This window comes from Campylobacter hyointestinalis subsp. lawsonii (assembly GCF_013372165.1).
Lineage (GTDB): Bacteria > Campylobacterota > Campylobacteria > Campylobacterales > Campylobacteraceae > Campylobacter > Campylobacter lawsonii.
Map to the genome: position 1 here is coordinate 402,548 of NZ_CP053828.1, position 57,671 is coordinate 460,218.

Annotated in this window: 50 protein-coding genes, 6 tRNA genes and 1 pseudogene (1 of these 57 cut by a window edge); 40 read left to right on the forward strand and 17 right to left on the reverse strand. The window is 35.0% G+C overall.

Features of this window, described 5'->3' with window-relative positions:
- From CHLWT_RS09660 to gltX, 3 genes and pseudogenes are all read right to left on the reverse strand, one after another.
- Positions 1-136 (reverse strand): annotated as a pseudogene (locus tag CHLWT_RS09660) (flagellin) (its annotated part extends 161 nt beyond the left edge of the window); the annotation flags it as partial.
- Positions 137-629: 493 nt separating this feature from the next.
- On the reverse strand, positions 630-1,877 hold the full coding sequence (locus CHLWT_RS02105; RefSeq protein WP_112000159.1) for a malic enzyme-like NAD(P)-binding protein: 1,248 nt from the start codon (positions 1,875-1,877) through the stop codon (positions 630-632).
- Positions 1,878-2,542: 665 nt separating this feature from the next.
- Entirely contained in the window at positions 2,543-3,919 is a 1,377-nt protein-coding gene (gene gltX / locus CHLWT_RS02110; RefSeq protein ID WP_111975341.1) for a glutamate--tRNA ligase, read from the reverse strand.
- A gap of 74 nt (positions 3,920-3,993) precedes the next feature.
- Between gltX and CHLWT_RS02115 the strand changes: the two genes are divergently transcribed.
- On the forward strand, positions 3,994-4,824 hold the full coding sequence (locus tag CHLWT_RS02115; protein ID WP_112000160.1) for a SurA N-terminal domain-containing protein: 831 nt from the start codon (positions 3,994-3,996) through the stop codon (positions 4,822-4,824).
- 35 nt (positions 4,825-4,859) lie between these two features.
- Here CHLWT_RS02115 and CHLWT_RS02120 read toward each other — a convergent pair whose 3' ends face one another.
- The 3 genes from CHLWT_RS02120 to CHLWT_RS02130 all read right to left on the reverse strand — a co-directional run bounded on the left by CHLWT_RS02120 (position 4,860) and on the right by CHLWT_RS02130 (position 8,936).
- Entirely contained in the window at positions 4,860-6,197 is a 1,338-nt protein-coding gene (locus CHLWT_RS02120; protein WP_063998615.1) for an acetyl-CoA carboxylase biotin carboxylase subunit, read from the reverse strand.
- Positions 6,194-6,643 (reverse strand): acetyl-CoA carboxylase biotin carboxyl carrier protein, encoded by a 450-nt coding sequence (gene accB / locus CHLWT_RS02125; RefSeq protein ID WP_063998614.1) that lies wholly within the window; start codon positions 6,641-6,643, stop codon positions 6,194-6,196. The genes CHLWT_RS02120 and accB overlap by 4 nt, the downstream gene beginning before the upstream one ends.
- A 508-nt stretch (positions 6,644-7,151) precedes the next feature.
- A complete protein-coding gene (locus tag CHLWT_RS02130; protein ID WP_112000161.1) occupies positions 7,152-8,936 on the reverse strand; it encodes a DASS family sodium-coupled anion symporter in 1,785 nt (594 codons plus the stop codon).
- 109 nt (positions 8,937-9,045) lie between these two features.
- Here CHLWT_RS02130 and dcd point away from each other — a divergent pair, with 109 nt between their 5' ends.
- Together dcd and pseC are read left to right on the forward strand one after the other, a co-directional pair.
- Complete coding sequence (dcd, locus tag CHLWT_RS02135; RefSeq protein ID WP_063998612.1) at positions 9,046-9,606, forward strand: dCTP deaminase; 561 nt, start codon at positions 9,046-9,048, stop codon at positions 9,604-9,606.
- Positions 9,607-9,616: 10 nt separating this feature from the next.
- Positions 9,617-10,735, forward strand: a complete 1,119-nt coding sequence (gene pseC / locus CHLWT_RS02140) for a UDP-4-amino-4,6-dideoxy-N-acetyl-beta-L-altrosamine transaminase (protein ID WP_112000162.1) — start codon at positions 9,617-9,619, stop codon at positions 10,733-10,735.
- A gap of 98 nt (positions 10,736-10,833) precedes the next feature.
- On the opposite strand, the gene CHLWT_RS02145 is transcribed toward pseC, so the two are convergent.
- On the reverse strand, positions 10,834-11,418 hold the full coding sequence (locus tag CHLWT_RS02145; protein WP_112000163.1) for a YagU family protein: 585 nt from the start codon (positions 11,416-11,418) through the stop codon (positions 10,834-10,836).
- A 124-nt stretch (positions 11,419-11,542) separates the two neighbouring features.
- On the opposite strand from CHLWT_RS02145, the gene CHLWT_RS02150 reads away from it, so the two are divergent.
- Positions 11,543-12,733, forward strand: a complete 1,191-nt coding sequence (locus CHLWT_RS02150) for a tetrahydrodipicolinate N-succinyltransferase N-terminal domain-containing protein (RefSeq protein WP_112000164.1) — start codon at positions 11,543-11,545, stop codon at positions 12,731-12,733.
- An 8-nt stretch (positions 12,734-12,741) separates the two neighbouring features.
- On the forward strand, positions 12,742-14,325 hold the full coding sequence (locus CHLWT_RS02155; RefSeq protein WP_112000165.1) for an ABC-F family ATP-binding cassette domain-containing protein: 1,584 nt from the start codon (positions 12,742-12,744) through the stop codon (positions 14,323-14,325).
- A gap of 83 nt (positions 14,326-14,408) precedes the next feature.
- On the opposite strand, the gene CHLWT_RS02160 is transcribed toward CHLWT_RS02155, so the two are convergent.
- Genes CHLWT_RS02160 through CHLWT_RS02180 form a run of 5 tightly spaced genes read right to left on the reverse strand, consistent with a single transcriptional unit; the run spans position 14,409 to position 20,506 of the window.
- Entirely contained in the window at positions 14,409-15,620 is a 1,212-nt protein-coding gene (locus CHLWT_RS02160) for a diaminopimelate decarboxylase family protein (protein ID WP_112000166.1), read from the reverse strand.
- Positions 15,617-17,131 (reverse strand): AMP-binding protein, encoded by a 1,515-nt coding sequence (locus CHLWT_RS02165; protein WP_112000167.1) that lies wholly within the window; start codon positions 17,129-17,131, stop codon positions 15,617-15,619. The genes CHLWT_RS02160 and CHLWT_RS02165 overlap by 4 nt, the downstream gene beginning before the upstream one ends.
- Positions 17,121-17,351, reverse strand: coding sequence for an acyl carrier protein (locus CHLWT_RS02170; protein WP_111968465.1), 231 nt, complete (start codon positions 17,349-17,351; stop codon positions 17,121-17,123). The genes CHLWT_RS02165 and CHLWT_RS02170 overlap by 11 nt, the downstream gene beginning before the upstream one ends.
- Positions 17,352-17,361: 10 nt before the next feature.
- Positions 17,362-18,393, reverse strand: a complete 1,032-nt coding sequence (locus CHLWT_RS02175; RefSeq protein WP_112000168.1) for a Rossmann-fold NAD(P)-binding domain-containing protein — start codon at positions 18,391-18,393, stop codon at positions 17,362-17,364.
- Positions 18,377-20,506: a DUF4910 domain-containing protein gene (locus CHLWT_RS02180; protein ID WP_176320851.1), complete on the reverse strand. Its 2,130-nt coding sequence runs from the start codon at positions 20,504-20,506 to the stop codon at positions 18,377-18,379. Before CHLWT_RS02180 ends, CHLWT_RS02175 begins: the two co-directional genes overlap by 17 nt.
- Before the next feature lie 249 nt (positions 20,507-20,755).
- On the opposite strand from CHLWT_RS02180, the gene pglE reads away from it, so the two are divergent.
- The 11 genes from pglE to CHLWT_RS02235 all read left to right on the forward strand — a co-directional run bounded on the left by pglE (position 20,756) and on the right by CHLWT_RS02235 (position 32,066).
- The gene (gene pglE / locus CHLWT_RS02185; RefSeq protein WP_112000171.1) at positions 20,756-21,850 is read left to right on the forward strand and encodes a UDP-N-acetylbacillosamine transaminase; all 1,095 of its coding nucleotides are present in this window, start codon (positions 20,756-20,758) and stop codon (positions 21,848-21,850) included.
- The gene (pglF, locus tag CHLWT_RS02190) at positions 21,847-23,634 is read left to right on the forward strand and encodes a UDP-N-acetylglucosamine 4,6-dehydratase (configuration-retaining) (protein WP_112000172.1); all 1,788 of its coding nucleotides are present in this window, start codon (positions 21,847-21,849) and stop codon (positions 23,632-23,634) included. The genes pglE and pglF overlap by 4 nt, the downstream gene beginning before the upstream one ends.
- 1 nt (position 23,635) lies before the next feature.
- Positions 23,636-24,541, forward strand: a complete 906-nt coding sequence (locus CHLWT_RS02195) for a PDC sensor domain-containing protein (RefSeq protein ID WP_112000173.1) — start codon at positions 23,636-23,638, stop codon at positions 24,539-24,541.
- Entirely contained in the window at positions 24,525-25,136 is a 612-nt protein-coding gene (gene hisH / locus CHLWT_RS02200) for an imidazole glycerol phosphate synthase subunit HisH (RefSeq protein WP_112000174.1), read from the forward strand. The genes CHLWT_RS02195 and hisH overlap by 17 nt, the downstream gene beginning before the upstream one ends.
- Positions 25,136-25,846, forward strand: a complete 711-nt coding sequence (gene hisA / locus CHLWT_RS02205) for a 1-(5-phosphoribosyl)-5-[(5-phosphoribosylamino)methylideneamino]imidazole-4-carboxamide isomerase (RefSeq protein ID WP_111968458.1) — start codon at positions 25,136-25,138, stop codon at positions 25,844-25,846. The genes hisH and hisA overlap by 1 nt, the downstream gene beginning before the upstream one ends.
- A gap of 65 nt (positions 25,847-25,911) precedes the next feature.
- Positions 25,912-26,277, forward strand: a complete 366-nt coding sequence (locus tag CHLWT_RS02210) for a chemotaxis response regulator CheY (protein WP_063998595.1) — start codon at positions 25,912-25,914, stop codon at positions 26,275-26,277.
- Positions 26,278-27,087 (forward strand): 50S ribosomal protein L11 methyltransferase, encoded by an 810-nt coding sequence (locus CHLWT_RS02215; RefSeq protein ID WP_112000175.1) that lies wholly within the window; start codon positions 26,278-26,280, stop codon positions 27,085-27,087.
- 8 nt (positions 27,088-27,095) lie between these two features.
- On the forward strand, positions 27,096-29,030 hold the full coding sequence (gene ftsH, locus CHLWT_RS02220; protein WP_111971381.1) for an ATP-dependent zinc metalloprotease FtsH: 1,935 nt from the start codon (positions 27,096-27,098) through the stop codon (positions 29,028-29,030).
- A gap of 2 nt (positions 29,031-29,032) precedes the next feature.
- A complete protein-coding gene (locus CHLWT_RS02225) occupies positions 29,033-29,662 on the forward strand; it encodes a phosphatidylserine decarboxylase (protein ID WP_112000176.1) in 630 nt (209 codons plus the stop codon).
- Positions 29,652-30,389: a CDP-diacylglycerol--serine O-phosphatidyltransferase gene (gene pssA / locus CHLWT_RS02230; RefSeq protein ID WP_063998591.1), complete on the forward strand. Its 738-nt coding sequence runs from the start codon at positions 29,652-29,654 to the stop codon at positions 30,387-30,389. The genes CHLWT_RS02225 and pssA overlap by 11 nt, the downstream gene beginning before the upstream one ends.
- A 159-nt stretch (positions 30,390-30,548) precedes the next feature.
- Positions 30,549-32,066: a 2-isopropylmalate synthase gene (locus CHLWT_RS02235; protein ID WP_063998590.1), complete on the forward strand. Its 1,518-nt coding sequence runs from the start codon at positions 30,549-30,551 to the stop codon at positions 32,064-32,066.
- On the opposite strand, the gene CHLWT_RS02240 is transcribed toward CHLWT_RS02235, so the two are convergent.
- Genes CHLWT_RS02240 through der form a run of 5 tightly spaced genes read right to left on the reverse strand, consistent with a single transcriptional unit; the run spans position 32,067 to position 38,544 of the window.
- Positions 32,067-34,385: a tetratricopeptide repeat protein gene (locus tag CHLWT_RS02240; protein ID WP_112000177.1), complete on the reverse strand. Its 2,319-nt coding sequence runs from the start codon at positions 34,383-34,385 to the stop codon at positions 32,067-32,069.
- A 9-nt stretch (positions 34,386-34,394) separates the two neighbouring features.
- Entirely contained in the window at positions 34,395-35,639 is a 1,245-nt protein-coding gene (gene serS, locus CHLWT_RS02245) for a serine--tRNA ligase (protein ID WP_111982743.1), read from the reverse strand.
- A gap of 9 nt (positions 35,640-35,648) precedes the next feature.
- The gene (gene trpS / locus CHLWT_RS02250) at positions 35,649-36,620 is read right to left on the reverse strand and encodes a tryptophan--tRNA ligase (RefSeq protein ID WP_112000178.1); all 972 of its coding nucleotides are present in this window, start codon (positions 36,618-36,620) and stop codon (positions 35,649-35,651) included.
- 12 nt (positions 36,621-36,632) lie between these two features.
- Positions 36,633-37,157, reverse strand: coding sequence for a shikimate kinase (locus tag CHLWT_RS02255; RefSeq protein ID WP_063998586.1), 525 nt, complete (start codon positions 37,155-37,157; stop codon positions 36,633-36,635).
- On the reverse strand, positions 37,144-38,544 hold the full coding sequence (gene der / locus CHLWT_RS02260; protein WP_112000179.1) for a ribosome biogenesis GTPase Der: 1,401 nt from the start codon (positions 38,542-38,544) through the stop codon (positions 37,144-37,146). The genes CHLWT_RS02255 and der overlap by 14 nt, the downstream gene beginning before the upstream one ends.
- A 126-nt stretch (positions 38,545-38,670) precedes the next feature.
- On the opposite strand from der, the gene CHLWT_RS02265 reads away from it, so the two are divergent.
- From CHLWT_RS02265 to rpoC, 24 genes are all read left to right on the forward strand, one after another.
- Positions 38,671-39,561, forward strand: a complete 891-nt coding sequence (locus tag CHLWT_RS02265) for a DMT family transporter (RefSeq protein ID WP_112000180.1) — start codon at positions 38,671-38,673, stop codon at positions 39,559-39,561.
- Positions 39,562-39,630: 69 nt separating this feature from the next.
- Entirely contained in the window at positions 39,631-40,428 is a 798-nt protein-coding gene (kdsA, locus tag CHLWT_RS02270) for a 3-deoxy-8-phosphooctulonate synthase (RefSeq protein ID WP_063998583.1), read from the forward strand.
- The gene (locus CHLWT_RS02275; RefSeq protein WP_112000181.1) at positions 40,428-40,751 is read left to right on the forward strand and encodes a DMT family transporter; all 324 of its coding nucleotides are present in this window, start codon (positions 40,428-40,430) and stop codon (positions 40,749-40,751) included. Before kdsA ends, CHLWT_RS02275 begins: the two co-directional genes overlap by 1 nt.
- Positions 40,748-41,071 (forward strand): DMT family transporter, encoded by a 324-nt coding sequence (locus CHLWT_RS02280; protein WP_059431329.1) that lies wholly within the window; start codon positions 40,748-40,750, stop codon positions 41,069-41,071. Before CHLWT_RS02275 ends, CHLWT_RS02280 begins: the two co-directional genes overlap by 4 nt.
- A 10-nt stretch (positions 41,072-41,081) precedes the next feature.
- Positions 41,082-41,552, forward strand: coding sequence for a 6,7-dimethyl-8-ribityllumazine synthase (gene ribH / locus CHLWT_RS02285; RefSeq protein ID WP_063998581.1), 471 nt, complete (start codon positions 41,082-41,084; stop codon positions 41,550-41,552).
- Between the two features lies 1 nt (position 41,553).
- Positions 41,554-41,949, forward strand: coding sequence for a transcription antitermination factor NusB (gene nusB / locus CHLWT_RS02290; RefSeq protein WP_059433930.1), 396 nt, complete (start codon positions 41,554-41,556; stop codon positions 41,947-41,949).
- The gene (pyrF, locus tag CHLWT_RS02295; RefSeq protein ID WP_112000182.1) at positions 41,949-42,647 is read left to right on the forward strand and encodes an orotidine-5'-phosphate decarboxylase; all 699 of its coding nucleotides are present in this window, start codon (positions 41,949-41,951) and stop codon (positions 42,645-42,647) included. The genes nusB and pyrF overlap by 1 nt, the downstream gene beginning before the upstream one ends.
- An 85-nt stretch (positions 42,648-42,732) precedes the next feature.
- A tRNA-Ser gene (locus CHLWT_RS02300) sits at positions 42,733-42,823 on the forward strand.
- A 127-nt stretch (positions 42,824-42,950) separates the two neighbouring features.
- The gene (locus CHLWT_RS02305; RefSeq protein ID WP_112000183.1) at positions 42,951-43,511 is read left to right on the forward strand and encodes a superoxide dismutase family protein; all 561 of its coding nucleotides are present in this window, start codon (positions 42,951-42,953) and stop codon (positions 43,509-43,511) included.
- A 183-nt stretch (positions 43,512-43,694) separates the two neighbouring features.
- Positions 43,695-43,770, forward strand: a tRNA-Thr gene (locus tag CHLWT_RS02310).
- Between the two features lie 57 nt (positions 43,771-43,827).
- Positions 43,828-43,912 (forward strand) — tRNA-Tyr (locus tag CHLWT_RS02315).
- A gap of 8 nt (positions 43,913-43,920) precedes the next feature.
- A tRNA-Gly gene (locus tag CHLWT_RS02320) sits at positions 43,921-43,997 on the forward strand.
- 137 nt (positions 43,998-44,134) lie between these two features.
- Positions 44,135-44,209: transfer RNA gene (locus CHLWT_RS02325), tRNA-Thr, on the forward strand.
- Between the two features lie 78 nt (positions 44,210-44,287).
- Positions 44,288-45,487, forward strand: coding sequence for an elongation factor Tu (tuf, locus tag CHLWT_RS02330; protein WP_059431330.1), 1,200 nt, complete (start codon positions 44,288-44,290; stop codon positions 45,485-45,487).
- 47 nt (positions 45,488-45,534) lie between these two features.
- Positions 45,535-45,702 carry a 50S ribosomal protein L33 gene (gene rpmG, locus CHLWT_RS02335; protein WP_059426646.1) on the forward strand — a complete coding sequence of 56 codons (168 nt, stop codon included), beginning with the start codon at positions 45,535-45,537 and terminating at the stop codon, positions 45,700-45,702.
- 25 nt (positions 45,703-45,727) lie between these two features.
- Positions 45,728-45,803, forward strand: a tRNA-Trp gene (locus tag CHLWT_RS02340).
- Positions 45,804-45,816: 13 nt separating this feature from the next.
- Positions 45,817-45,996: a preprotein translocase subunit SecE gene (secE, locus tag CHLWT_RS02345; protein WP_059431331.1), complete on the forward strand. Its 180-nt coding sequence runs from the start codon at positions 45,817-45,819 to the stop codon at positions 45,994-45,996.
- 6 nt (positions 45,997-46,002) lie between these two features.
- Positions 46,003-46,536 carry a transcription termination/antitermination protein NusG gene (gene nusG, locus CHLWT_RS02350; RefSeq protein ID WP_176320876.1) on the forward strand — a complete coding sequence of 178 codons (534 nt, stop codon included), beginning with the start codon at positions 46,003-46,005 and terminating at the stop codon, positions 46,534-46,536.
- A gap of 15 nt (positions 46,537-46,551) precedes the next feature.
- On the forward strand, positions 46,552-46,977 hold the full coding sequence (gene rplK / locus CHLWT_RS02355) for a 50S ribosomal protein L11 (protein ID WP_034963298.1): 426 nt from the start codon (positions 46,552-46,554) through the stop codon (positions 46,975-46,977).
- A 60-nt stretch (positions 46,978-47,037) separates the two neighbouring features.
- Positions 47,038-47,742 carry a 50S ribosomal protein L1 gene (gene rplA / locus CHLWT_RS02360; protein ID WP_063998578.1) on the forward strand — a complete coding sequence of 235 codons (705 nt, stop codon included), beginning with the start codon at positions 47,038-47,040 and terminating at the stop codon, positions 47,740-47,742.
- A 102-nt stretch (positions 47,743-47,844) separates the two neighbouring features.
- Positions 47,845-48,330, forward strand: coding sequence for a 50S ribosomal protein L10 (gene rplJ, locus CHLWT_RS02365; RefSeq protein WP_063998577.1), 486 nt, complete (start codon positions 47,845-47,847; stop codon positions 48,328-48,330).
- Positions 48,331-48,363: 33 nt separating this feature from the next.
- Positions 48,364-48,738 (forward strand): 50S ribosomal protein L7/L12, encoded by a 375-nt coding sequence (gene rplL / locus CHLWT_RS02370; protein ID WP_063998576.1) that lies wholly within the window; start codon positions 48,364-48,366, stop codon positions 48,736-48,738.
- A gap of 98 nt (positions 48,739-48,836) precedes the next feature.
- Positions 48,837-52,976: a DNA-directed RNA polymerase subunit beta gene (gene rpoB, locus CHLWT_RS02375; protein ID WP_111996162.1), complete on the forward strand. Its 4,140-nt coding sequence runs from the start codon at positions 48,837-48,839 to the stop codon at positions 52,974-52,976.
- Positions 52,969-57,492: a DNA-directed RNA polymerase subunit beta' gene (gene rpoC / locus CHLWT_RS02380; protein ID WP_112000184.1), complete on the forward strand. Its 4,524-nt coding sequence runs from the start codon at positions 52,969-52,971 to the stop codon at positions 57,490-57,492. Before rpoB ends, rpoC begins: the two co-directional genes overlap by 8 nt.
- The last annotated feature ends 179 nt before the right edge of the window (positions 57,493-57,671 follow it).

Consider the following 57,671-nt stretch of genomic DNA (forward strand, 5'->3'; position numbering starts at 1 on the left):
TAACGGTGATATTATTTATCGTGCTTACTAGCTGATTTTGTACCGAACCAAGGTCTGAACGAATGCTGTCTAACATCTTTTGAGCTGATTCAGCGATATCTATCATAGCTTGAGCACCAGTAAATGTATTTACACCGCCTTGTTGAGCATTTGCCATTTTAGCTAGAGTATTACTATCATAAAAGCCCATTGCCATAGCTATTTTTGAGCTTATTGTTCCTGAGTTCATATCTTTAAGAGTTACTGAAGCTTGTGCCATTAGTGAGCCATTAAGTCCAGCTTCCTTAGAAAAACCATGGGTTTTAGCACCTGCACCATTATTAGCTGTTGAGAATACAACCCTTATATCTCTAGCATCTTGACGTACAAAGGTAAGATGCCCTAAGACTGTAACTGCAGATAAATCACTGCCTTTTTTACCAAAGCCCATAAGGCTAATGTCGCCTTTATACCCAGCGGCTTTAGAGAGTTTTGCTTTGCAATAATTACATTAATTTTCTAAGTAAATTTAAGAGTGAATATTTAGCCATTTTAAACAATAATGTAATTTTAATTTTGGCTTTAAGATAAGATGAAAATTTGATAATAGCCACCGAATTTCGGATAGCTATCATTAAATTTTTACTCAATTAGAATAATTTTTTAAGCTTTTCTATATAAGTAGTTTTGTCAAAGTCTTTTACCAAAGCTACTCCATCTTTTATGGCGGCCTCTGCAACTGCCGGGGCTACCGTAAATAAAACTCTAGGATCGAATGGTTTTGGTATGATATAATCCTTACCAAATTTGATCTCTTTGCCATTATATGCGGCAGTAACGGCTGATGGAACCTCTTCTTCTGCTAGTTTTGCTAAAGCATCTGCAGCTGCTATCTTCATATTTTCAGTGATTTTTGTAGCTCTTACGTCTAGCGCACCGCGAAATATAAACGGAAATCCCAAAACATTATTTACTTGATTTGGATAGTCGCTTCTTCCTGTTCCCATCATGATATCATCTCTTACTGAGTGAGCGATTTCGGGCATTATCTCAGGAGTAGGATTTGCCAAAGCAAATATTATAGGATTTGGCGCCATACTAACAACCATATCTTTGCTTAAAACACCGGCTTTTGAAAGACCTAGGAACATATCGGCACCTTTCATAGCATCTGCTAAAGTTCTAGCGTCTGTATCTATGGCAAAATCCATTTTTTCAGGAGTTAAATTTTCTCTTTTAGTATGTATGACGCCTTTGCTATCTAACATTATGATATTTTTTACACCAAGGTTTCTATACATTTTCGCGCACGCGATTCCAGCTGCGCCGCTTCCGCTTACTACTACTTTCATCTCTTCTGCTTTTTTACCTGTGATTTTTAGAGCATTGATAAGTCCTGCAGTAGTTATGATAGCAGTTCCGTGCTGATCATCGTGCATTACAGGGATATTTACGCTTTCTTGAAGTTTTTTCTCTATGTAAAAACACTTTGGCGCACCGATATCTTCTAAATTTATACCACCAAATGTTGGGGCTAGAGCTTTGCAAATTTCAACTATCTTATCTGGGTCTTTCTCATCAAGCTCGATATCAAACGCATCTACATTTGCGAATTTTTTAAATAAAACAGATTTGCCTTCCATAACAGGTTTTCCAGCGATCGCACCTATATCCCCAAGCCCTAAAACCGCCGTACCATCGCTGATAACTGCAACAAGATTGCCTTTATTGGTGTATTTGTAAGCAAGCTCGTTATTTGCCTCTATCTCTTTGCAAGGCTCAGCAACGCCAGGAGTATATGCAAGGCTGAGATCATCAGCAGTCTCGCAAGGTTTTTTTACCTTGATTTCGATCTTTCCGCCTTCATGATACATTAACGCTTTTTCTTGTAAATCCATATTAATCCTTAATAATAACTTTCATATATTTTGTAATTTTTCGATTATAGCTAAAATATTTTTATTTATAATAAAAACTTAATTTTATAATATACTTTTTTAAGCTCAATGTTACTTTTTGTAATTATATTTTTTAAAAACTATATAAATTTATCTACAAATATATTTTAAGTTATATTTTATAATTTAAATTTAGGAAATTTTAAATGGCGTATATTAGCTATTTAAATGTATTTTGATTTATATAAATTTGTAAATTAAATTTACTATAGCAAATTTAATTTATGAGATATCGCAATTTAGCAAGTAAATTTATTAATTTTTTTACTTATATTTATTGATTCGATAGATAACAAAATATTATAATTATTAGTTAATGTATTTTAAATTTATTTGGCTCTGTTTTATCTAGCATTAATAAATTTGATTTTTATAGTTGCGGAGTGAATTTACTTGCTAAAGCAGTCTATTTTTAAATTTAGATCGCTACAATTTTTACTAAAATCTTGCAATGATAGGAATTTAGTCATTACAAAAGAGCATCATTGCAAGTCAAATAAATCTATCTTAATTTTATCTAAATGATGAAAAGACGATAGACATTATCATTTAGGCTTAGACAACTAAGCTTTGGAGCATAGAACAATCAAAATATCCTTTAAAAACTATTTTGATATGAGTTTTGCAATCCTTGATTTAAGAGCTTTAGTGCCGATAACTTCAATAATCTCAAAAATGCTTGGGCTAACAGTTCCTCCTGTAATCGCAATGCGTATTGGCTGAGCGATATCTTTTAGCTTTTTACCACGTTTATCTAAAAATGCCATTGTCATCTCTTCATACTCTTTAGCACTTAAATCCTTATCTTCAAGCTCATCTTTAAATTCGTTTAAAAGTGCTTTTGCATCATCAGTGATAAACTTAGCAACGGCTTTTTCATCGTAAGTTTCAGGCGGGTTTATTATATTTAAAGCTGAGTTTTTAAGCTCTACTAAAGTCTTACTTCTCTCTCTAAGTGAGTTTAAAAGTAGCTCTCCTTTATCAAGCGCTCTAAAGTCAATACCAAAAAACTTCATATCATCAGCCAAACGCTCATAAGGTAGAGTTTTTATGTAGTGCGCATTTAGCCAGTCGAGTTTTGTGAGGTTATATGTAGAAGCGGACTTATTTATATCGTGCGGATCAAAATATTTTAGCATATCGCTCATAGAAAAGATCTCATCATCGCCATGACTCCAGCCCAAACGCACAAGGAAATTTAAAAGCGCTTCAGGCAGATAACCCATAGCTTTATACTCCATAACATCAGTGGCGCCGTGTCTCTTAGATAGCTTTGAGCCATCGCTTCCATTTATCATAGCCACGTGAAAAAACTCCGGTAAGTTAAATCCGAGCGCTTCATAAAGTATGATCTGTTTTGGGGTATTGCTAAGATGATCATCGCCTCTTATAACGTGAGTAACCCCCATCAAAGCATCATCTATCACAACAACAAAATTATAAGTAGGCGTCCCATCGCTCCTTGCTATGATAAAATCATCAAGTATATCGGCGCAGTTAAATTTCATATCGCCTTTTATGCCATCTTTAAACTCTATAGTTCCACTAAGTGGCGCTTTGATACGGATAACTGGCTCTATGCCTGCTGGTGGAGTGCCTGTAAAATCCCTATATCTACCATCATATTTTGGACGCTCTTTTTTAGCTTCTTGCGCGGCTCTTAACTCATCAAGTTCTACTTTGGTCATATAACATTTATATGCTTTGCCCTCATCTAAAAGCTTTTTTATATACTCTTTGTATATATCAAATCGTTTTGACTGATAAGTTACTTCGCCATCATAATCTAGTCCGCACCAGTTAAATGCTTCTCTTATGGCAATTACTGCTTCTTCAGAGTTTCTTTTTAGATCTGTATCTTCAATGCGAAGTAAAAATTTACCTCCGTTTTTTCTAGCATAAAGATAGCTATAAAGCGCAGTTCTAAGACCTCCGACATGTAAAAAACCAGTCGGACTTGGAGCAAATCTAGTTGTAAGCATAACTGTTTTATTCCTAATTTATTAAATTTAGATATAATTTTAACTCAAATTTGCTTTAATAAAGGTTTTATTTAATGAAAAAAATAGTATTTTCAACCATTTTTTTATTTAGCTTAGCAGGTGCAGATTATGTAAATGGCATTATAGCTACTGTCGAAAATCAGCCTATAACAAGTTATGAGCTAAACACAGTTATGAAAAAAATGAATATCGATAACCAAAAAGCTCTAAATTTACTTATTAGAGAGAGACTTGAAGATGCACAGATAGTAGCCTTAAATATCGTAGTAAATGGCTTTGAAGTTGAAAGCAAAATAGAACAATTAGCAAAAACAAACGGTATGGACGCAGCTACTTTTAAAGAAGCCCTTGATTCTAAGGGGATTGACTATAACGCATTCAAACAAGACGTGGAAAAAAATCTCAAAAGAGAAAAGTTGTATGCTAGGATCTTAAATAACCAGAGCCAAAATATCACGCCTGAAAATGCTAAAAAATTCTATGAAGCAAATCCGGGTATGTTTGCTCAGTTTGATACCATAAACGTGGCTCGTTATAGCTCAGACTCAAGACAAAATTTAGAAACGATAATAAAATCTCCTATGAGTATGCCAAGCGGAGTTAGCATAGAAAACTTAAGTCTAACCTCTAAAAATTTAAATCCACAATTAAGATATATATTTATTAACTCAAAAGATAAAACATTTACTCCTATCTTTCAGATCGCCGCTAATGAATTTGAAATGTTCTATATAATTTCAAGAGAAGGATCTTATCTGCCTGATTTTGAAAGCGTAGAACAACAAGTCGTAAATGCAATGGCAAGTCAAGAACAAGAGATCGCAGTAGCTGATTATTTTAATAAATTAAGAGTAAAAGCAAATATAGAAATCTTAAAAAGATAGATAAATTTGGTATCAAATTTGATACCAAATTTAAATTAATGTTTGGATAGATAGTTTGTATCGTAAAGATTGTTTATAAAATCACTATTATCCATCATATGAAGGTGAAAATCTTTCGTAGTTTTTATACCTTGTATCACAAGCTCATCAAGCGCTACTTTCATCTTCGCTATCGCTTTAGTTCTGTCTTTGTCATAAACTATTAGCTTACCTATCATGCTATCATAATAAGGCGGAACACTATAACCCTCATAAACATGGCTATCCATTCGCACATTTCTACCGCCAGGTGCGATGTATTTCGTGATCTTGCCTGGATTTGGAGTGAAGCTTTTTGGATCTTCAGCAGTGATGCGGCACTCTATAGCATGTCCGCTTAGCTTGATCTCATCTTGACTAAGAAGCTTTTCACCCTGAGCGATACGTATCATCCACTCTATGAGATCTAGCCCGCTACACATTTCACTTACGCAGTGTTCGACTTGAAGTCTTGTATTCATCTCGATAAAATAAAATTTATTATCTTTTTGATCATATAAAAACTCAAAAGTTCCAGCTCCTGCGTAACCTATAGCTTTTGTAGCTTTTACGGCTGTGGCGTGAAGCTCTGCTCTAGTTTTTTCATCTAATATAACAGCCGGGCTTTCTTCGATAAGTTTTTGATGTCTTCTTTGTAAAGAGCAGTCTCTTTCGCCTATATGCACGACATTTCCATGTTCGTCGCCTAAGACTTGGACTTCTATATGGCGTGGATTTGTGATGTATTTTTCCATATACATAGTACCATCGCCAAACGCACTCATAGCCTCACTCTCAGCAGACCAAAAGCTTTTTTCTAAGTCCTCTTCTTTCTCTACCACTCTCATACCACGACCACCACCGCCAGCTGCAGCTTTTACGATGACAGGATATCCGATCTCGCGAGCAAGTTTTTTGGCAGCCTCTATATCTTTTATAGCACCATCACTTCCTGGAACTACAGGTATGCCAGCTCTCATCATAACTTGTTTTGCCTTGCTTTTATCGCTCATCAAAGCCATAGCTGCTACGCTTGGACCTATAAATTTTATGCCGTGCTTAGCGCAAATTTCAACAAAGTTTTGATTTTCACTCAAAAATCCATAGCCAGGAAATATGGCATCGGCTTCGCTTATTTCACAAGCAGTTATAATAGCTGGGATATTTAGATAGCTTTCGCTACTTCTAGCACCGCCTATACAGATACTAGCATCAGCATACTTTACATAAAGTGCGTCTTTATCAGCAGTAGAATGCACGACGATAGCCTCTTTGCCCATTTCTTGGATAGTGCGAAGAGCTCTAAGTGCTATTTCGCCACGATTTGCAATGAGAATTCTTTTTATTTCTTTCATATTTTTTCAACCTCAAATAACGCCATGCCAAATTCCACCGGTTGCCCATCTGCAACTAGTGCTTTGATTATACGGCAGTCATACTCAGCCTCGATCTCGTTCATTATTTTCATAGCTTCTATGATACCTATACAATCGCCTTTTCTTACGGTTTGACCTACTTTTACAAAACTTGCTGCACCTGGGCTTGGAGCAACGTAAAATGTTCCTACCATAGGCGAATTTAGAGTATCGCCACCTAGGCTTTGGCTAGTACTTTTTTCATTTACAACATTTACGTTTATCGGAGTTGGTGCCGGAACTGGTGGGCAAACGACCGGAGCCGAAGCCGTCTCTGGTTTATATTTTTCAAGCTCTATTTCAAATTCTTCGTCTTTTATCTTAATTCTATTAATGTTAGTCTCATCAAAGAAAGTCATAAGTTCTTTAATTTCATCTTTTGTCATAAGAATTCTCCTAAAAATTTAATTAACTTTACATTTTATCAAATTTGAGTAAAGATTTTGTTTAAATTTAAAAAAATATCTAAAATTTGGATTTATACGCTAAATTTAAGCGTATAATCAAAATAATCCAAATTTATCAAACTTCAAAAGTTCGCGTATGCTTTAGCCTGCCTATCATCAAAAACATCAATGAGCTAATAAGAACAAAGCTAAGAATGAGAGCTTTTTCGTTTTCGCCATCATAAACCGCATTAAATATCGCTAGTGATATTTGGAAAAATCATTATAACTAGTTCAAAAAATGTTTTAAATTTACCTTTGTAAAATGCCAAAAAATATGCCAACAAAAGTTAAAATAAAATCTTTTTCATATACAGCTTTCTTAAATTTTAATCACTTGTATTTTATCAAATTTGAGTAAGGGCTTATTTAAATTTAAAAACATTATAAATTCACATCCAAATTTAACATAGCAAAAGTATGAAAAATGCATACTTTTGCCATAAATTTAATAAAATCCTAAAACTTTCCACCAAACCAAACCGGCCAAAATCATCACGACCATATTCACAACCGACATAACAAAACCAATGCCCCACCATTTTTTGAGACTAACATAGTTAGTACCAAAGATGACCGGCGCAGTCCCTGTAGCATAATGCGTTATACCCATCATCACATTTCCAGCCGTAATCATAATAAACGCATACAAAAGCGGTGGTGCGCCAAGCGCAAGACCTGCGCTATAAAATACAAAAAACATTGCCGAAATATGTGCAGTTGTCGAAGCAAAAAAGTAGTGTGAATACAAAAACGCAACCGATAAAAATAGCATAATCGAAATTTCGCCAAGACCTAAATTTAGTGCTAATTGTTGTAAATTTGAAGCCAAAAATGTCGTTACTTCAAGTTTGCCAAGCATAGTTGCCATCATAACAAGCGCAGAGAACCAAACAAGCGTATTCCAAGCGGCTTTTTGGGCTAAAATTTCATCAAAACTCAAAACGCCAGTCACAAGCACGATACTAAGACCTAAAAATGCGATAGTTGTGGCATTTAGCGTGATTCCAAACAAAAATCCAAATGTACCAGCCCAAAGTATAAGTAAAAATAAAAATACGCCAAACATAATCTTTTCATCGCGTCTCATCGCACCTAGCTGTGCAAGTTTTTCTTTGGCAAAAGCTCTAGCATTTGGGGTGGATTTGATTTCAGGTGGTGATAAAAAATAAATCACCAAAGGCATAATCATCATCGCTAAAATTCCCGGCACAAACATACCCAAAGCCCACTGAATCCAGCTAATAGAAATATCTAAATTTGTGGCTTTTGCGACAAGATCTACGACCAAAGGATTTGGCGCAGTTGCGGTAATAAACATTGCTGAGCTGATCGGATTTGCTTGAAAATTCACAAGTGACAAATATGTTCCGATTTTGTTTTGTGTGCCATCTTCTGGCGTACTTTTGAAGCTTTTTGAGATCGCTTGAACAATCGGATTTATGATAGCTCCAGCCCTAGCTGTATTTGAGGGCGTAACTGGTGCTAAAATCGTCTCGCTAAGTGTGATCGAATAGGCAATTCCAAGTGTTTTTTTACCAAAAATAGAGATAAAATAATATGCAAGTCTTTCGCCAAGCCCTGTTTTTATGATGCCTTTAGCTACGATAATTGAAATAACAATGAGCCAAATTAACGCATTTGAAAAGCCGCTTAAAGCATCGTTTATACCGGTTTTGGCTTTGAGTTTCCACTCAGCAGCTTTGAGCTGTTTGTCTATCTCTTTTTGAGTAAATTTATTCAACGCAATACTATTTAAAACAGAAATTTCACTAGCATCTAAAAGCTTTGAATTTGCCGTTTTTGTCGTGTTTTTAAGATGCAAAGCTGAGAGTTCTTTTAGCAAATTTTCACCTTCATTTTGTGAGTTTATCTGGGTTTTTAGATCGCCAAGAGCATTTTTAAGAGATAAAATTTTAGCGTCTAAAATCTGTTTTTTCAACTCCATTTTATCAATATCAACTTTGCCCACTAATGCACTAAGTGTCTTGATCTCGGTTTGTCTAAGAGTGCTTTGTGGCGTAGTGATGCCAGTAATAGCGACGATTGCGATCGCTATCAAACAGATCGCACCAAGTGGCATAATGGCAAAAATGACAGCCAAAATTACAGCTATAAATAGACCCAAAAAATGCCACGCATTGTCTTCTAGACCATGTGGCGTAGGTAAAACAAAAAACACCGCAGCGATTAAAACACAAATCACAAGAGATAGAATTTTGCGTCCGCTCATTTATCCTCCTTTTTAAGCATTTCAAAATTAACTAGATTGTATAATATTGAGTTTTAGCTTAAAATTGTATATAAAATATAATTAAATAAATTTGCATAAAAGGAAATTTATGGGTCTAAAAAGCGATAAATGGATACGAGAACAGAGCATAAAAAACCAAATGATAGAGCCATTTTGCGAACAAAATATAGGCAAAGGCGTTGTAAGCTACGGACTTTCGAGCTATGGTTATGATATAAGAGTGGCTAGAGAGTTTAAAATATTTACAAATATCGGCGGTACCGTTGTCGATCCAAAAAATTTCGATGAAAAAAACGTAGTGGATTTTGAAGGTGATGTCTGCATAGTCCCGCCAAATTCATTCGCACTAGCAAGAACAGTAGAATACTTCAAAATGCCAAGTGATGTTCTAGCAATATGTCTTGGAAAATCAACTTACGCAAGGTGTGGGATAATAGTCAATGTAACGCCTTTTGAGCCTGGATTTGAAGGACATATCACAATTGAAATTTCAAATACTACCCCACTTCCGGCAAAGATTTATGCAAATGAGGGCATCGCTCAAGTACTATTTTTACAAGGCGATGAACCATGCGAGATAAGCTACGCCGATAAAAAAGGCAAATATCAATCTCAAGAGGGCATAACTCTTCCGCGTATATTAAAGTAAGGGATTAAAAATGACTTATAGCAGACAAAGCATAGATGATGATGATATCAGAGCAGTTGTAGAGGTTTTAAAAAGCGATATCATAACTTGTGGCAAGAAAGTAGATGAGTTTGAAAAAGCACTTTGCGACTATACCGGAGCTAAGTTTGCCGTGGCGATGAACTCAGCTACTTCTGCCTTGCATGCTGGATACTTAGCACTTGGACTTAAGAGTGGCGATGAAGTCATCACAACCCCTATCACGTTTGCAGCTACTGCAAACACAGCTTTGATGTGCGGCGGGGTAGTTAAATTTGCTGATATCTTGCCAAATGGAAATATCGATCCAAAAAGCGTAGAAAAACTCATAACTACAAAAACAAAAGTCATAACTCCGGTTGATTTTGGCGGACTTCCAGTAGATATGGAAGAATTAAATTTAATAGCAAAAAAGCATAACCTTAAAGTCTTAGACGACGCTTCTCACGCTCTTGGAAGTAGTGTAAATAGTCGTAAAATAGGCACTTTTGGCGATGCTAGTATATTTAGCTTTCATGCAGTCAAGCCCATAACTACGTTTGAAGGCGGAGCACTCTTAACAAATGATGAAGAAACCGCAACAAAAGCAAGGCTATTACGCTCTCATGGCATCATCAAAAAAACTGCTTGGAACTCAGATATGACAACTCTAGGCTATAATTACCGCTTAAGCGACGTGGCTTGTGCTTTAGGTATTTCACAACTAAAAAAGTTAGATATTTTCATAGCAAAACGCGATGCAATAGCCAAATTTTATGATGAAGCATTTGAAAAAAGTCCATATTTAAGCACTATAAAAATTCCAGCCAATATCACTAGCTCTCATCATCTCTATCCAGTCTTGCTTTTTAGAGATTTTTGGTGCGACAAAGAGAGTATCTATGAAGAGCTTCGCAGCGAAGGTATCGGTGTGCAAGTGCATTACAAACCGACTTATCAATTTAGCTTTTACAAAAATCTTTATGGCGAAATTAACCTACCAAATGCAGAGGATTTTTATAGAGCTGAGCTTAGCTTACCTTGTCATCAACTAATGAGCATAGAAGATGCTAAATTTGTAGTAGAAAAACTAAACGAAACATTATCCAAACATAAAGGCTGTAAGTTTTAATCATAGCTTTGATATCAAAATTTATCAAATTTAATTTTAAATTTGATAAATTTAAATAGCTGAAGTAAAGCCCACAAAATTGTAGGCTTATAAAAAAATTATAAATTATCAGCCGGGTCTGGCTCTTTTGTTATCCTAGCTCTTAGGTCGTGGCGGATGATTTCTATAGACCATAGCCAAACTACATGTCCTACAAACTCTGAAACATGCTCATACCAAGGCAGAGATAAAAGCGGCGGAGTAAGACCAAGTATAGGCAAAGCGATGACATGCACTGCGATATTTATCAATAATCCAGCCATTACACCTTGCCACATTGTGATTTTTGGAAATCTTTCAGCTAAGATGCAGTATCCAACCGCAAAGATAATGGAAAATAAAATATGTGTCATCATCACATAATCAAAGCTATGCCCAGCAAACTCATAAATAGCAGCATATGGGTCGCTAACACCCAAATAATCACGTAAAAATACATAAGGCGGATTTAAAAAATTACGCGAACAATCAATTTGCTCAGCCGCCCTAATCAAACTCTCAGGCCCGCAAGCCGCATCAAACATATCAAAAGGGCTTCGTGGCGGAAGCGGAAATTCTCCACCCCATTTCACAAATGCAGAAACCACGCCAGCTGGTATGCCAATAAGCGCTGCTAGACCAAATTTTCTAGTCGTTTTTGTCATGTGATAACCTTTAATTAAAATTCCTAAAAATATTATAATGTAATTACTTAATTTAATATTAATATAAGAATAAGAATATAGAATTTCCAAGATTTAAAATTTAAAAATAAAAAAAGGAATTAAAATGTCAAAAGCTGTAGAATCACTAGATGAATTTAAAGAAATTTGCGAAAACGTAAGGGCAAAAAGTGGCTATAAAGACCCGATAGCATTTGGTATAGCAAGGGTAGATAGAGGTCAGCTAAATCGTAATAAAATTTTACAAGTAAGCTATGGAGCCCTAAATTACAATGATAGTTTTTTAAGTGCGGCGGCATTTGTGTGGGCGTTAAAAAAATGCGATATAGAGATAAATTTTAATGATAGTGAGTTTGTGATAGATCTTGATATAAAGGTGGTAAAAAAGGTTTTAAAGCTTTTTGGCGCCTTAGTAAATGAGCCTAAAAAACATAAAAATGTCGCCACTATTTTAGCTATAAAAGATGCTATTGAAGCAGGAGATAAAGATAGCTTTAAGCTTGTGTTTATGTTTGAAGATGCTAAGCCAAAGAGTGTTGAGGTGGTTTATCTTAAGCTATATCTTTTATCTTTAGGTTTTGTGCCACTTCGCTCACTTGTCTTAGATGGGGCTTTTGGAATTTTAGAAAATGTGGCTTGGGGAGCCGATGGTAAGCCAATCGAGCTTGAGTGGCTAAGAGAAAATGAAATGAAGCTAAAAATAAGTGGTCGCTACCCAAATATAGTAGCCGTAGATAAATTCCCACGCTATCTAAGCCACATAATACCAGCTGATAACACTAGGATACTAGACTCAGCAAAAGTGCGTATGGGTGCTCAATTAGCAGCGGGAACGACTGTTATGCCAGGAGCTGCGTATATAAATTTCAACTCCGGAACCACTGGATCAGTGATGGTAGAGGGCAGGGTAAGTAGCTCAGTAAGTGTTGGCGATGGAAGCGATGTCGGCGGCGGCGCGTCGATTTTAGGAGTACTTAGCGGAACAAACGGAAATGCTATAAGCGTAGGTAAAAAATGTCTGCTCGGTGCAAACTCAGTTACTGGAGTGCCTCTTGGCGATAATTGTATTGTGGATGCGGGTATTGCTATTTTAGAAGGAACTAAGGTGTTTATAGATGAGAAAAACAGGGCCGAACTAGCTAAGATAAATCCTGATTTTAAATTTGATCGCGATATTTACAAGGCACTTGAACTTGCAAATCTAAACGGACTTCATTATCGTCAAAATAGTCAAAATGGACAGATCACTGCTAGCCTTAGTAAAAGAGCTATCAAGCTAAATGCTGACTTGCACTAAGGAAAAGTATGTTAGAAGTTAAAAATTTAACACAAAGATTTGGGCAACAACTTCTTTTTGAAGATGTAAATTTAAAACTAAATGCACATAATCGCTACGGTCTAATCGGTGCAAATGGTGCTGGAAAATCTACATTTTTAAAGATCTTAAGTGGCGAAGTAGAACACACTAGCGGCGATATCGTGATAGAAAATGGTAAAAAAGTTGGAGTTTTGGGTCAAGACCAGTTTGCGTTTGAGAATTTTTCTATAAAAGATGCTGTACTATATGGCAATAAAAGGCTTTATGATGCAGTAAAAGAGAAAGAAAAACTCTATATGAGCGAAGAATTTACAGATGAGATAAATGAGCGTTTGAGTGAGCTTGAGATCATCAGTGCCGAAGAAGATCCGACTTATGAGTATGAAACACGCATAGAAAAGATCCTAAGCTCGCTTGGATTTGATAGTTTTGATAAGCTTATGAGCGAGGTTGAGAGTTCGGATAAATTTAAGGTGCTTTTAGCTCAAGTTTTGTTCCCAAAACCTGATATCTTGTTCTTAGATGAGCCGACAAACAACCTAGATCTTGACGCTATAGCATGGCTAGAGCGTGAGCTTATAAATCACGAGGGAACTCTTGTGGTCATCAGCCACGATAGACACTTTTTAAATAGAGTTTGTACGCATATTTTAGATGTAGATTTTAAGCGTATCAGAGAGTTTGTAGGAAACTATGATGACTGGTATATCGCTGCAAATTTGATTAGCAGACAAGCTGAGATGGAACGCGATAAGAAGCTAAAAGAAAAAGAAGAGCTAGAAAAGTTTATTGCTCGTTTTAGTGCGAATGCTAGTAAAGCCAAACAAGCCACAAGTAGAGCAAAACAGCTTGAAAAACTTGATATAGCTGAAATCGCAGTATCAAGTAGGCGTGATCCGAGCATACTTTTTAGAACAAATCGCGAAATAGGAAATGAGCTAATTGAGCTAACAAATTTAAATAAGAGCTTTGATGATAAAATCATACTAAAAGACTTTAATTTTAAGATGAATAAAGGCGATAAAGTAGCTATCATCGGAAGCAATGGTGTTGGAAAATCGACTTTGTGTAAGATCATAATGGGCGAAATGTCAGCTGATAGTGGCAAAATCCATATCGGAGCTACTATCGAGCTTGGATATTTTGCGCAAGATAGCTCAAACAAAATAAGTGGAAATTTGAAGCTTTATGAGTGGCTACAAGACTCTAAAAATAAAGATTTAGATGAGATAAGAAAATGCCTTGGAAGAATGCTTTTTAGTGGGTTAGAGCAAGAAAAAGAAGTCGGCAGTTTAAGCGGTGGCGAAAAGCATAGACTTATGCTTTCTAAGCTTATGCTGCTAAGAGCAAATTTGCTAGTACTTGATGAGCCAAATAACCACCTTGATCTTGAAGCCATCATCGCTTTAGGCGAGGCGCTTTATAATTTTAGCGGCAGTTGTATCTGCGTAAGCCACGATAGAGAGCTTATAGATGCCTTTGCTAATAGAATTTTGCATCTAAAAGGCAATGGCGAGATAATAGACTTTAAAGGCACTTACGAAGAATACCGCGAAAGTTGTGAGCTTTAATATGCAAAATACACTATTTTGCTCAGTTTTGCGTATCTAAAGACAGATATAAATATGGCAGATAAAACCCAAATTTAAACTACTTAAATTTGGGTTTTATCTAATAAATTTAATTTGGTATCGCTAAAGTTTAGCCAAAATGTCTCTTTAAAATCTCTTGCGATTATTATTTCTTTGTTCTTTTGTAGAAGTAAAATGCGTGGTAAGCTACGACTTAAAAACAGAGATATACCATCGCAAACACTGTATGCACCAGCATTTTCAAAAACAATAAAATCGTCTATTTGTGGATTTTGCAATGTTTTACGCCTTACTAAAACATCATTTGCCGTGCATAATGCTCCACAAATACTATAATCTTTTTTAGATCCATTTTTTAAATTTGTTGTTAAATGACGCATTATAGGGACTTTCATTCCCATAACAGAGCCGTAAAAATTTAGATGATTTATCCCGCCATTAAGTAAAACATAATCCCCTATATCAGTAGTTTTGACATCTAAAATTTTAGCCAAATAATATCCGCAGTATTGCACAAAAAATCTACCTAGCTCGATACGGACAATATCACCCTTGAAGTCGTATAAATCAAGTATTTTTTTTAAGCTTTTTAAATCGCCCAAAGTATCATTAAAATCATCGTTTTCAAACATACTTACCCCAAGTCCGGGCGCATATTCAATCAAAAAATTTTCAAATTTAATAAATTTGCTAATTTCGCTTCGTAATCTAAAAATTTTATCTAAATCGTCTTTGATTAAATCCATTTTCTTGCGTTGTCCTCCAGCATAGTAGTGCAAACCTACAAAATTTACATTTGTATATTTATCTGCATTGCAAAACGCCTTTACAATGTCGCTATAGCACATACCAAACTGCCCCCACGCACTCAAACGCAAAATCACATTTACTTTTATGCCATATTCATTTGCTATGCGATTTATAAGCAAAAGCTGATTTGGCGATTCGGCTGTTAGTATAGCCACTTTAAAATCTAATGCGCGTTTGATATCTTGTTCTGTTTTTACTACGCCTGAGTAAATTATTTTAGTTGGATTTATTTTTAAATTTATACAAATTTCTAATTCGCCAGGCGAGCAGACTTCTATGACATCGACGCTATTTTGCATAAAATTTAGCAAAAATGGATTTGCCTTCATTGCATAGCACAACTCGTATTTATGATCTAAAATTTCTTTTATCGCAGTTAGTCTATTTTCTAGCGAATTTAGATCAAAAAGATAGCTTGGTGTGCCGTATTTTGTGGCGATTTGTAATAAATTTTCATCATTCATAGCATATTCTCCAGAATTTTTCTATCTATCTTGCCGTGCGTGTTTAGTGTAAAATTTTCTAACTTTATAAGCCTATTTGGTAGCATATATGTTGGTAGATTTTTTTTAAGCTCACCCATAAGCGCACTCTCATCGCATATTCCTGTGAAAAATAAATTTATCTTATAATCCTTAAATATCGCACATGTGCTCTCTGCTAATTTTTGTGCGGCTAACTCTATTTCAGGTAGCTCTATGCGATGTCCCATATGTTTTACCATAAAATCTTTGCGTCCTACATATACAAACTCGCCATTATCATTTAGCTTTCCAAGATCGCCAGTTTTATAAATACGCTCAAAATAGCTTTTATTTAGTGGATTTTGTATGAAAACCTCATTGCTCTTTTCTTGTTCGCACCAGTATCCTAGGGCTACATTTGGTCCGCTTACGCATATTTCACCTATTTTGCCAACTTCTGTTATCTCTTTTAGCTCGTCGCTTAATAAAAATACTTTTTGCCCATAAAACGCTTTTCCTATCGGTAAAGTATCGATACACTCATAATCTTTTGGCACTTCATAAAATGTGCAATTAAAAGTTATCTCACTTGGTCCATATAAATTTATAAATTTTGCTTTTGGCAGATAGTGTTGCCAGATTTTAAGGTGATTTAGTGGCATTACCTCTCCGCTAAAAAATACTTTTGAAATTTGATTTGGTATTTTATAGTTAAACACCCTAAATGCACTAAGTAAGCAAAGTGCGCTAACCGCCCAAATTAGCGTAGTTACATTAAATTTTATTAGTTTATCAACTAAGCAAGTAGGCTTTATAAAATCTTTTTGTGTTAATAACACCACACTAGCGCCAACATACACGCCGCAGTATATGTCTTTATTTGCAACATCAAAATCAAATGGTGCTTGATTTGCTAAAATATCATCACTGCTAAGTTTTAGTGTGCTAACAAATGCCCTAGCAAAATATAAGACATTTGCGTGACTTTTTACCACGCCTTTTGGCACGCCAGTGCTTCCGCTTGTAAAAACTATACTAAGAGCATCTGTGGCTTGATAAGTGCGTGAAATCTGAGCTAATAAGCTACTATTTATGCTCGTTTTAAGACACTCATCTATTAGGATAATTTTTACATTTTGATCTTTTAAGCTTTGGTTAAAAATTTGATACGCCTGTGCTTTGTGCTCTTTTGTTGTGATGATTAGTGATGCTTTAAGGACGCCAAGCATATCATTTAAGCGTTTAGCAGGTAGGCTAGTTTCAAAAAAGCTATAGCAAACCCTAGCATAAAGACAGCCAAAAATTCCTTGTACCGCATTAATAGACTTTGGCATAAAAAACACAACCGCACTATTTGGTTTGATGCTAAGATTTAGTAAATAGCTAGCAAATTTCTTTGCACCTATTTGTAAATTTACATAGCTTATCGCATCATTTTCATCTATAAATGCTATTTTGTTTGGATATTTTTTTACACTTGCATCTAAAAATTCACTTACATTAGTTAGCATTTTTTAGCTTTTCTATCATCTCTTTTATGGCTTTGGCTGAGTTGAAATTTTCTGGTTCTATGTATTGTGGCTCTATTTCTATATCAAATTCTTCTTCTAGCTTCATAACTATCTGAAGTATATCAAAACTAGTAATAATGCCATCGCTTACTAAATTTGTAGCGTTTGTAAAGTCTATGTCGCCTCTTACGCTTTGTAAAATTTCTGTAATTTCTTGCATATTTTTTCCTTTATTTGGTTTTTATTTCTTTAAGCAGATCGCAAGCCACGGCAATATCTTCTATTATCATACCGCCACTTGCAAATACTACCGGTTTATTTTGAGCTAAAATTTCACTTTTAGTTTTGTTTAAAATATCTACAATATCTACAATCTCACCTCTTTTAACTTGTTTATCATATACAAGGTCTATAAAGCGTGAGCCAAGAGATGAAAATTTAGGATAAACAGGATAGCCAAACTCTGCTAAGTAGCTTTCATACATAGCAAAATTATCTGCCACTTTTATCGCATCATTTATCAAAAATTCATCGCTAAATTTCGCATAGCTTAGACACAAAATAAGTGCATTTTCTTTAATATATTTAGCACGAAGTAGTGGCATCTGACCAAGAGAGTCAAAGTCAAAGCCTGGATTTACGCTTATTATATCGCTATCATCAAGCACAGCATTGACATTTTGGCAGATCTCAAAGCATATATTTTTAAATTTATTAAAATTTGAGATAAATTTTTCTGCTCCGTTTTCGGTTTTTGATTTAATCTTTATTAAATTTATATTTGGATATAACTCCAAAAGACCTTGCAAAAATATAGTATGAATTTCACCGCCGCCAATGAGACCTATCGTTTTTACTCTTTGTGCTTGTTTTAAAAGCGTTGTGGCATATAGGCTAAGTGCGGCTGTGCGATAAGCTGTAAGTAAATTTGCCTCAAATAAAGCTATCGGCGCGCCGGTATTTGGCTTATTTAATATGAGTGTAAAGTTTGTAGAGTTGCGTGTAGAGCCGCGGATATTTGGTCCGTGCCATTTTAGTCCTGCTACTTGATACTCACCGCCAAGAAAACCAGGCATTGCGATAAATGTATTGTTTGTGTGTTTATCTCTTGGGAAACTTATACGCATTCCGTGACTATTTGCGTTTTTTCCACCCATTGCGTAATCTTTTGTTTGCATGATTTTATACATTTTTTGTATGCTTTTTACGCAGTTGGTGATATTTAGGTATTTTGCTGTGGTTTTTTCATCGATATAAATCATATTTTACATCCTCTAAACTTGCTAAATTTGCCCTTTTTAAAATTTGTGCAACGCGCAATAACTCTCTAAAATCTAAATTCTTTTTGACTGCTATTTGGCTTAAATTTTCTTCGTTGCAAAATGTCAGTTCTCTGATATAGCGACTATCTTTAGAGTATTCAAGCTGATCTACACTACTTACAAAAAGCTCACCTTTGAAATTCCGTATGAATTTAGCGTCATTTTCTACTATATCTATCAAATTTAAGATAAATTTGATAGCCAAATCAAGATTTTTCAAATTTGCATTCTTAGGTGTGTCTTTGTCTGTGTGATACTGCGGGTAAAAAGCAGAGTTTTCATCTAGCCTTTGGATACTCATCATAGGTATATTTAGAGCATTAAACATTCTTTCATCATTTAAAAACTGCCCCGGCGCACCAAAGTCTTTTGTGCCTAGATTATGCTGTTTAAATACCATATCAGCAACACTATCAAGATATGAGTTTGGATTATTTGAGTGCATTAGATGCAGTCTTTGGTTTGCAGATAAAATCTCTAGAAAAATTCCACCAATCATATCTTTAATCTCTTTTTCATTTTGACTAAGATAACAAGCCGAACCGATAGTCTCAGGCAGGATAAGTAGCTTGTAAGAGTAGCGTAACTCTTTATGTTTAGCAAGTGATTCCATGATTTTTAGCCCTGCGATGACACCGCTTAGGTCATCATTAAACTGATATGGATGGTCAAGATGAGCGCAAAAAACGATGGTTTTGTTGCTTTTGCCTTGTATGTGCCACTTGCCTACTTTTAGTTCGCCATAGCTTGTAGCGGAGTCGATTTTGACATAGTATCTCTCATCATTTAGGCGTAATTTTTGCTCATTTGAGCAGCAAAGACCCCAATCACGCTCATAAAATTTAAAATTATATGCAACGGCATTTTTTTGGTCATTTGCCCATTTTTCAGGCGTATGTAGATGCTCAAAAAGTTCTTTGCGACTTACTTCTTTATCAAGTGGTAGCGAATAACGCATAACATGCAAGCCGTTTTGCTTTGTAGAAAATATCTCATTTCCGTCCGTATCATAAAGTCCTGCGTGATGACATATCCAACGCTCTGGAACTATCCATGTAAATGCTCGTGTGCCGCTAGGGTATGAGTGAATTTTGATAGATTTAAATTTGTTTTTTATGGCATTTATCGCTGCATCATAGCCATCACTTACTAGATCTCGTGGTAGATTATAGAGCTTATCTGCTAGTTCGTGTATGTCTGTGCTTTTTAAATTTGTATCAAATTTTTGCTCACCAGTGCGTAGTTTTTCGGCTTTTGCTAGATCGCATTTTGGACCAACTGCTGTGATCCAAGGATTTTTTTTAAATTCTTTTAGAGCAAAATCCCTATACTCGCTAACTTTTGTGGCGTGTATAATGCCTTTGCCAATAGTTGCCGTTTTGATTATGCCCTGTTTTATGGCTTTATCTGTTATTGCCTTAAATGTAGGATATGCGTTTGAAACATACGGGCGTACATTGTAAATCCATGAAATTTTATGCTCGGTGCTATTTTTGCGTATTTTGCCAACAAAAAATTTATTATATCTATGAGGTACTTTAAATTCTTCTTCGTAAGCGTGAAGTATAGTCGCCCATCTTAGCCCAACGCCGATCGTAAGAAGCTTAGTACCCCCCCCTATTTTTGTAAAGCGGTCAAAAAATGAGTCTTTTCCAAATGATGTATTTGCTACTACTTTTGTAAGCTCATCTGCCATAGGTCCTATAGCGGCAACTGATAAAAATGGATCTAAACTTCTTTTAGCCTCTAAAAGTCTCCAAAAATACTCGCTAAACTGCCCCATTAATGGGCAAGGCGTGGTTTGTGGATCATAAATTTCACCACTTCCTAGTGAATATGTAAAAGTTGGAACGACAATTGTGCCATTTGGCCCTATGACATTTTGTAGAGCTTTTAATACAGCAGCAGATAGTTCACCTGCATTTTTGACGCCTTGCATAAGCGCACCTAAGCGGCTAAGACCTGAATGAACCATAACTATATCGTCTTTACTTATACCGACACTTTTAAAGGCATTTTCTAAATCTTGTCCTGTATATGAAGTTTTTTTCATCGTTTAACTTAATTTTATATTTATTTTGACTTGGCATTGTAACTAAATTTATTTAAAAATGACTTTATAATATAAAATAATCATAAAGTAAATTTAGTAATAAAGATAGCCTAATTTGCTTTAAAGAAGTTTGTAGCAATGCTATGTAAAAAATAAAAGCTTTACAAATATTTCGTGAAATTTTATATTTTTAACTTCAGTTTATACAAGCTTTGATAAAATACCAAAAAAATATTTTAAGGATGCGTTATGGCACGTGTTTTTTTGAGCCCTCCATTTATGGGTGGCAATGAAGAGAAGTATGTTAAAAAGGTATTTGAGAGTAATTATATAGCTCCGCTTGGCGAGTATGTAAATAAATTTGAAGAAAGCATTAAAAATTATACGAAAACAAAGTCGGCTTTAGCACTAAATTCAGCCACAGCCGGACTTCATCTAAGCCTTAGAGTGCTAGGCATAAAAGATGGCGATGTTGTTTTAGGCTCTTCATTTACTTTTGCAGCAAGCATAAATCCTATAATGTATGAAAGATGCACTCCTGTTTTTATCGATAGTGATGAGAGTTGGAATATCAGTCCTGAACTTCTTAAAGTGGCTATAAAAAAATCTCCAAAAAAGCCAAAAGCTATTATAGTAACTCACTTATACGGACAAGCAGCAAAGATGAAAGAGATCCTTGAAATTTGTAAAAATGAAAATATAAAAGTTATAGAAGACGCTGCAGAAGCTCTTGGTGCATTTTATGAGGATAAGGCTGTAGGAACACTTGGCGATATCGGAGTTTATAGCTTTAATGGTAACAAGATCATTACTACAAGTGGTGGTGGAATGCTAGTATCAAATGATGAAAAACTAGTAGAAAAAGCGAGATATTACAGCACTCAAGCAAGGGAACCTCTTCTTCATTATGAGCATTTAGACTACGGATATAATTATAGATTAAGTAATGTTTTAGGTGCTATAGGAGTTGGACAAATGGAGGTTTTATCTAAAAGAGTAGAACGAAGAAGAGAAATTTTTGAAATTTATAAAAATTTGCTAGGCGATCAATGTGAGTTTATGCCAGAAGTTGCAAATTCAAAAGGAAATCGTTGGCTTACGACTCTACTTTTTAAAGAGAAAAATAGGCATTTAAAAGTCATAGAAGCGCTAAATGAAAATGATATAGAAAGCAGACCTTTGTGGAAACCTATGCATATGCAACCTATGTTTAAAGAAGCTTTAAGTATATTAGGTGGCACGAGCGAGGACTATTTTGGACGTGGAATTTGCTTGCCAAGTGGATCTGATATGAGTGATGATTGCGTAGAAAGAGTAGCTAATATAGTAAGGTCAGTATTGTGATAATAAGAGCTACAAAAAATCGTAGAACAATGTTTTTTCTAATCTCTGATGCTATTATATTTACTCTTAGTATATATTTTGCTTTTTTGCTTAGATTTAGTGGAGAAATTCCAGAAATATTTGAACCGGGTATGATATATAGCGGGGTGGTTTTAGTCAGCTCAAAACTATTTTTGATGTGGCTTTTTAGGATATATAAAGTTCCGTGGAGATTTTTTGGGCTAAATGAAGCTAGAAAGATATTTTTTGTGGCTTTTATTTCGGCAATTTTGTTTTTTATAATATTTGTTCTTTTTGAAGATTTTTTTAATCCTTTTCCAAGAAGCGTTATCATTATAGATGCTACTATCTCTGCTCTAATGGTAGGCAGTCTTCGCATACTTAAGCGAATATTTTTGGATTTTAAAAAGTCACGCTCTGGGGAGCCTTGTGTTATCATAGGAAGCACGAGTAAAACTTTACAAGTTTTAAAAGGGCTAAAAAGTGGCTATGAGAGCTACTATCCAGTAGGCATTGTAGATGGAAGAAGCGATATTGTAGGAACATACTGCGATGGCTTTTTAGTAGGTGATAAGTCAGAGTTAAAACACTATATAGAAGATGGAGTAAAGTCTGCTATCATAGCTCTTAAGCTACTTCCAAACGAACTAAAAGAGCTATATGACGAACTTGATGAGCTAGGTTTTAAAGATATAAAGATATTTGCTTTGCTAGATGATAAAAAAAGCGGGATTACTGACATTAGTATCGAAGATCTGCTTGCTAGAAAGCCAAAAGATTTAGATAGTAAAGTAGTTGAGCAATTTATCGGTGGCAAGATCGTTATGGTAACAGGAGCTGGCGGAACTATCGGTAGCGAAATTTGCAAACAGTGCTTGAAATTTGGTGCTAGTAAGCTCATAATGGTCGAACACAGCGAGTATAACTTATATCAGATAAATGAAGCTACAAAAAGCGATCCTAGAAATCAGCTTGTAATGCTAAATATAATGCATTTAAAAGAGTTTGAAGGGATATTTGCCAAATTTAAACCAGATATAGTTATACACGCAGCCGCGTATAAACATGTTCCGCTTTGTGAGTTTAATCCGATAAGTGCAGTTCAAAACAATATCTTAGGCACGAAAAATGTTATCGATCTTTCTAAGAAATATGGAGCAAAAAGAGTAGTGCTCATCTCTACAGATAAGGCTGTGCGACCTACAAATATAATGGGAGCTACAAAAAGAGTTTGTGAGCTGTATGCTTTAAACTCAAATGAGAGTGGTAAAACCGAGATCGTAGCCGTGCGTTTTGGTAATGTTTTAGGCAGTAGCGGTAGTGTTATACCTAAATTTAAAGCTCAAATAGCAGCAAATGAACCATTAAGTGTAACTCATCCAGATATCACAAGATACTTTATGCTAGTTAGCGAAGCCTGTCAGCTTGTACTTCAAGCAGCTAGCATCGCAGAAGGCGGTGAACTTTTTGTTTTAAATATGGGTGAGCCAGTTAAAATAGCAGATCTTGCAGCAAGAATGTTGAAATTAAGTGGTAAAGAGGAGCTTGGTATTAAGTTTGTCGGACTTCGCCCAGGAGAAAAGCTTTATGAGGAGCTACTTATAGATGAGAGCGATGTTGCGACTAAATTTGAGAGTATTTTTGTAACAAAATCCGAAGAATATGATCTAAATTTACTAAATTCTCAAATACAAAAACTTGTAAGTTTAGAAGACGAAACACTTGTAGAAGCGGGACTAAAAGAGATAGTTCCTGAGTTTAAACACGCACTTAATAAGGATTAAAATGCTTATAAAAGAAATTCAAGAATTTAGCGATATAAGATACAAAGCAAGAGCTTATTTGTGTTATCTTTTTGATAGAAATATACCAAATAATTTGCCAGGCGTCAGCATAAATTTGATAAATGAAGGCTTTGATAAGATCGCACACGAAATCGAATGTTTTGAAGCTTTTTATATACTTGATAAAAACGGCATCCAAGTCGAAAACAACGTCAGTTTAGATACAAATAATATGATAGGCAAGGGTACCAATAGAAGTAATAAGGCTTATTATTACAGAGCCGTTAGAGAAGGGCGTTGCGTACTAACTGATCCATATCCTTCAAGCCTTACTAATGGACTTTGCGTGACTGCTTCTATGCCTGTTTATAATGATAAACGCGAACTAAAATATATAGCTTGTATGGACATTAGTCTTACTGATATATTAAAACTTGTTCATCCAAGCTCAGTAGATAGTGTTTTTGGTAAATTTACTAAATTTGCGTATTTTATGTTTTCATTAGCGCTTTTTGTAGTTGCTATTGTTCTTTTTATACAAGGCGTTAAAAGTTTTGTTTTAAAAGGGCTAGGCGACATAAATATAAGCGAAGTGTTTGAATCAACTATAGTTTTAACGCTCGCTCTTGCTATATTTGATCTTGTAAAAGCGATATTTGAATCTGAGGTATTAGGTAGGTCAAATTATGAAAATAATGGAGCTAGTAAGACAATGGTGCGATTTATTTGCAGTATAATCATCGCTCTTGCTATAGAGTCTTTGATGCTTGTTTTTAAATTTGCCATTACAAATCCTAGCGGAATCATATATGCTATATATCTGATCGGCGGAGTTGCAGTTTTGATGGTAGCACTTGGGTTTTATATTTTATCACTAAAAAGAGGTAAGGTTGATAGGAATTATTGATTATGGAGCTGGCAATATAAGAAGCGTTATAAATGCTTTTGAGTTTGTAGGGAGTGGCGCAAAACTAGTAAAAGCTGGAGAGAATTTAAATTTATATGATAAACTTGTACTTCCTGGAGTCGGAGCTTTTGGCGATGCTATGGATAAGCTTAGAGTAAATGATCTAAATTTGGCTATTGTCGATTTTATAGAATTAAAAAAACCTTTTTTGGGAATTTGCCTTGGTATGCAACTTCTTTTTGAAAAAGGATTTGAGTTTGGAGAGTATGACGGGCTTGGCGTGATACCAGGAAGCGTTGTTAAATTTGATGAAACTAAATTTGACAGACCGCTTAAAATTCCCCATATCGGTTGGAATAGTTGTGAGTTTATCAAAGATACCGATATAAACAGAGGATTAGCAAATAGCGCGTATTTGTATTTTGTGCATTCATATCATGCTATTTGCGATGATGAGTTTGTGTTAGCCACTACAAAATACGGATATAAATTCGTAAGTGCGGTTTGTAAAGATAATGTATTTGGCTTTCAGCCTCATCCTGAAAAATCTCATGAAAATGGGCTTAAAATTATAAAAAATTTTGTGGAGTTATAATGGAAATCATACCTGCTATAGATCTAAAAGAAGCAAAGGCGGTTAGGCTAACAAAGGGTCTTATGGATAGTGCAAAAATTTACTCTGATAAGCCTTGGGAGTTGGCGCGTGCTTTTGAAGATGCAGGTGCGAAATGGCTTCATATAGTTGATCTAGACGGAGCATTTGTAGGAGAAAGTATAAATTTAAAAACCATAGAAACTATACTTTCAAAAACAAATTTACAAGTAGAAGTTGGTGGCGGTATAAGAAATGAAGATCGTATAAAAATGTATAAAAATTTAGGTGTTAGCCGTGTGATTTTAGGCTCTGTTGCGTTAAAAAATCCTGAGTTTGTAAAAGAAATGGCTAAAAAATATAGACTTGTAGTAGGTATAGATGCAATGAACGGATTTGTAGCAGTTGAGGGCTGGGCTAAAATAAGCCAGATCAAAGCGACTGATTTAGCAAAGCTATACGCTGATGCTGGAGTGGAGGCTATCATAGCTACTGATATAAGCAAAGACGGAATGCTAGGTGGAGTAAATGTAGAGTTTAGCTCATCTATAGCTAAGGCTAGTAAGTTGCCTACCATAGCTAGTGGCGGAGTTAGCTCTATAGAAGATTTAATAAATCTTCAAAAAAATGGTAATATCGCCGGAGTTATCGTCGGCAAGGCGTATTATGAGGGTAAAATCTCTCTAAAAGACGCTTTTAGAATTATTTTATAAGTATAATAAGTTTTTTTAAAACTAAATTCTGATAGAATACACCAAATTTAAGAAAAGGATATTTAGTGAAGTTATTAGTTGTTGATGATAGCTCTACTATGAGAAGAATTATAAAAAATACACTTCAAAGGCTTGGGCATAAAGACATCTTAGAAGCCGAACATGGTCTTGAGGCATGGAGTTTGTTAGAACAAAATCCAGATATAAGCGTTTTGATAACCGACTGGAATATGCCCGAGATGAATGGACTAGAGCTTGTAAAAAAAGTAAGAGCAGAAAAGAAATATGAAGATATGCCTATCATAATGGTCACTACTGAAGGCGGAAAAGCCGAAGTTATAACTGCATTAAAAGCAGGTGTTAATAACTATATAGTAAAACCATTTACGCCACAAGTTTTAAAAGAAAAACTTGAAGATGTTCTTAACTAAATGAAAGAAAAATTTTTTGAATTAAAAATTCAAAGCCCGAATGCAGATATCTTAAAAGATTTTGCGTTTGATCTTGGGATAACTTGCATTGAAGAGATAAATGAAGGTTTTATCATACGCGATGAAGATGAATTAGATAACGTAAAATGGGGACTTGAAGAGTTTGCTAAACGAACAAATACCCAGATAAAAACTTCTATAGAAGTAAAAGATAATATCGATTGGATAAATGAGTATAAAAAAGGTATAAAACCAGTACTCGTCGGTAAATTTTACATAAGACCTAGCTGGGAGGCTAGTAAAAACGGACTTATCAATATCATTATAGATCCTGCTTTGGCATTTGGCTCTGGTCATCACGAAAGCACGAGTTCTTGTCTGAATTTTATAAGTAAATACATAAACTCAAATACACACAAAACTGCTTTAGATGTTGGATGCGGAAGTGGAATACTTAGTATATCTTTAGCAAAATTATGGCTTAAAGTAGATGCTTGTGATACTGACGCGCTAGCTGTTCTTAGCAGTAAAGAAAATGGTATAAAAAATAAAATTGAGTTTAACGATATCTGGAATGGTTCAGTCATGGCAACTCATAAGAAATATGACGTAGTAGTAGCAAATATCATAGCCGATGTTATCTTGCTTTTAGCAAAAGATCTAAAAAATAGTATAAATGATAATGGATATTTAATTATTTCAGGTATCTTAACAAAATACAAAGAGAGAATTCTAAAAAATTTTGGAGATTTAGAACTTGTTGAAAACATCACTTTAAATGAGTGGGAAAGTTTTATATTTAAAAAATAAGGAAAAAAATGGAAAATAATGACAATAAAAATGGGCAAAATAATAACAACGGAAATTTTTTTAATAAAAATCCTATTATAGTTTTTGCCGCTTTTGCTATAATTATAGTGCTTGCATTTAGGAGTTTCACGCCAGAAGGTATGAATGAATTTGGCGGAACTACAAATTCAAAAGCAGTATCTTACTCTGAGTTAAAACAACTCATAAAATCAAAACAAATTTCAAACGTATCTATAGGACAGACTACTATAAGAGCTGAAGGTGGCGGAACGACTTATATAGTAAAAAAGGTTAATAACGATCAGACTTTAGTGCCTTTGCTTGAGAGCGAAGGAGTAAGTTATGGAGCTTATAGCGAAACAAATTGGTTTAGTGATATGCTATTTTCATGGGTTATTCCTGTATTTATATTTTTTGGAATTTGGATGTTTCTTGCTAGTAGAATGCAAAAAAATATGGGTAGTGGCATACTTGGAATGGGCAGTAGCAAAAAGCTTGTAAATAGCGAGAGACCAAAGGTTAAATTTAATGATGTAGCTGGAGTAGAAGAAGCCAAAGAAGAGGTAAAAGAAATAGTTGATTTCTTAAAAAATCCAGATAGATATATAAGCTTAGGTGCCAAAATTCCTAAAGGAGTACTCTTAGTAGGACCTCCAGGAACTGGTAAAACCCTACTTGCAAAAGCCGTTGCTGGTGAAGCGGACGTTCCGTTTTTTTCAGTTTCTGGTTCAAGCTTTATAGAGATGTTTGTAGGAGTTGGCGCTAGTAGAGTTAGGGATCTTTTTGAAAATGCTAAAAAAGAGGCTCCTGCTATAGTATTTATAGATGAGATAGATGCCATAGGAAAAAGTAGGGCGGCTGGTGCTATGATGGGCGGCAACGATGAAAGAGAGCAAACATTAAATCAGCTATTAGCCGAAATGGATGGATTTGATAGCGACAAGAGTCCTGTCATCGTCCTTGCTGCGACAAATAGACCTGAGGTTTTAGACGCTGCTCTTCTTCGTCCAGGTCGTTTTGATAGACAAGTTTTAGTTGATAAGCCTGATTTTAAAGGTCGTGTTGATATATTAAAAGTCCATAGTAAAGAAGTTAAACTCGCAAAAAACGTAAATATGGATGATATAGGTCGTTTGACTGCAGGACTTGCTGGGGCAGATCTTGCAAATATTATAAATGAAGCAGCACTTTTAGCAGGGCGTGCTAGTAAAAAATTTATTGAACAACAAGATTTAGTAGAGGCCGTAGAAAGAGCTATCGCGGGACTTGAGAAAAAATCTCGCCGTATAAATCCAAAAGAGAAAAAGATAGTCACTTATCATGAGTGCGGACACGCTCTTATCGCTGAAACTACGAAAGGTGCAGATAAGGTTACTAAGGTTTCAGTTATCCCAAGAGGAATAGCTGCTCTTGGATATACTTTAAATGCTCCTGAAGAAAATAAATTCTTGATGCAAAAACATGAGCTTATCGCAAAAGTAGATGTTCTTTTAGGGGGACGTGCAGCAGAGCATGTATTCATAAAAGAGATAAGCACAGGAGCTAGCAATGATCTTGAGAGGGCAACAGATATCATAAAAGCTATGGTTTCTATGTATGGAATGACCGATGTCGCAGGACTTATGGTGCTTGAAAAACAAAGAAACGTGTTTTTAAACGGCGGACAAACTTTAAAAGATTATAGTGATGATATGGCTCATAAATTAGATGAGTATGTAAAGGGATTTTTAGAAGAAAGATTTAAAGCAGTTGTAGCTACACTAGAGCTTTATAAAGGAGCCATAGAAAAAATGGTTGAAGCTTTATATGAAGAAGAGACTATAGAAGGTAGCAAAGTAAGAGAGATAATCAAGGATTATGAGCTAGAAAATAACATACCAACTCGTCTTGTAAATAATGAAGATGACAATATCGATATTCAAGAAGCAAAAGAGAAAGAATAAAAATGGATAATTTAAGAGCGATAAACAAATATGGATATCTTTCTATATCTATATTTGGGGTGTTATTTCTTTTATCACTCTTATCTGAAATTTATGAATATTTTTTTGGTTTGCTGTTTTTGGCTTCTGTATTTATATATAGAAATCCAGAGCGTATGGTTGAAGTCAGTGATGATAAAGCGATATTTTCACCAGTTGATGGTAAGATCATATCTATAAAAAGAACTATCTATGCCGGCGATGAGTATTTAGAAGTGTCTATAAGAAACCATTTATGTGATTGTGGCGTTTTAAGATCTGTGGCAAATTTAAAAATAGATAGAACCAAAAAGAAAAATGGACTAAATTTATTTAGTAGCAGTGATGCAAAAAATTTACTTAGTAATAGAGTTGCTTATATATGTAGTGTTATAAATAAAAAAATAGTTATAAAAATATGCTCAGGCGTTATAAGCAGAAAGATCTATTATGAAAATTCAAAAGAGCTAAAAGCAGGAGCTAGGATCGGCTTTATAGTGGATGGAAAAGTTAGTGTATTGCTGCCTGTAGATACGACTTTAAAAATATCTACCGGAGATAAAATCAAGGCTTGCGATTTGATAGGTTTTTTAGGAGAAGATAATGGAAAATAAGCCAAAACTTATTTATATCTTACCGAATTTATTTACAGCTGCTAGTGCATTTTTAGGTATTATAAGTGTTTTGGCTTCCGTAAAAGGTGAATACGGTAAAGCTATAATTTATATAGTTTTATCTCTTATCTTAGATGGTCTTGATGGACGTGTAGCTAGGCTTACAAAAACTACTTCCAAATTTGGTGTAGAATTTGATAGTTTGGCAGATTTAGTGGCTTTTGGGGTGGCTCCAGCTATGCTATTTTACTTTAGCGTAGGGCATCTATTTGGACGTTTTGGATCTCTTTTGGCAGCAGTATTTGTCGTATTTGGCGCTATACGTTTGGCTAGGTTTAACGTGATGACTGGAACTTATGAGCCAAACGTATTTATAGGACTTCCTATACCAAGTGCAGCTATCGTTAGTGCATTTTGGGTTGGTATATATGCTAATTATGAGTTTATGCGTGGTTTTGAATGGATTTTTGTGATAATAATGGGTGGGCTTTCTATACTTATGGTCTCAAACGTACGTTATCCTAGCTTTAAAAAAGTAGATTTTAAAAGAGCAAATTATATAAAAACACTTGCAGTTCTTGTGATTTTATTTTCGCTTCTTTATCTATATCCGCTAGAAAGCACGACAACTCTTATGACTATTTATACAATTTATGGTATAATACGCTCTATTTGGGCGAGATTTTTCGCTAAAAATATTAAATTGACAAATAAGGAGAACAAATGACGGCAACACGTAAAATCTATATATTCATATATAAACTCTCTCTCCTTAATCTGCTGTAAAAATAATCTTTTTATACTCAAACATACAAAACAAATTAGGTGATTTTAGATCTTTATATATTTAGCTACAGCTAAATTTACAAAAATTAGGATAAATAAAATGGATAAAAATAAAATAATAGTATTTGATACTACTTTAAGAGATGGTGAGCAAAGCCCGGGTGCTTCTATGAATACGGAAGAAAAGATCCAAATAGCATTGCAACTTGAGCGTTTAGGCGTAGATGTTATGGAAGCTGGTTTTGCTGCTGCTAGTGTAGGCGATTTTGATGCTATAAATCAGATCGCAAAACAGATAAATAATATTCGTATAGCTAGTCTTGCAAGGGCTTTGGAAAAAGATATCAAAGCAGCCGCAGACGCTATAGCCCCGGCAAAAAATAGGCGTATCCACACTTTTATAGCTACAAGCTCTATCCATATGGAACATAAGCTAAAAATGGCTCCTGAAGAAGTTATTAAAAGAGCCGTTGAGTCTGTAAAATACGCAAAAACTTTTGTAGATGATGTTGAGTTTAGCTGTGAAGACGCTGGAAGAAGCGATATAGTGTTTTTAAAAGAAATTTGCGCAGCAGTCGTAGAAGCTGGAGCAACAACATTAAATTTACCAGATACAGTAGGCTTTAGAATGCCTTATGAGATAGCTAAAATGATAGAAGAAATGGTTAAATTTATAGGCGATAAAGCCATTATATCAGTGCATAATCATAATGATTTGGGTCTTGCAGTAGCAAATACTTTAGCTAGTATAAAAGCTGGAGCAAGACAGGTTGAATGCACTATAAACGGACTTGGAGAAAGAGCTGGAAATGCCGCACTTGAAGAGATAGTTATGACTTTAAAAACTAGAAATGACGAGTTTGCACCTCTTTATACAGATATTGTAGCAAAAGAGATCTATGCTACTAGTAGATTGGTTGCTAGCATAACTGGTATCGAGCCACAGCCAAATAAAGCGATCGTAGGTAAAAATGCATTTGCACATGAGAGTGGGATCCATCAAGACGGAGTTTTAAAATGCGCCTCTACTTATGAGATCATAAGAGCAGAAGATATTGGAGCTGAGAAAAATAGTTTGGTTTTAGGCAAACATAGCGGAAGACACGCATTTAAAGATAAACTTATAAATTTAGGTTTTGATCTTGATGATAGTGAATTAAATGAAGCTTTTATCAAATTTAAAGATCTATGCGATAAGAAAAAAGATATATTTGATGATGATATAAGGGCACTTATTAGCAACGAGATCATAAAAATACCACAAATTTATGAGGTAGAAAAGCTAAGTACAAGCTCTTGTAATAAAGGTCACGCTAGTGCTGCAGTTAGTATTAAATTTAACGATGAGATTATAAGCGACGCGGCTCTTGGAAATGGAACTGCTGATGCGATATTTAAAGTGATTGATAGGATAAGCAATATTAATGGTGAGCTAAAAGACTATAAAGTAAATGCGGTTTCTCAAGGTAAAGACGCACTTGCAAAAATAACTGTAAAAGTTGTGTTTGAAGGCTCAAATAGCGCTACGATCGGTCATGGACTTGATATCGATACTATGATGGCTAGTGCTAAAGCTTATGTAAGTGCCTTAAATAGCTATCTATCTATGAAAAGATGATCAATCTACTAAATTGAACGTAAAAAATTCGCTTTTAAAATCGCTATCACCCAAACTTAAGTATTGAGTGATAGCAGCGTCTATATTTCCTACTTCTTGATACAAAAGACCTAGTGCAAATTTACTCTCTTTTGAAGTAGGGTCTATGATTTTTGAAAGTCTTAGATATCCTATAGCACTTTCTGGGTGATTTGCACCTATACTAGCTACACTTGCTAGAAACAAGGAATTTGAATCTCGCATATTATAGTTATCGATAAGATCATTATAGATAGTATAAGCTTCTTCATAATTATTTGTAAAAAGATCTAAATACGCTAATGTCTGCATAATATTTTGATGATTATCGTTTGTAAGTTCTAGATCTCTTTTTATGCTATCTCTTTGTACGTTCAATAGTCCAGAAATTTGTAAAAGCTTCGTAAAGCTTACACGGATTATGTTAGCACCGCCATAAAGTGACTCTTTGTTTAGTTTGTTATTAAAAAAATTATACTGGATATCTTTTGCGTATTCTTTGATATTGTTTTTATCAAATTTAGATGTAAAATTAAGTATATTTACCAAAATGTCATTTGGTAGCATAGCTTTTAATTGCTCTGTTTTTTTATCGCTCGTATCATTTTTTCCTATCAAATACCCAGCAATGCTACCAAAAGCTATATTTAACACATTTTTGCTTTTATCGTTTTCTAGCCAGTCAAGCAAAGCACCTTTATTTCCTAGTGTTAGTTGGATTATGGCGTGGTACATATCTCTATCTTCTATAGCACCTTCTTGGTTTAAATTTTCTATGACTTCTGCTATAAGTTTTTTATTTTCTTTATTTATCATAGTAGAAGTTACGATAGCAAAAACTCCGCTTAGATGATTTTTTGGATCTAAGTGATAGCTCGTGATAAAGTGTTTGTAACTTTCTGAAAAATTTCCAAGTTGTGCGTAAGTAAGAGCTAGATTGTAGTGAAGTATAGAGTGGTTTGTATATAGTTTCGTGATATTTAAAAGCTGTGAATTTGCTTCTCTTAAGTTGTAATCTAGCGCCACTGCTATAGCTTTTGAAAGATTTAAATTTGCTTTAGATAGAGTTCTACTTGCTTTTAGATACTCATCGGCTTCGTTATTTTCATCTAAAAACAGACTTATGCTACCTTTTCTTATATAATCCATAGTTTGCTTAGCATCAAAAACTTTGTATGGCGCAAAGTAAAATAGCATTTCATAAATATTATTTATACTAAAAAATTTGTTTAGATTAAAATTGCTTTGAGCAATATCTAAGTCGAAAAGCTCCGGATTTAACGCAGTTTTTATAGGGTATTTTGATGATGCAAAAGTTTCGTTATTTTCATTTATATCCTTTAGAGTCATTCCTGCTTGTGCAAATTCCCCGGTTTTTAAATTTATAAGCGCTATAGCAAGTTTTGTTAAATTCGCATTTTTTTCATCCACCAAGGCTTTGTTTAAGTATTTTTTAGCGATTTCGTAATTACCACGCCTAGCCTCTAAAAGTCCAAGGGGCAAATTTACGTCATATGAATCTACTTTATTTAGCGCTTTTATAGAATCACTATCAAGATATAAGTAGCTGAGTATTTTTGCTCTTAGGTAGTTTTTTTGATTTTCATAATATCTGTTTGTAGGTGCGTTCTCAAGTATGTTTAGTGCTTCGATATAGTAGCCTTTGTAGTAGTTTATAATGGCATTATAATAAGCATAAAGGCTGGAGTCCGACTCACTTGCTAAAAATGCATTTGCTATATCTATATAATATTTAAAAAGCTGAGTTTCGTTTAATTCTAATGCACAAACAGCCGCGTTTAGTGCGCTTACTGATGTATTTTCTTGATTTGCTATAGCTTTTTTGAACGATTCTAAAGCGTCTTTAAATTTATATTGATTCATTTGCGAAACACCAAGGTTGTAGTTTGATAAGGCTTCGTTATAAATAGCTACGTTTTCATAAATTTTAAGTGCTTCAAATTTATTTCCGCTTTCGTATAATTTATTTGCCTTTTTTAGCATATCGTCGATTTTTGATGGGCTAAATGCTTTTATCTCTGTTTGCTTGGTGGTTTTTGGAAGTTCTACTTTTGGCGCCTCATCGCTTGATTTGTTATTTTTAAACAATAAAACTAAGATTAAGATAAGAAAAAGAATGAACACTCCGCCACCAATTAGCCCAAACATAAAAAAATTATTTTTTTTATTTTGAACTTTCTGTTCGACTACTGGTTCTTCTTTTGTTTCAAGTTCTTCGAGTGGAACGATACTATTTTCGTTGTCTTTATCTAAGATAACTACTTCTTCTTCATCTGCCAAAGCTTATCCTTACATATATTTTTTAAGAACTTCTGGGATATTTATGGAGCCGTCTTCGTTTTGGTAGTTTTCCATAATCGCTATAAGAGTTCTACCGACTGCCAAACTTGATCCATTTAGAGTATGAACTAAAGCATTTTTTTTACCATCTTTGTATCTGATTTTTGCACGTCTAGCTTGAAAATCCCTAGTATTTGAGATAGAGCTTATCTCTCTGTATTTTCCTTGTCCTGGAAGCCAAACTTCAAGATCTATAGTTTTTGCCGCACTAAATCCAAGATCGCCGCTACAAAGCATCATATGGCGATGAGGAAGCCCCAATTCTTTTAGCATATCAGAAGCACAGCTTACCATTTCATCAAGTATTTTCGCGCTATCTTCTGGTTTGCTTATGCTTACAAGTTCTACTTTTTCAAACTGATGCTGACGCATTATTCCTCTAGTATCTCGTCCAGCACTTCCTGCTTCTTGTCTAAAACACGCTGAATAACAAGTCATTTTTATAGGTAAATTTTCAGCCGGAATTATCTCGTTGTTATAGATGTTTGTGACTGGAACTTCACTTGTAGGGATAAGATATAGATCTTCATCTCTTATCTTGTATAGATCTTCTTCAAATTTAGGTAATTGTCCTGTGCCATAAAGCGTGTTTGAACTTACCAAAAATGGTACATTTACTAGCTCAAAACCTCTAGCAGTATTGAAATCTATCATAAAATTTACTAAAGCTCTACTAAGTCTAGCTCCATCTCTTCTAAGCACGGTAAAGCGACTGCCTGAGAGCTTTGCTCCTGTTGCAAAATCCAACCAGCCAAGATTTTCTCCAAGCTCAAAATGCTCTTTTGGGGTAAAACTAAACTCCCTAGGCTCAAGCACGGTTTTTATGCAGACGTTATCATCTTCATCTTTTCCTAATGGTACGTCATCATCTATCACGTTAGGCACTCTACTAGCTACCATATCTAGCTTAGTTTCAAGCTCACTTACTAAATTTGAAGCGGTCTGCATAAGCCTTTTATTTTCTTCAAGCTCAGTTTTTAGTAGTGTTGTGTCCGCGCCACTTCTAGCCAGTATGCCTACTTCTTTTGATTTTGCGTTTTGCACGGCTTGAAGATTTTCTAGCTCTTGTTTTTTGATTTTTAGCTCATTGTATGTATCAAGTAAATTTTTTAAAACACCCTCATCGACTTTTTTCGCTTTTAATTTAGCGTTAAATTCATCAAAATTCGTCTCTATCAGTTTTAAATTTATCATAATTTTCCTTTATCTATAAATTCCCACCGCATCTCTTACTTTTTGCATCGTCTGTGACGCTACGTTTTTAGCTTTTTTTGCTCCGGTATCAAGAATATCATAAACCTCATCTTTGCGATTTATATAGTATTCAAATTTTTCTCTAGCCGTTGCAAAATAGTTCCAAACAAGCTCATTTAGATACATTTTAAAATGCCCATAACCCTCACCGCCTTTTTCATATCTAGCAGCAAGTTCTTCTTGCTCTTTTGAATTTAAAAATAGTTTTGCTATGTTAAAAATATTGCAGTTTTTCCACTGCTTTGGAGCTTCTAATGGGGTTGAGTCTGTTACTATAGAGCTACACTGTTTTTTTAGTGTTTTTGCATCGCTGAAAATATCTATCGTATTTCCATAGCTTTTACTCATTTTAGCTCCGTCAGTCCCAGGAACTGTAGCTACGTTTTGCTGAACTCCGGCTTTAGGAATAGTAAATATATCTCCGTGCGCATTGTTAAATTTAATAGCCAAATCACGCGCTATCTCGACGTGTTGAATTTGATCTTTTCCTACTGGAACTATGTTTGAGTTAAAAAGCAAGATGTCTGCAGCCATCAAAACAGGATAGCTAAAAAGTCCGTGATGAGCTTCAAATCCTTTTGCGACTTTGTCTTTATAGGCATGAGCGCGCTCGACTAAACCCATAGGAGTTAGCTGACTTAGTATCCAGTAAAGCTCAAGCACGTCTTTGACGTCGCTTTGAACCCAAAATGTTGATTTGTTCGGATCTATGCCAAGTGCTAAAAACGCGCACGCAGCTTCAAAAGTGCTCTCTTTTAGCTTTTTTGCTTCATTTACTGAAGTCATAGCGTGATAGTTCGCGATAAACATAAACATATCGTCATTGCCTAAGTTTTGAGTATCGACCATAGGTTTTATGCTAGCAAAATAATTTCCTAAATGTAGCTTTCCTGAAGGTTGAAGTCCTGTTAAAGTTCTCAACTATTATCCTTTTTATCTTTTTAAATTTAATATTTTGATGATTTCTTTTGCGATTTTATCTGCAGATTTATCTTCTACATTTATCACAAAATTTGCCTTTTTTTCATATTCTTTATCTCTAAGTTCATGAAGCTCTTTTGCCTTTTGTAAATTTGATAAAAGCGGTCGTTTAGCAAATTTTTTCTCACTATTGCTTGAGTTTTGCAGTCTATCTATTATCTTATCAAAGCTTGATTTTAAGTATATAATAGTTCCTATTTTATTTAAATTTTTTACTTTGTAAAAGCCGCCGCCTGTAGATATGATGGCTCCTTTGACTGAGTTTTCTAAGAATTTGGCTAAATCTTTTTCTATCTTTCTAAATGCTTCTTCACCATCATCTTCAAAAATTTTTTTTATTTTTTTATTTGCATAGCTTTCTATCATATCATCGCCGTCTATAGCAAAAACTCCTATTTTTTTGCTTAAAGCCCTTGCTATAGTCCCTTTTCCGACTCCCATAAATCCTATCAAAACTATATTTTTATCTATCTTCATTTTCTACACTCTCTTTTTGGCTATGATTTTTAGGTATTAAGATAACCGGAGTTCCGTTTAATTCGAAATTTTCTCTTAGTTTATTTAAAAGATATCTTTTGTAACTAAAATGCAAAGACCTTGGTTTATTCATCACTAAAGCGATCTTTGGAGGGGCAAATCCAAACTGAGCGCCGTAGTAAATTTTGACTATTTTACCGTGGTCACGTGGAACTGGATGAGCACAAACTGCTTCTTTGATGACTTCATTTAGCCTTGAAGTTTTGATTTTTTGAGTATAGTTTTTATAAACTTCAAGAATGAGCGGATATAGTTTATGAACTCTTTTTTTGCTAAGTGCGCTGACGCTAATGATAGGAGCGTAAGCTAGGAATTTAAATTTATCCCTTAGCTCAAAAACGACTTTATCAAAATCGCCGTGCTCTTTGTCCCATTTGTTTAAAACTATGATGACTCCTAGCTCAAACTTAGCTCCTAGTCCTGCTATCCTCTCATCTAGTTCTGTAAGTGGCTCACTTGAGTCAAGAACTAGTAATGCTATGTCTGATTCTTCTAAGATTTTTTCTGTTCTATTTAGTGCAAATCTTTCTATACCCTCTATTTTTCCACGTTTTCTAATACCTGCTGTATCTACAAACTCAAAAACTCTATCTTCATAGACATAGCTTTCATTGACTGGATCTATCGTGGTTCCTGCAATCTTACTTACGACTGAACGATCTTCTTTTACAAGAGCGTTTAGAAGGCTTGATTTACCGACATTTACTCTGCCGATTATTCCTACTTTTATGTTTTTTGTTTCATAATCAACGCTTGGTTTTTCTATATCTATCTCGCCTTTTTCGTCAAAGCCTTCTAAAAATTCGTCAAAATCATCGCTCATATCTGCTTTTATAGTTGTTTCTGGCAAAAGCTTGTATATCCACGAGCAAAGCTCGTCTGTGCCTATGTTGTGGCTTACAGATAGGCTAAATACTTCTTTTGAACCAAACTCATTAAATTCCCAGCTTCTTTCTTCATCTTTTTTGCTATCGACTTTATTTACGACGAGCGCGGTCGGTTTTTTTAAATTTAAAAGCTCGTAAAATATCTTTTTATCTTGTTCATCAGGTAGCATTTTACCATCTACCATAAATACGATGATATCAGCGTTTGCTGCTTCGCTAAGTGTTTTAGCTTTTACATTTTTAAATATCTCACTGCTATCATCAAGTCCGCCGCTGTCTATCAAAATGCAACTTTTATCATCAATAAAAATTTCAGTCTTATTTGTATCTCTTGTCGTACCGCTAATGTCGCTTGTTATGGCTATTCTTTTTTTTGCTAAACGATTAAATAGCGAACTTTTTCCGACATTTGGTCTGCCAATTAATATAACTCTCTTCATACATTTCCTTTAAAAGCTGTCAATTATATCCAAAAATAGCTAAATTTATAAAATATTATGGCTTATCGTGTTAAAATCAAAAAATCAAATTTCAATTAAATTTAAAATTATTCAAGTGGAGATTATGTGTATAGGCGATTTTTAATTCGGCATTTGGGGATCTATTATATGCTTATCGCTTCAGTGCTATTTGCTGCAACTGGAGCATTTGCTAAACTTTTGAGCAGTGATATGAGCTCTATTGAAGTTGTATTTTTTAGAAACATCATCGGTTTTGTTTTTATACTTTTTGCACTTAGTAAAAAGCCACTTAATCAAAAAGGCGGAAGACCTTTTATGCTAGTCTTTCGTGGCATTATCGGTACGCTTGGGTTGCTTGCTTTTTTTTACAACGTAGCTCAGATAAATTTGGCGACGGCTTTTACCTTCCAAAAAACAGCTCCGATATTTACAGCTCTCATTGCCTTGGTGATATTTAAAGAAAAGTTAAGCTTTAAAGGCTGGATAGCGATATTTGTAGGTTTTTTCGGTATTATTTTTATAGTTCAACCAAATTTAGGTTTTACTAAAAATGATCTTGTTGGATTGCTTAGCGGTGTTGGAGCAGCACTTGCATATACTAGTATAAGGGAGCTTAGAAAGTTTTATGATGCTAGAATAATTGTGCTTTCATTTATGAGCTTTGGAACATTTATACCGCTTTTATGTATGGTTTTAGGTGAATTTTTTGAATTTAAAAATTTGGATTTTATATTTGCTAAATTTATTATGCCGAATTTTACCGGATTAATTTACATTTTATTTATGGGAATTTGCGGGGCGTGGTTTCAAATTTATCTAACAAAAGCATACGCAGCTAGTAAAAAAGCTGGAGTAGTAGCAGCGATGAGTTATAGTGATGTTTTATTTAGCTTACTTTTTGGGTTGATGCTTGGAGACTCACTTCCAAATATGGCTGCACTATGCGGTATAAGCTTGATCGTCATAAGTGGAATTTTGATAGCCACAGAAAAATGAGTAAGCAAATATTTAGCGCTTTTTAGCTACAATCGCACGAAAATTAGTTTGTAAAATTTAGGAATAAATATGGTTTTAATAGCAGGACCTTGTGTCATCGAAAGTAGGGATTTAGTTTTTAAAGTTGCTAAGAAGTTGGCTAAATTTAATGAAATGGGTTGGATAGATTTTTATTTTAAATCTAGTTTTGATAAGGCAAATCGTACTAGCATAAGTAGTTTTAGAGGACCTGGGCTTGAAGAAGGGCTAAAGATACTTGGTGAGGTTAAAAAGGAATTTGGATTTAAGATTTTAACAGATATTCACGAAAGCTATCAAGCAGCGCCAACTGCTGAGGTCGCAGATGCTTTGCAAATCCCAGCTTTTTTGTGTCGCCAAACAGATCTTTTAGTAGCTGCTGCAAAGACAAAAGCTATGGTAAATATCAAAAAAGGTCAATTTTTAGCCCCAGATGCTATGAAGCATAGCGTTAAAAAAGTGCTTGAGACACGCGGAATTAATGAGTTTGGTTATGAGATCGCAAAACAAAACGGAGTATATCTTTGTGAGAGAGGAAGTACGTTTGGCTATGGAAATTTGGTCGTAGATATGAGAAGTTTAGTAGTTATGAAAGAATTCGCTCCTGTGATTTTTGATGCAACTCATAGCGTACAAATGCCTAGTGCAAACGGCGCTACTAGCGGAGGAGATAGTAGATTTGTGCCGTACTTAGCAAGAGCTGCGGCAGCTGTTGGGGTAGAGGGATTTTTCTATGAAACTCATATAAATCCTTGTGAAGCACTTTGCGATGGAGCCAATATGCTTACTCTTGAAGCGTTAGAAAAAAACATAGAAGAGATAAAACGTATCAGGGAAATTGTGTCTTAATGAACAAAGGTCTATTTTTTGTTTTATTAGGTGCGATTTTTGAATGTGGATGGGCTTATGGGCTAAAACATGCAGATTCAAATTTGGAATATCTTTTAACTATCTGCTTTATCTGTGTAAGTTTTTTCTCATTTATGAGTGCGTTTAAGTATCTTTTGGCAAGTGTTGCTTATACTTTATTTATAGGTTTTGGAACTTTATTTATAGTAAGCGCTGAAATTTTGACTGATTATTTTAATGGAAATAGCGTTGATTATCTAAGATTGTTTTTTATATTTACACTTTTAGTCGGCGTTTTAGGGATAAAAGGTGTAAAAAATTGATACATTTTTTAGCTCTTATTTTAGCCGGCGGATTTGAAGTTTTAGGTGTTGTTTTTTTAAATAAATATGGGCATTCTAGCGGTATCAAAAAAATAATAAATTTCTTATTTATAGTCATTACTTTTACCTGCTCTCTTAGTCTGCTTAGGTTTGCTATGCAAAGCTTAGCGATGTCCGTGAGCTACGCTATTTGGACGGGTATAGGAGCTATAGGTGCTGTTGGGGTTGGTGTTTTGATAAATAAAGAAAAGTTAGGTTTTAAAAAGCTATTTTATCTATTTTTGATAATTTTTAGTGTTATAATGTTAAAGATAATATAAGGAGAAAAAGATGAATATAATAGAAGGAAATTTGAGTTTAAAGGGTGACGAAAAAGTCGCTATCATAAATGCAAGATTTAACCACATAATCACAGACAGACTAGTAGAAGGTGCAAAAGACGCCTTTTTAAGGCATGGTGGAAAAGAAGAAAATTTAGATCTTATCTTAGTTCCTGGTGCATTTGAGATACCTATGGCATTAGAAAAAGTTTTAAGTAGCAAAAAATGGGACGCGGTTTGCTGTGTTGGGGCTGTGATAAGAGGAAGTACGCCACATTTTGACTACGTAAGTGCTGAAACTACAAAAGGCATAGCAAATGTGACTTTAAAGTATGGTAAGCCAGTAACTTTTGGTGTTTTAACTGTAGATAGCATCGAACAAGCAATCGAAAGAGCAGGCAGCAAAGCTGGAAATAAAGGCTTTGAAGCGATGACAGGAGTAGTTGAACTACTAAATTTATATAAAAATATAAAGGCTTAATATGGCAACTAGGCATCAAGTAAGACAGAGCGTCGTAAGCCTACTTTATGCAAATGAGATGGGTAGCGAGATGGACGAGTTTGCCGAGGAATTTTTAGAAGAAAAAAAAATAAGAAACGATCAAAAAAAATTTACTTTAGAGCTTTATAATGGTGTTTTGCAAAACTTAGACTTGATAGATGAAGCTCTAAATATCCATCTTGGAAAATGGAAGCTATGTGAGATAGGAAGCGTGGAGAGAGCTATACTAAGGCTTGGTGCGTATGAGATCAAATTTACTAACACAGATGATGCTATCATCATAAATGAAGCAGTTATGCTTGCAAATGAGCTAGGATCTGACTCATCTACTAGGTTTATAAACGGCGTTTTAGATGCTATAAGCAAGGTGAAATGATGAAACTTTGCGTTGCTCTTGATCTTGCTAGTTATGATGAATGTATAAAGCTGATAAATGAGCTAAAAGGGCTTGATGTTTGGCTAAAAGTCGGTCTTAGAAGCTATCTAAGAGATGGTTCTAAATTTATAGAAGATATAAAAAAAACCGGTGATTTTAAGATATTTTTAGATCTTAAAATTTATGATATACCAAATACTATGGCCGATGCTTGTGAAGTGATATCAAAAATAGGCGTTGATATGATAAATTTACACGCAAGTGCCGGTAAAATAGCTATGGATACAGTTATGAAACGTTTGGATAAGCTTAAGCACAGACCAATAGTTTTAGCCGTGTCTGCACTAACTAGCTTTGATGAAGCCATTTTTAAGCAGATATATAGTGCAAATATAAAAGATAGCGTTGTTAATTTCTCAAAGATCGCTTATGAATGTGGGCTTGATGGTATGGTATGCTCGGTCTATGAAAGTCTGCTTATTAAAGACGCTACGTCTAGGGAATTTTTGACTCTAACTCCTGGTATAAGACCTTTTGGAGAAGCTAGTAATGATCAAAAAAGAGTTGCGAATTTAGATATGGCAAAAGAGAGTTTATCTGATTTTATAGTAGTGGGACGACCTATATATGAAGCAGATAATCCTAGAGAAGTCACTCAAAAAATATTAACTAAAATATCTGATATAAATTTACTTTAAATCTCGATAATCGCAGTATGTATAAATTGCGTAAATTTAAGTATAATTTAAGCGGTAAAAGAGTATAATCTCAATTCACTTTTAAGGACAGATGGGTGAGCGGCTGAAACCACACCCCTGCTAAGGGTGCAAGTCTTAATCGGGCTTCGAGGGTTCAAATCCCTCTCTGTCCGCCACTACGCTTTATATTTATTTAAATCAACGAAAATTGTAGTTTAATTAGTTTTAGTATTTCATTAATTTATTCTCTATTTAATAATTACTGTTAAAATTTTCTTATATTTTAAAAATTAAAGGGGATATATGAGTAAAATAAGTTTTATTAGTGCATTGCTAGCTACTGCTTTATTTGGAGCAACTCATGGCGAACAAGGTTCTCCATTAAATAGCTTTGATCCAAAATCCGTAGATCATATCGTTATCAAAATGAGTGCTCTTAGCGCAAATGGAGATAAAAGCGTAGGCGAAGTCGTAGCTATAAATACAGCAGATGGTGTTGCATTTTTTCCTAGACTTTCTGGATTATCTGCACCGGGTATGCATGGATTTCATGTTCATACAAACCCAGATTGCGGATCTAGTGATAAAGGACTTGGTATGAAAGCTGGTGGTCACTGGGATCCTCAAAATACCGGTAAACACTCATTTTCTTGGGATAATGATGGTCATAAAGGAGATCTTCCCGCCTTATATGTAGATACAAACGGAGATGCAAATTATCCGGTTTTATCAACAAAAATTAAAAATATAAATGAGCTAAAAGGACACTCTTTAATGATTCATTTAGGTGCGGATAATCATAGTGATAGCCCAAAACCTTTAGGTGGAGGCGGTGCTAGACTTGTTTGCGGAGTTATAAATTAATCTAAATTGCAGCCTAGTAATCAATTAGGCTGCTTTAAAATTTATATTTAGTACTATTAAATTTGGAATTTTTAAATTTTAAAATAATATTTTTAATATCTTAATTGATTTTTATTAAATTTGTTAAAAACTCTTGACATAGTATAAAAAATAAGATATAATTGCAGCTCACAAGTTAAGGGTGCTGGTGTAGCTCAGTTGGTAGAGCAACTGCCTTGTAAGCAGTAGGTCGGCGGTTCGACTCCGTTCACCAGCTCCATTTATTTTAACAGTGTTTGACCAGATATTTTATAGCAATCAACAATTTTTTATTTAAGGTGAGATACTCAAGCGGCCAACGAGGGCAGACTGTAAATCTGCTGACTTTGTCTTCCGTGGTTCGAATCCACGTCTCACCACCATTGCTATTGCGGGAGTAGCTCAGTTGGCTAGAGCATCAGCCTTCCAAGCTGAGGGTCGCGGGTTCGAGCCCCGTTTCCCGCTCCATTGTGGATGTCGACTGGGAGCTGTATTCTAATTTACTATTTCTTAAATTATACAGTTTATTCTAGTTGATTATTGGTGTTTGTATTATTTTTGTAAAACTCTGCTTTGCCACGCGATGTTTCTTAATTTCTAGAAACGCTCATATGGCTCAGAGGTAGAGCACTTCCTTGGTAAGGAAGAGGTCGCGGGTTCAAGTCCCGCTATGAGCTCCATAATGATCAAATAAGAAAGATACATAATATACAAACTTTAAATTTTGTTAAAAGTTAAAATTTATAACGGAGGATACAATGGCTAAAGAAAAATTTTCACGTAATAAGCCACACGTAAACATCGGTACTATTGGTCACGTTGATCATGGTAAAACAACTCTAACAGCTGCTATTTCTGCTGTTCTTTCAAGAAAAGGTCTTGCTGAGCTTAAAGATTATGATAATATCGATAACGCTCCAGAAGAAAAAGAGAGAGGTATCACAATTGCTACTTCTCACATTGAGTATGAGACAGAAAATCGTCACTATGCTCACGTTGACTGCCCAGGACACGCTGACTATGTTAAAAACATGATTACCGGTGCTGCTCAAATGGACGGCGCTATACTAGTTGTTTCTGCAGCTGATGGTCCGATGCCACAAACTAGAGAACATATCTTGCTATCTCGCCAAGTTGGTGTTCCATATATAGTTGTTTTCATGAACAAAGCTGATATGGTTGATGATGCTGAACTTTTAGAGCTAGTTGAAATGGAAATCAGAGAGCTATTAAACGAGTATGATTTCCCAGGCGATGATACTCCGATCGTTAGCGGTTCTGCTCTTCAAGCACTTGAAGAAGCAAAAGCTGGTAAAGATGGCGAATGGTCAGCTAAGATCATGGAGCTTATGGCTGCTGTTGATAGCTATATACCAACTCCAGTTCGTGCTACAGATAAAGATTTCTTGATGCCAATTGAAGACGTATTCTCAATTTCTGGTCGTGGTACAGTTGTTACTGGTAGAATTGAAAAAGGTATCGTTAAAGTTGGTGATACTATCGAAATCGTAGGTATTAGAGATACACAAACTACAACAGTTACTGGTGTTGAGATGTTTAGAAAAGAAATGGATCAAGGCGAGGCTGGTGATAATGTTGGTGTTCTATTACGCGGTACAAAGAAAGAAGATGTTGAAAGAGGTATGGTTCTTTGTAAGCCAAAATCAATCACTCCTCACACTAAATTTGAGGGAGAAGTTTATATTTTGACTAAAGAAGAGGGTGGTAGACATACTCCATTCTTTAATAACTATAGACCACAATTCTATGTAAGAACAACAGACGTTACTGGATCAATCACTCTTCCAGAAGGTACTGAGATGGTTATGCCTGGTGATAACTTAAAAATCACTGTTGAATTGATCAATCCAGTTGCACTTGAAGAAGGTACAAGATTTGCTATCCGTGAGGGTGGTAGAACTGTTGGTTCAGGTGTTGTTTCTAAAATAATAGCTTAATTTTTTAGTGCGGCTAGTCCGCACTAAACCAAATAAGGAAATAAATAATGGCAAGTGCAAATAGAATTAAGATCGGTTTAAAGTGTGTTGAATGTGGTGATATAAACTACACAACTACTAAAAATAGTAAAAAAACAACTGAAAAGTTAGAGCTTAAAAAATATTGCCCAAGATTAAAAAAACATACAGAGCATAAAGAAGTTAAGCTTAAATAAGGCATAACTTTTTGTATGCCATTAAAGGGCAGTAGCTCCAACGGTAGAGCGCCGGATTCCAAATCCGATGGTTGGGGGTTCGAATCCCTCCTGCCCTGCCAAAAAAGGTTAGATATGGAAAAATTTATAAGTTATTTTAAATTATCAAGAGCAGAAATTGGCAAAGTTATTTTTCCTACCAAAGAGCAAATAAGAAATGCTTTTATAACAGTATTTGCTGTTGTGGCGATCGTTTCTCTATTTTTGGCTTTGGTTGATTTGGTCATGTCATTTACTGTTTCTAAACTTGTATAAGGAAGACTGATGGCACATAAATGGTATGCTATCCAAACCTATGCAGGTAGCGAAATGAGTGTTAAAAGGGCTATTGAAACTTTAGTTAAAGATCATGGCATAGAAGAACAGCTTCTTGAAGTTATAGTTCCTACTGAAGACGTGATTGAAATCAAGAATGGAAAGCAAAAGATAAACGAAAGAAGTTTATATCCAGGTTATGCTTTTGCTCATTTAGACTTAGATACGGCTCTTTGGCACAAGATCCAGTCTCTTCCAAAAGTTAGTCGCTTTATAGGCGAGTCAAAAAAACCTAGTCCATTAAGCGATAAAGATATCGATCTTATATTAGAAAAGGTAAATAAAAGAGCAGCTCCTAAACCTAAGATTTCATTTGAAACAGGTGAGGTTGTTCGCGTTACTGAAGGTCCGTTCGCTAATTTTAATGGAACGGTTGAAGAGTATGATATGGTTCATGGTAAGCTTCGATTGAATGTTTCTATATTTGGTAGAAGTACGCCAGTTGAGATTTTATATTCACAAGTTGAAAAGATAGTATAAGTTAAGGAGAAGTTTATGGCTAAAAAAGTTGTAGGCGAAATCAAATTACAAATTGCAGCAACAAAAGCAAATCCAAGTCCGCCAGTTGGTCCAGCCCTTGGACAACAAGGTGTAAATATTATGGAATTTTGTAAAGCGTTTAATGAAAGAACAAAAGACATGGCTGGATATAATATTCCAGTTGTTATTACTGTTTATGCTGATAAAAGTTTTACATTTATTACAAAACAACCACCTGCTACTGATTTGATAAAAAAAGCTGCTGGTATAACTAAAGGTGCGGATAATCCGTTAAAAAATAAAGTAGGCAAATTAACAAAAGCTCAAATTCTTGAGATAGTCGATAAAAAAATTGTTGATATGAATACAAAAGATAAAGAGCAAGCTGCTAAAATCATAGCTGGTTCAGCTCGTTCAATGGGAATCACAGTAGTTGATTAATCCAATACCGCTTGGATTTTAAATTATTAGCGGTAGCACTTTAAAAATGCGGAGAAATTAATGTCAAAAAAAAATACGAAAAGATTTTCTGAATTACTTAAAAAAGTAGATTCTAATAAAATATATTCTTTAACTGAGGCAGTTGATACAGTAAAAACACTTGCTTCTGCTAAATTTGATGAAACAGTTGAAATAGCTTTAAAGCTTAATGTTGATCCAAGACACGCTGACCAAATGGTTAGAGGTTCTGTAGTTCTTCCTGCTGGTACTGGTAAAACAGTAAGAGTAGCTGTTATAGCAAAAGATGCTAAGGCTGATGAAGCTAAGGCTGCTGGTGCTGATATAGTTGGTGCTGAAGATTTTGTAGATGATATATCAAAAGGTATTATAAACTTTGATGTACTTATCGCTACTCCAAATTTAATGGGTCTAGTGGGTAAAGTTGGTCGTTTGCTTGGACCAAAAGGTCTTATGCCAAACCCTAAAACAGGTACAGTTACTATGGATGTTGCGCAAGCAGTTAAAGATGCTAAAGGCGGACAAGTAAATTTCCGTGTTGATAAACAAGGAAATATCCACGCAGGACTTGGTAAAGTAAGTTTTAGCAAAGAACAGTTAAACGATAATATTTCTACATTTGTAAAAGCTATAAACAAACATAAACCATCGACTTCAAAAGGTAGATATATAAAATCTGCTGTACTTTCATTAACTATGAGTCCATCAGTTTGCCTTGAAACTCAAGAACTTATGGATTTGAAATAGTAAATTTATATAATCTTAGATTGGAGATAGCCGAGGCGTAAAGCTTAATTGAGCCGATATAGCTCTCTCTGCTTGAGATCGCCGGTCGGAAAGGAGAAAAAAGTGACTAGAAATGAAAAAGCTGGAATTATTTCAAGCCTTGAGGCTGAGTTTAAGACAAGTGATGCTATTGTTGTTTGTGATTATAAAGGTCTTAGCGTTAAAAAACTTGAAGCACTTAGAATAGCTGCTAAAGAACTTAACGTTAAAGTACAAGTTATCAAAAACACTCTTGCAAATATAGCTTTAAACAATTGCGGTAAATCTGGTATGGAGCTTAAAGATACAAATATTTTTGTATGGGGCGAAGATCAGTTAGCTGTTACTAAAGTTGTAGCTAAATTTGAAGAGAAAAATGCTGATCTTTTCAAGATAAAAACTGCGTATATTGATGGTGAAGTTGCATCTGTTAGCAAAGTCGTTGCTCTTTCTAAAATGCCGTCTCGTGATGAGCTTATCGCGATGTTGTTGCAAGTTTGGAATGCACCGATACAAAACTTTACTATCGGCTTAAATGCCCTTAAAGAGAAAAAAGAACAAATGGCTTAATCTTAAGCTAAAAATAAATTTAGGAGAATTAAAATGGCAATAACAAAAGAAGATGTTTTAGATTTTATTTCTAATCTTTCAGTATTAGAACTAAGTGAATTAGTAAAAGAATTTGAAGAAAAATTTGGTGTAAGCGCAGCCCCTGTTATGGTAGCTGGCGCTGCTGGTGGTGTTGCGGCTGAAGCAGCTGAAGAAAAAACTGAGTTTAACGTTGTTCTTGTCGATTCTGGAGATAAGAAAATAAATGTTATTAAAGTTGTTAGAGCTCTTACAGGTCTTGGTCTTAAAGAGGCAAAAGATGCTGTTGAGGGAACTCCTTCAGTGCTTAAAGAAGGTATCAGTAAAGACGAAGCTGAGGCAGCTAAAAAAGAGCTTGAAGAAGCTGGTGCTAAAGTCGAACTTAAATAAGTTATATTTTTTTTGGAAGGGGCAAATTTTGCCCCTAAATTTGCTTTATGCCGCATTTTGCGGTTTATTTCTTTCAAACTATTCCATGAGGTAGTCAAATGCTAAATAGCCTATATTCTGGAAATCGTCTCAGGGTTGATTTTTCTAATGTTACAAAAGAGATTGATGTTCCAAATTTATTACAATTACAAAAAAAGAGTTTTGATCATTTTTTAAATCTTGATAATTCACAATACGAAAGTGGAATTGAAAAAGTATTTAAATCAATATTTCCTATTCATGATCCGCAAAATAGACTTACATTAGAATATGTTAGTAGTGAGATTAGCAAACCTAGATACACCATAAGAGAGTGTATGGAAAGAGGTCTTACTTACTCTGTAAATTTAAAAATGAAAATTAGGTTGATCGTACACGATAGAGACGAGAAAACCGGTGAAAAAATTGGCGTAAAAGATATAAAAGAACAAGAAATTTTTGTACGCGAAATTCCTCTTATGACTGATAGGATTTCATTTATAATAAACGGCGTTGAGAGAGTTGTCGTAAATCAACTCCATAGAAGCCCTGGCGTTATCTTTAAAGAAGAAGAGAGTCCGACTATAGTAAATAAACTGATTTATACAGCTCAAATTATACCTGATCGCGGTAGTTGGTTGTATTTTGAATATGATACGAAAGATATTTTATATGTTCGTATAAATAAAAGAAGAAAAGTCCCTATAACCATTTTATTTAGAGCCTTAGGATATAAAAAACAAGATATAGTTAAATTATTTTATCCTATACAAACATTACATATAAAAAATAATAAATTTTTAACTCCATTTAGCCCAGATGATTTTATGGGCAGAGTTGATTATGATATAAAAGATGAAAATGGCAATGTCTTACATCAAGCTGGAAAGAGACTAACAAAGAAAAAAGCTGATAAGCTCATAGAAGACGGGCTTAAATGGGTAGAATATCCGATAGAAGTTTTAGTAAATAGATATTTAGCAAATCCTATCATAGACAAAGAGAGCGGTGAGGTCATTTATGACGCGCTTACTCAGTTAGACGAAAATAAACTTGCCAAAATAGTAGCTGAAGAAGAGACTATTGAGATAGCAAACGATCTTGCAAGTGGCGTTGATGATGCTATTATAAATTCATTTTTACAAGATTATGAAACATTAAAGCTACTAAAACAGACAGAAGATATAGAAGATGAAAATGATTTGGCAGCTATTAGAATTTATAAGGTTATGAGGCCTGGTGAGCCTGTAGTTAAAGAAGCGGCGCGTACTTTTGTAAATGATCTATTTTTTAATCCAGAAAGATATGACTTAACAAAAGTTGGTCGTATGAAGATGAATCATAAATTAGGATTAAGTGTTCCAGAATATGTGACTACGCTCACAAATGAAGACATTATAAAAACTGCAAAATATCTGATAAAGGTCAAAAACGGTCAAGGTCATATAGATGATAGAGATCATCTTGGAAATAGACGTATTAGATCTATCGGCGAACTTTTGGCTAATGAACTCCATTTAGGCTTTGTAAAAATGCAAAAAGCTATCAGAGATAAATTTACAAGTCTTAGTAATAACGTAGATGAGCTTATGCCTTATGATTTAGTAAATCCTAAAATGATAACCACGACTATTATGGAGTTTTTTACAGGCGGTCAATTAAGTCAATTTATGGATCAAACAAATCCGCTTAGCGAAATTACTCATAAGCGTCGTTTGTCTGCACTTGGCGAGGGTGGTTTGGTAAAAGAAAGAGCTGGGTTTGAAGTACGTGACGTTCATCCGACTCACTATGGTAGAATTTGCCCTGTTGAAACCCCAGAAGGTCAAAATATCGGTCTTATAAATACTCTTTCTACATATGCTAAGGTAAATGATCTAGGATTTGTAGAAGCACCATATAGAAAAGTAGAAAATGGTAAAGTCACAAATGAGATCGTATATCTAACAGCTACTCAAGAAGAAGGACACATCATAGCTCCTGCCTCAACTATCTTAGATGAAAACGATATGATTAAAGAAGATCTTATCGAGGTAAGGCAAGATGGAGAAATGCTACTTGCAAAAAGAGAAGATGTTACTTTAATCGATCTTTGTAGCGGTATGGTTATGGGTGTTGCAGCTTCATTGATCCCATTTTTAGAACACGATGATGCAAACCGCGCTCTTATGGGTTCAAACATGCAGCGTCAAGCAGTTCCTCTTCTAAAAGCTACTGCCCCTATAGTAGGAACAGGTATGGAGGCTATAGTTGCAAGAGATGCTTGGGAGGCTATAAAAGCAAAACGTCCTGGCGTAGTTGAAAAAGTCGATAATAGAAATATATTTATCTTAGGCGAAGATGAAAATGGTCCATATATCGATCAATATACTATGGAAAAAAATCTAAGAACAAACCAAAATACTACATTTGCACAACATCCTATCGTTAGAAAAGGCGATGAGATAAAAGCAGGACAGATAATAGCAGATGGTCCTAGTATGGAAGAAGGTGAGTTGGCTATCGGTAAAAATGCACTTATTGCATTTATGCCGTGGAATGGATACAACTATGAAGATGCTATTGTTATGAGCGAAAGAATGATTCGCACTGATGCTTTTACAAGCGTACATATCTATGAAAAAGAGATTGAAGCTAGAGAGTTAAAAGATGGCGTAGAAGAGATTACTAGAGATATACCAAATATGAAAGAAGAAGATCTAATTCATCTTGATGAAAGTGGTATAGTAAAGATAGGCACTCACGTCAAACCAGGAATGATCTTAGTAGGTAAAGTTTCACCAAAAGGCGAGGTAAAACCTACTCCTGAAGAGAGACTTCTTAGGGCTATATTTGGCGAAAAAGCAGGTCATGTAGTAAATAAATCATTGTACGCTGGTGCTAGTCTTGAAGGCGTTGTAATTGATGTTAAAATATTTACAAAAAAAGGCTATGAAAAAGACGCTAGATCGTTTAAAGCATACGAAGATGAAAAAAATATGCTTGAAAAAGAGCATCATGATAGACTTTTGATGCTTGATCGAGAAGAAATGCTTAGAGTTACTGCTCTTCTTTCTAAAAATCCTTTGGATAGCGAGCTTGAAATAGGCAACAAAACATACAAAAAAGGCGACGTAGTAAAAAGAACAGATCTTGATAATATTAATAGATTTACTCTAAATACTTACGTAAAATCTTTCTCAAAAGAAATTCAAAAAACATACGAAGATATGAAAACGTATTTTCAAAATGAGAAAAAGAAGCTTAAAGATGAGCATGATGCTAAGCTTGAGATATTAGAAAAAGATGATATTTTACCAAGTGGTGTCGTAAAACTAGTAAAAGTTTATATAGCCACTAAACGTAAATTGAAAGTCGGAGATAAGATGGCCGGACGTCACGGAAACAAAGGTATAGTTTCAAATATAGTTCCAGACGTTGATATGCCATATCTTCCAAATGGACGCACGGTAGATATCGTATTAAATCCGTTAGGCGTTCCAAGCCGTATGAATATAGGTCAGATTTTAGAAAGCCACTTGGGTCTTGTTGGAATGAGACTAGGTGAGCAAATAACTGAAATTTTTGAAGCTAAAAAAGGTGAATGGCTTAAAGAGTTAAGAGCTAAGATGATAGAGATAGCAGACGTTTCACGTTTGATGGATGCTAAATCTATACTTAGTAAGATTAGTGATGAAAAATTGATAGATTATGCAAGAGATTGGTCAAATGGTGTTAGATTTGCTACTCCTATATTTGAGGGTGTTAAAGCTGATGAATTTAAAAAACTATTTGAAATGGCAAAGATCGATATGGACGGCAAAACAGAGCTTTATGATGGACGAACTGGCTCTAAAATGGAAGAGCGTGTAAATGTTGGTTGTATGTATATGCTAAAACTTCACCACTTAGTCGATGAAAAAGTCCATGCTAGAAGTACTGGGCCATATAGTTTAGTTACGCAGCAACCAGTCGGTGGTAAAGCTTTAAGTGGTGGTCAAAGATTTGGAGAGATGGAAGTTTGGGCACTTGAAGCTTATGGTGCAGCTCATACGCTAAGAGAGATGCTAACTGTAAAATCTGATGATGTTGAAGGTCGTTTGGCAGCTTATAAAGCTCTTACAAGAGGTGAAAATGTGCCAAGCACTGGTATCCCAGAGACTTTCTTTGTTTTAACAAATGAGCTAAAATCTCTAGCACTTGATGTTGAGATTTACGATGAGGATGAAAATAATGAGTGAGTTGAAACCTATTGAGATAAAAGAAGACGCAAAACCAAGAGATTTTGAAGCTTTTAGATTAAGACTTGCAAGTCCAGAGTGTATAAAAGCATGGAGTCACGGTGAAGTTAAAAAACCTGAAACTATAAATTATCGTACTTTAAAACCTGAGCGTGATGGTTTATTTTGTGCCAAGATTTTTGGCCCTATAAGAGATTATGAGTGCTTATGCGGGAAGTATAAAAAGATGCGTTATAAAGGCATCAAATGCGAGAAGTGTGGCGTGGAAGTTACTAGTTCAAAAGTTCGTCGCTCACGTATGGGCCATATCGAGCTTGTAACTCCTGTAGCTCATATATGGTATGTAAATTCACTTCCTAGCCGTATCGGTACTCTTCTTGGTATCAAAATGAAAGATTTAGAGCGTGTATTATACTATGAAGCTTATATAGTAGAGCAACCAGGCGATGCTTATTATGATAATGAAAACATTAAAAAAGTCGAACTTTATGACGTTTTAAATGAAGAACAATATGTTCTTTTAGAACAAAAATTCGGTGAAAGCGGTTTTAAAGCTCGAATGGGTGGAGAAGTGATACGTGATCTACTTGCAAATTTAGATCTAGTAGCTATACTAGAACAGTTAAAAATAGAAGTAGAAAGCACAAATAGTGAAGCTAAGAAAAAGACTATAGTAAAACGTTTAAAAGTAGTTGAAAATTTTTTAAATTCAGGCAATCGCCCTGAATGGATGATGATAACAAATTTACCTGTTTTACCACCTGATTTAAGACCTCTTGTTAGTCTTGACGGCGGTAAATTTGCGGTTTCTGATGTAAATGATCTATATCGCCGTGTTATAAATAGAAATGCACGTTTAAAAAGACTTATGGAACTTGACGCTCCAGAGATTATTATCCGCAATGAAAAAAGAATGCTTCAAGAGTCAGTAGATGCTTTATTTGACAATGGCAGACGTGCAAATGCTGTAAAAGGTGCTAATAAGCGCCCACTAAAATCTCTAAGCGAGATTATAAAAGGAAAGCAGGGTCGTTTCCGTCAAAATTTACTTGGTAAGCGTGTTGATTTTTCAGGTCGTTCTGTTATTGTAGTAGGACCAAAGCTTAGAATGGATCAATGTGGTCTTCCTAAAAAAATGGCTCTTGAGTTATTTAAACCACATCTTTTGGCTCGTCTTGAAGAAAAGGGCTACGCAACTACAGTCAAACAAGCTAAAAAAATGATAGAAGACAAGACAAATGAGGTTTGGGAATGTCTTGAAGAGGTAGTTGATGGTCATCCTATTATGCTAAACCGTGCGCCAACTCTACATAAAATGTCTATTCAAGCATTTCACCCAGTTCTTATAGAAGGTAAAGCTATCCAGCTTCATCCTCTTGTTTGTTCAGCGTTCAACGCGGACTTCGACGGCGATCAAATGGCTGTGCATGTTCCACTTTCTCAAGAAGCGATTGCTGAATGCAAAGTCCTTATGTTAAGCTCTATGAATATTTTGCTTCCTGCAAGTGGTAAAGCTGTAACCGTTCCTAGTCAAGATATGGTTTTGGGGATCTATTATCTAAGTCTTGAAAAAGAAGAAGCTAAAGGTGCAAATAAAATTTTTGCAAGCGTTGATGAGGTAATGATATCTGTTGAGGCTCACTATCTAGATCTACATGCAAAGATCAAAACTATAGTTGGAGAAAGAGCTGTATTTACGACTGCTGGACGTCTTATCATAAAATCAATTTTACCAGATCTCAAAGAAAACTCTGTTCCAGAATCAATGTGGAATAAGATAATGAAGAAAAAAGATATAGCAAATTTGGTTGATTACGTCTATAAAAACGGCGGCTTAGAAGTAACTGCTAGCTTCCTTGATAGACTTAAAAATTTAGGTTTTAGATATGCGACTAAAGCAGGTGTTAGTATTTCGATTGCTGATATTATCATTCCTGAAAGTAAATATGGCTACGTAAATGAAGCTAAGAAAAAAGTTAGAGAAATTCAAAACCAATACGGCTCAGGTTTGCTAACTGATTCAGAGAGATATAATAAGATCGTTGATATCTGGACAGATACAAATAACAAAGTTGCGGCCGAAATGATGAAACTCATCAAAACAGACAAAAATGGATTTAACTCTATTTATATGATGGCAGATTCAGGAGCAAGAGGTAGTGCAGCTCAAATTCGTCAGCTTGCTGGTATGCGTGGTCTTATGGCTAAGCCTGATGGTAGTATTATCGAGACGCCAATTACATCAAATTTCCGTGAGGGACTAAACGTGCTTGAGTATTTCATCTCAACACACGGCGCTAGAAAAGGTCTTGCAGATACTGCGCTTAAAACTGCAAATGCCGGATATTTGACAAGAAAACTGATCGACGTAGCACAAAACGTTAAAGTGACAATGGAAGATTGTGGAACGCACGAAGGCGTTGAGATAACAGAGATTACTGAAAATGGCGAACTTATAGAGAGTCTTGAAGAGAGAGTTTTAGGACGTGTTTTAAGTGATGATGTTATAGATCCTATAACAAATGAAGTTTTATTTACAGAAGGAACTTTAATAGATGAAGCAAAAGCTAGAACTATCACTGATGCTGGCATCAAATCAGTAAGCATAAGAACTCCTATAACTTGTAAAGCAGGTAAAGGCGTATGTGCAAAATGTTATGGTATTAACCTTGGTGAGGGCAAACTAGTAAAACCAGGAGAGGCAGTCGGTATAATCTCTGCTCAATCAATCGGCGAACCAGGTACTCAGCTTACTCTAAGAACATTCCACATAGGCGGTACTGCTTCAACGGAGCAACAAGATCGCCAAGTTATAGCACAAAAAGAAGGTTTTATAAGATATTACAACCTAAATACTTATAAAAATAAAGACAAGATAATAGTTACAAATCGTCGTAATGCTGCTATTTTGCTTGTTGAACCAAAAATCAAAGCACCGTTTGATGCAAGTATAAATATCGAAGTAGCCCACGAGGACGTAAGTATTATATTAACCGGAAAAGATAACGAGATAAAATACGTTCTTAGAAAACACGACTTAGCTAAGCCAAATGAACTAGCTGGAGTTAGTGGTAAGGTTGAAGGAAAGCTATATATTCCTTATGTTAAAGGCGATATGGTAAAAGAAAATGAAAGCGTAGTAGAAGTCATTAAAGAGGGATGGAATATACCAAATCGTATTCCGTTTGCTAGTGAAGTAAAAGTTGCTGATGGCGACCCTGTTACGCAAATCATAACGGCTGGAGCTAAAGGTATGCTTAAATTTTATATTCTCAAAGGCGACTATCTAGAGAGAATTAGAAATATTAAAAAAGGCTACAGAGTAACTGAAAAAGGTCTATTTGTCGTTATCGCAGATGATGAAGACAGAGAAGCGGAGCGTCATTATATCCCTAGAGGTAGCATTATTGAATTTAATGATAGCGATAGTGTTGTCGCAAAAGATGTAATTGTAAAACCGCATAGCGACGAAAAGCTAGTTATAGCAGAGTGGGATCCATATTCAACTCCGGTTATTGCCGAAGAAGGTGGTGTGGTTGCTTATGAAGATATAGAGCCTGGATATAGCGTCACAGAGCAGTATGATGAAGCAACAGGTCAAAGCCGTCTAGTCATAAACGAGTATCTTCCAAGCGGTGTCAAACCAACCATAGTCATATCGACTAAAAATGGTAAATTGATCCGCTATCAACTAGAGCCAAAAACAGCTATTTTCGTAACTGATGGTCAAAGCGTTGATCAAGCCGATATTTTAGCAAAAACACCAAAAGCGGTTGCAAAATCAAAAGATATCACCGGAGGTCTTCCTAGGGTATCAGAGCTATTTGAAGCAAGGCGTCCAAAAAATACCGCTATCATAGCCGAGATCGACGGAGTAGTAAGGTTTGACAAGCCTCTTCGTTCAAAAGAACGCCTTATCATAGATGCAAAAGACGGCACAAGCACAGAATACTTGATAGATAAATCACGCCAAATTCAAGTCCGTGATGGAGAGTTTGTTCATGCAGGTGAGAAATTAACCGATGGTTTGGTAAGTAGCCACGATATCTTAAGGATTTTGGGTGAAAAAGCTCTTCACTATTACCTTATAAGTGAGATACAACAAGTTTATCGTTCTCAAGGTGTTGCTATTAGCGATAAACACATTGAGATCATTGTTTCTCAAATGTTAAGACAAGTAAAGATTGTAGATAGCGGACATACAAACTTCATTATCGGAGATATGGTAAGCAGACGTAAATTTAGAGAAGAAAACAAACGTATCATGAAAATGGGTGGTGAGCCTGCGATCGCTGAACCTGTGCTTTTAGGCGTTACTAGAGCAGCTATCGGTAGCGATAGCGTCATCTCTGCAGCCTCTTTCCAAGAGACTACAAAAGTGCTTACTGAAGCTAGTATAGCAGCTAAATTTGATTACCTTGAAGACTTAAAAGAAAATGTAATTTTAGGTCGTATGATACCTGTAGGTACTGGACTTTATCAAGATAAAAAAATCAAGATGAAGTATAATAATTAATTGACTTTATACAACTTAGTAAAATTTGGGTCTATCGATCCAAATTTTACTTAAATTCTAAATTTAAAGATTCTCAATAAATAATAGTCATTAAATTTTAAATTTTTATTAAAATATAAAAATGATAAAAATGAGATTTGAGCCAAAACAGAGATTTATTTTAAATATTAAAGATAAAG

Bases quoted from the DNA above. Each gene is read 5' to 3' on its own strand.
- CHLWT_RS02105 (WP_112000159.1), bottom strand. From the start codon at position 1,877: ATGGATTTACAAGAAAAAGCGTTAATGTATCATGAAGGCGGAAAGATC.
- gltX (WP_111975341.1), bottom strand. From the start codon at position 3,919: ATGCTTACAACTAGATTTGCTCCAAGTCCGACTGGTTTTTTACATGTC.
- CHLWT_RS02115 (WP_112000160.1), top strand. From the start codon at position 3,994: ATGAAAAAAATAGTATTTTCAACCATTTTTTTATTTAGCTTAGCAGGT.
- CHLWT_RS02120 (WP_063998615.1), bottom strand. From the start codon at position 6,197: ATGAAAGAAATAAAAAGAATTCTCATTGCAAATCGTGGCGAAATAGCA.
- accB (WP_063998614.1), bottom strand. From the start codon at position 6,643: ATGACAAAAGATGAAATTAAAGAACTTATGACTTTCTTTGATGAGACT.
- CHLWT_RS02130 (WP_112000161.1), bottom strand. From the start codon at position 8,936: ATGAGCGGACGCAAAATTCTATCTCTTGTGATTTGTGTTTTAATCGCT.
- dcd (WP_063998612.1), top strand. From the start codon at position 9,046: ATGGGTCTAAAAAGCGATAAATGGATACGAGAACAGAGCATAAAAAAC.
- pseC (WP_112000162.1), top strand. From the start codon at position 9,617: ATGACTTATAGCAGACAAAGCATAGATGATGATGATATCAGAGCAGTT.
- CHLWT_RS02145 (WP_112000163.1), bottom strand. From the start codon at position 11,418: ATGACAAAAACGACTAGAAAATTTGGTCTAGCAGCGCTTATTGGCATA.
- CHLWT_RS02150 (WP_112000164.1), top strand. From the start codon at position 11,543: ATGTCAAAAGCTGTAGAATCACTAGATGAATTTAAAGAAATTTGCGAA.
- CHLWT_RS02155 (WP_112000165.1), top strand. From the start codon at position 12,742: ATGTTAGAAGTTAAAAATTTAACACAAAGATTTGGGCAACAACTTCTT.
- CHLWT_RS02160 (WP_112000166.1), bottom strand. From the start codon at position 15,620: ATGAATGATGAAAATTTATTACAAATCGCCACAAAATACGGCACACCA.
- CHLWT_RS02165 (WP_112000167.1), bottom strand. From the start codon at position 17,131: ATGCTAACTAATGTAAGTGAATTTTTAGATGCAAGTGTAAAAAAATAT.
- CHLWT_RS02170 (WP_111968465.1), bottom strand. From the start codon at position 17,351: ATGCAAGAAATTACAGAAATTTTACAAAGCGTAAGAGGCGACATAGAC.
- CHLWT_RS02175 (WP_112000168.1), bottom strand. From the start codon at position 18,393: ATGATTTATATCGATGAAAAAACCACAGCAAAATACCTAAATATCACC.
- CHLWT_RS02180 (WP_176320851.1), bottom strand. From the start codon at position 20,506: ATGAAAAAAACTTCATATACAGGACAAGATTTAGAAAATGCCTTTAAA.
- pglE (WP_112000171.1), top strand. From the start codon at position 20,756: ATGGCACGTGTTTTTTTGAGCCCTCCATTTATGGGTGGCAATGAAGAG.
- CHLWT_RS02195 (WP_112000173.1), top strand. From the start codon at position 23,636: ATGCTTATAAAAGAAATTCAAGAATTTAGCGATATAAGATACAAAGCA.
- hisA (WP_111968458.1), top strand. From the start codon at position 25,136: ATGGAAATCATACCTGCTATAGATCTAAAAGAAGCAAAGGCGGTTAGG.
- CHLWT_RS02215 (WP_112000175.1), top strand. From the start codon at position 26,278: ATGAAAGAAAAATTTTTTGAATTAAAAATTCAAAGCCCGAATGCAGAT.
- ftsH (WP_111971381.1), top strand. From the start codon at position 27,096: ATGGAAAATAATGACAATAAAAATGGGCAAAATAATAACAACGGAAAT.
- CHLWT_RS02225 (WP_112000176.1), top strand. From the start codon at position 29,033: ATGGATAATTTAAGAGCGATAAACAAATATGGATATCTTTCTATATCT.
- pssA (WP_063998591.1), top strand. From the start codon at position 29,652: ATGGAAAATAAGCCAAAACTTATTTATATCTTACCGAATTTATTTACA.
- CHLWT_RS02235 (WP_063998590.1), top strand. From the start codon at position 30,549: ATGGATAAAAATAAAATAATAGTATTTGATACTACTTTAAGAGATGGT.
- serS (WP_111982743.1), bottom strand. From the start codon at position 35,639: ATGATAAATTTAAAACTGATAGAGACGAATTTTGATGAATTTAACGCT.
- CHLWT_RS02255 (WP_063998586.1), bottom strand. From the start codon at position 37,157: ATGAAGATAGATAAAAATATAGTTTTGATAGGATTTATGGGAGTCGGA.
- der (WP_112000179.1), bottom strand. From the start codon at position 38,544: ATGAAGAGAGTTATATTAATTGGCAGACCAAATGTCGGAAAAAGTTCG.
- kdsA (WP_063998583.1), top strand. From the start codon at position 39,631: ATGGTTTTAATAGCAGGACCTTGTGTCATCGAAAGTAGGGATTTAGTT.
- CHLWT_RS02275 (WP_112000181.1), top strand. From the start codon at position 40,428: ATGAACAAAGGTCTATTTTTTGTTTTATTAGGTGCGATTTTTGAATGT.
- ribH (WP_063998581.1), top strand. From the start codon at position 41,082: ATGAATATAATAGAAGGAAATTTGAGTTTAAAGGGTGACGAAAAAGTC.
- nusB (WP_059433930.1), top strand. From the start codon at position 41,554: ATGGCAACTAGGCATCAAGTAAGACAGAGCGTCGTAAGCCTACTTTAT.
- pyrF (WP_112000182.1), top strand. From the start codon at position 41,949: ATGAAACTTTGCGTTGCTCTTGATCTTGCTAGTTATGATGAATGTATA.
- CHLWT_RS02305 (WP_112000183.1), top strand. From the start codon at position 42,951: ATGAGTAAAATAAGTTTTATTAGTGCATTGCTAGCTACTGCTTTATTT.
- tuf (WP_059431330.1), top strand. From the start codon at position 44,288: ATGGCTAAAGAAAAATTTTCACGTAATAAGCCACACGTAAACATCGGT.
- rpmG (WP_059426646.1), top strand. From the start codon at position 45,535: ATGGCAAGTGCAAATAGAATTAAGATCGGTTTAAAGTGTGTTGAATGT.
- secE (WP_059431331.1), top strand. From the start codon at position 45,817: ATGGAAAAATTTATAAGTTATTTTAAATTATCAAGAGCAGAAATTGGC.
- rplK (WP_034963298.1), top strand. From the start codon at position 46,552: ATGGCTAAAAAAGTTGTAGGCGAAATCAAATTACAAATTGCAGCAACA.
- rplA (WP_063998578.1), top strand. From the start codon at position 47,038: ATGTCAAAAAAAAATACGAAAAGATTTTCTGAATTACTTAAAAAAGTA.
- rplL (WP_063998576.1), top strand. From the start codon at position 48,364: ATGGCAATAACAAAAGAAGATGTTTTAGATTTTATTTCTAATCTTTCA.
- rpoB (WP_111996162.1), top strand. From the start codon at position 48,837: ATGCTAAATAGCCTATATTCTGGAAATCGTCTCAGGGTTGATTTTTCT.
- rpoC (WP_112000184.1), top strand. From the start codon at position 52,969: ATGAGTGAGTTGAAACCTATTGAGATAAAAGAAGACGCAAAACCAAGA.